This window comes from Micromonospora sp. CNZ296 (assembly GCF_007827635.1).
On the sequence record NZ_VISW01000004.1, the window covers coordinates 56,623 to 110,023 of the forward strand.

Annotated in this window: 60 protein-coding genes, 1 tRNA gene and 3 pseudogenes (2 of these 64 running past the window's edge); 31 read left to right on the plus strand and 33 right to left on the minus strand. The window is 73.4% G+C overall.

The window, feature by feature from the left end:
• Positions 1–930, minus strand: partial view of a nicotinate-nucleotide--dimethylbenzimidazole phosphoribosyltransferase gene (gene cobT / locus FB455_RS08255; protein ID WP_145753055.1) — the 5' portion only. It extends 144 nt beyond the left edge of the window; the window shows 930 of its 1,074 coding nt (coding positions 1–930); the start codon lies at positions 928–930; the stop codon falls past the left edge of the window.
• Positions 930–2,012: an Rv2231c family histidinol phosphate aminotransferase CobC gene (gene cobC / locus FB455_RS08260; RefSeq protein WP_145752761.1), complete on the minus strand. Its 1,083-nt coding sequence runs from the start codon at positions 2,010–2,012 to the stop codon at positions 930–932. Before cobC ends, cobT begins: the two co-directional genes overlap by 1 nt.
• 121 nt (positions 2,013–2,133) lie before the next feature.
• Between cobC and FB455_RS08265 the strand changes: the two genes are divergently transcribed.
• Positions 2,134–4,266: a transglycosylase domain-containing protein gene (locus tag FB455_RS08265; RefSeq protein WP_013288084.1), complete on the plus strand. Its 2,133-nt coding sequence runs from the start codon at positions 2,134–2,136 to the stop codon at positions 4,264–4,266.
• A 112-nt stretch (positions 4,267–4,378) separates the two neighbouring features.
• Here FB455_RS08265 and FB455_RS08270 read toward each other — a convergent pair whose 3' ends face one another.
• Both FB455_RS08270 and FB455_RS08275 read right to left on the minus strand, forming a co-directional pair.
• Positions 4,379–4,948 carry a GNAT family N-acetyltransferase gene (locus tag FB455_RS08270; RefSeq protein WP_013475458.1) on the minus strand — a complete coding sequence of 190 codons (570 nt, stop codon included), beginning with the start codon at positions 4,946–4,948 and terminating at the stop codon, positions 4,379–4,381.
• Positions 4,945–6,315: a cobyrinic acid a,c-diamide synthase CobB gene (locus FB455_RS08275; RefSeq protein WP_013288086.1), complete on the minus strand. Its 1,371-nt coding sequence runs from the start codon at positions 6,313–6,315 to the stop codon at positions 4,945–4,947. Before FB455_RS08275 ends, FB455_RS08270 begins: the two co-directional genes overlap by 4 nt.
• 134 nt (positions 6,316–6,449) lie before the next feature.
• On the opposite strand from FB455_RS08275, the gene FB455_RS08280 reads away from it, so the two are divergent.
• A complete protein-coding gene (locus FB455_RS08280; protein ID WP_013288087.1) occupies positions 6,450–7,268 on the plus strand; it encodes an SURF1 family cytochrome oxidase biogenesis protein in 819 nt (272 codons plus the stop codon).
• An 81-nt stretch (positions 7,269–7,349) separates the two neighbouring features.
• Positions 7,350–8,120: a hypothetical protein gene (locus FB455_RS08285; protein ID WP_145752765.1), complete on the plus strand. Its 771-nt coding sequence runs from the start codon at positions 7,350–7,352 to the stop codon at positions 8,118–8,120.
• Between the two features lie 4 nt (positions 8,121–8,124).
• Here FB455_RS08285 and FB455_RS08290 read toward each other — a convergent pair whose 3' ends face one another.
• From FB455_RS08290 to FB455_RS08305, 4 genes are all read right to left on the minus strand, one after another.
• On the minus strand, positions 8,125–9,708 hold the full coding sequence (locus FB455_RS08290; RefSeq protein ID WP_013288089.1) for an ATP-dependent DNA ligase: 1,584 nt from the start codon (positions 9,706–9,708) through the stop codon (positions 8,125–8,127).
• Between the two features lie 88 nt (positions 9,709–9,796).
• Entirely contained in the window at positions 9,797–10,003 is a 207-nt protein-coding gene (locus FB455_RS08295; protein ID WP_030273275.1) for a hypothetical protein, read from the minus strand.
• Positions 10,004–10,081: 78 nt separating this feature from the next.
• Positions 10,082–11,446, minus strand: a complete 1,365-nt coding sequence (locus FB455_RS08300) for a dipeptidase (RefSeq protein ID WP_013288091.1) — start codon at positions 11,444–11,446, stop codon at positions 10,082–10,084.
• A gap of 21 nt (positions 11,447–11,467) precedes the next feature.
• The gene (locus FB455_RS08305) at positions 11,468–12,121 is read right to left on the minus strand and encodes a hypothetical protein (RefSeq protein ID WP_186466384.1); all 654 of its coding nucleotides are present in this window, start codon (positions 12,119–12,121) and stop codon (positions 11,468–11,470) included.
• Between the two features lie 111 nt (positions 12,122–12,232).
• Here FB455_RS08305 and FB455_RS08310 point away from each other — a divergent pair, with 111 nt between their 5' ends.
• Positions 12,233–12,634 (plus strand): rhodanese-like domain-containing protein, encoded by a 402-nt coding sequence (locus FB455_RS08310; protein ID WP_013288093.1) that lies wholly within the window; start codon positions 12,233–12,235, stop codon positions 12,632–12,634.
• On the opposite strand, the gene FB455_RS08315 is transcribed toward FB455_RS08310, so the two are convergent.
• The 3 genes and pseudogenes from FB455_RS08315 to FB455_RS08325 form a co-directional block, all read right to left on the minus strand.
• A complete protein-coding gene (locus FB455_RS08315; RefSeq protein WP_145752767.1) occupies positions 12,628–14,172 on the minus strand; it encodes a cobyric acid synthase in 1,545 nt (514 codons plus the stop codon). The genes FB455_RS08310 and FB455_RS08315 overlap by 7 nt on opposite strands.
• A complete protein-coding gene (locus FB455_RS08320) occupies positions 14,169–15,194 on the minus strand; it encodes a cobalamin biosynthesis protein (RefSeq protein ID WP_047893462.1) in 1,026 nt (341 codons plus the stop codon). Before FB455_RS08320 ends, FB455_RS08315 begins: the two co-directional genes overlap by 4 nt.
• Positions 15,195–15,281: 87 nt before the next feature.
• Positions 15,282–15,962, minus strand: a pseudogene (locus FB455_RS08325) (single-stranded DNA-binding protein); the annotation flags it as partial.
• Positions 15,963–16,067: 105 nt separating this feature from the next.
• On the opposite strand from FB455_RS08325, the gene FB455_RS08330 reads away from it, so the two are divergent.
• The 13 genes from FB455_RS08330 to FB455_RS08390 all read left to right on the plus strand — a co-directional run bounded on the left by FB455_RS08330 (position 16,068) and on the right by FB455_RS08390 (position 24,940).
• Positions 16,068–16,373 (plus strand): hypothetical protein, encoded by a 306-nt coding sequence (locus tag FB455_RS08330; RefSeq protein WP_145752769.1) that lies wholly within the window; start codon positions 16,068–16,070, stop codon positions 16,371–16,373.
• Positions 16,370–16,996: a helix-turn-helix domain-containing protein gene (locus tag FB455_RS08335; RefSeq protein WP_145752771.1), complete on the plus strand. Its 627-nt coding sequence runs from the start codon at positions 16,370–16,372 to the stop codon at positions 16,994–16,996. Before FB455_RS08330 ends, FB455_RS08335 begins: the two co-directional genes overlap by 4 nt.
• The gene (locus FB455_RS08340) at positions 16,993–17,238 is read left to right on the plus strand and encodes a hypothetical protein (protein WP_145752773.1); all 246 of its coding nucleotides are present in this window, start codon (positions 16,993–16,995) and stop codon (positions 17,236–17,238) included. The genes FB455_RS08335 and FB455_RS08340 overlap by 4 nt, the downstream gene beginning before the upstream one ends.
• Positions 17,235–17,414: a hypothetical protein gene (locus FB455_RS08345; RefSeq protein WP_145752778.1), complete on the plus strand. Its 180-nt coding sequence runs from the start codon at positions 17,235–17,237 to the stop codon at positions 17,412–17,414. The genes FB455_RS08340 and FB455_RS08345 overlap by 4 nt, the downstream gene beginning before the upstream one ends.
• Complete coding sequence (locus FB455_RS34720; RefSeq protein ID WP_486481512.1) at positions 17,411–18,232, plus strand: DUF2637 domain-containing protein; 822 nt, start codon at positions 17,411–17,413, stop codon at positions 18,230–18,232. The genes FB455_RS08345 and FB455_RS34720 overlap by 4 nt, the downstream gene beginning before the upstream one ends.
• Positions 18,229–19,992: a type IV secretory system conjugative DNA transfer family protein gene (locus tag FB455_RS08355; protein WP_145752780.1), complete on the plus strand. Its 1,764-nt coding sequence runs from the start codon at positions 18,229–18,231 to the stop codon at positions 19,990–19,992. The genes FB455_RS34720 and FB455_RS08355 overlap by 4 nt, the downstream gene beginning before the upstream one ends.
• A gap of 911 nt (positions 19,993–20,903) precedes the next feature.
• Complete coding sequence (locus tag FB455_RS08360) at positions 20,904–21,827, plus strand: hypothetical protein (protein ID WP_145752782.1); 924 nt, start codon at positions 20,904–20,906, stop codon at positions 21,825–21,827.
• A complete protein-coding gene (locus FB455_RS08365; protein WP_145752784.1) occupies positions 21,824–22,030 on the plus strand; it encodes a hypothetical protein in 207 nt (68 codons plus the stop codon). Before FB455_RS08360 ends, FB455_RS08365 begins: the two co-directional genes overlap by 4 nt.
• Positions 22,031–22,301: 271 nt before the next feature.
• Positions 22,302–22,511 carry a hypothetical protein gene (locus FB455_RS08370; protein ID WP_145752786.1) on the plus strand — a complete coding sequence of 70 codons (210 nt, stop codon included), beginning with the start codon at positions 22,302–22,304 and terminating at the stop codon, positions 22,509–22,511.
• A 175-nt stretch (positions 22,512–22,686) separates the two neighbouring features.
• Complete coding sequence (locus tag FB455_RS08375; protein ID WP_145752788.1) at positions 22,687–22,971, plus strand: hypothetical protein; 285 nt, start codon at positions 22,687–22,689, stop codon at positions 22,969–22,971.
• Between the two features lie 81 nt (positions 22,972–23,052).
• Positions 23,053–23,781: a hypothetical protein gene (locus FB455_RS08380; RefSeq protein ID WP_145752791.1), complete on the plus strand. Its 729-nt coding sequence runs from the start codon at positions 23,053–23,055 to the stop codon at positions 23,779–23,781.
• A 494-nt stretch (positions 23,782–24,275) separates the two neighbouring features.
• Positions 24,276–24,644, plus strand: a complete 369-nt coding sequence (locus FB455_RS08385; protein WP_145752792.1) for a hypothetical protein — start codon at positions 24,276–24,278, stop codon at positions 24,642–24,644.
• Positions 24,641–24,940 carry a hypothetical protein gene (locus FB455_RS08390; RefSeq protein WP_145752794.1) on the plus strand — a complete coding sequence of 100 codons (300 nt, stop codon included), beginning with the start codon at positions 24,641–24,643 and terminating at the stop codon, positions 24,938–24,940. The genes FB455_RS08385 and FB455_RS08390 overlap by 4 nt, the downstream gene beginning before the upstream one ends.
• A gap of 21 nt (positions 24,941–24,961) precedes the next feature.
• Here the strand turns inward: FB455_RS08390 and FB455_RS08395 are convergent, their stop codons facing one another.
• From FB455_RS08395 to FB455_RS08405, 3 genes and pseudogenes are all read right to left on the minus strand, one after another.
• Positions 24,962–25,336 (minus strand): hypothetical protein, encoded by a 375-nt coding sequence (locus FB455_RS08395; RefSeq protein ID WP_145752796.1) that lies wholly within the window; start codon positions 25,334–25,336, stop codon positions 24,962–24,964.
• Between the two features lie 199 nt (positions 25,337–25,535).
• Entirely contained in the window at positions 25,536–27,059 is a 1,524-nt protein-coding gene (locus FB455_RS08400) for a recombinase family protein (protein ID WP_145752799.1), read from the minus strand.
• A gap of 19 nt (positions 27,060–27,078) precedes the next feature.
• A pseudogene (locus FB455_RS08405) lies at positions 27,079–27,246 on the minus strand (single-stranded DNA-binding protein); the annotation flags it as partial.
• Positions 27,247–27,531: 285 nt separating this feature from the next.
• Between FB455_RS08405 and FB455_RS08410 the strand changes: the two are divergent.
• Positions 27,532–27,942 (plus strand): HPF/RaiA family ribosome-associated protein, encoded by a 411-nt coding sequence (locus FB455_RS08410; protein ID WP_013288112.1) that lies wholly within the window; start codon positions 27,532–27,534, stop codon positions 27,940–27,942.
• 153 nt (positions 27,943–28,095) lie between these two features.
• Positions 28,096–29,112: an alpha/beta hydrolase gene (locus FB455_RS08415; protein WP_186461514.1), complete on the plus strand. Its 1,017-nt coding sequence runs from the start codon at positions 28,096–28,098 to the stop codon at positions 29,110–29,112.
• A 63-nt stretch (positions 29,113–29,175) separates the two neighbouring features.
• On the opposite strand, the gene FB455_RS08420 is transcribed toward FB455_RS08415, so the two are convergent.
• Positions 29,176–29,910, minus strand: coding sequence for a hypothetical protein (locus FB455_RS08420; protein WP_145752801.1), 735 nt, complete (start codon positions 29,908–29,910; stop codon positions 29,176–29,178).
• A gap of 170 nt (positions 29,911–30,080) precedes the next feature.
• On the opposite strand from FB455_RS08420, the gene FB455_RS08425 reads away from it, so the two are divergent.
• A tRNA-Arg gene (locus FB455_RS08425) sits at positions 30,081–30,156 on the plus strand.
• Positions 30,157–30,275: 119 nt separating this feature from the next.
• On the opposite strand, the pseudogene FB455_RS34725 reads toward FB455_RS08425, so the two are convergent.
• The 3 genes and pseudogenes from FB455_RS34725 to FB455_RS34540 form a co-directional block, all read right to left on the minus strand.
• A pseudogene (locus FB455_RS34725) lies at positions 30,276–30,380 on the minus strand (hypothetical protein); the annotation flags it as partial.
• Between the two features lie 2 nt (positions 30,381–30,382).
• Positions 30,383–30,976: a hypothetical protein gene (locus FB455_RS08435; RefSeq protein WP_145752803.1), complete on the minus strand. Its 594-nt coding sequence runs from the start codon at positions 30,974–30,976 to the stop codon at positions 30,383–30,385.
• Between the two features lie 586 nt (positions 30,977–31,562).
• Positions 31,563–31,751: a hypothetical protein gene (locus FB455_RS34540; RefSeq protein WP_053065259.1), complete on the minus strand. Its 189-nt coding sequence runs from the start codon at positions 31,749–31,751 to the stop codon at positions 31,563–31,565.
• Positions 31,752–32,723: 972 nt separating this feature from the next.
• On the opposite strand from FB455_RS34540, the gene FB455_RS08445 reads away from it, so the two are divergent.
• Positions 32,724–33,191, plus strand: a complete 468-nt coding sequence (locus tag FB455_RS08445; RefSeq protein WP_145752806.1) for an NUDIX domain-containing protein — start codon at positions 32,724–32,726, stop codon at positions 33,189–33,191.
• A 57-nt stretch (positions 33,192–33,248) separates the two neighbouring features.
• Here FB455_RS08445 and FB455_RS08450 read toward each other — a convergent pair whose 3' ends face one another.
• From FB455_RS08450 to FB455_RS08460, 3 genes are all read right to left on the minus strand, one after another.
• Positions 33,249–33,785, minus strand: coding sequence for a barstar family protein (locus FB455_RS08450; RefSeq protein WP_145752808.1), 537 nt, complete (start codon positions 33,783–33,785; stop codon positions 33,249–33,251).
• A 106-nt stretch (positions 33,786–33,891) separates the two neighbouring features.
• On the minus strand, positions 33,892–34,446 hold the full coding sequence (locus tag FB455_RS08455) for a GrpB family protein (RefSeq protein ID WP_161801594.1): 555 nt from the start codon (positions 34,444–34,446) through the stop codon (positions 33,892–33,894).
• 110 nt (positions 34,447–34,556) lie between these two features.
• Positions 34,557–35,285, minus strand: coding sequence for an SDR family oxidoreductase (locus FB455_RS08460; protein ID WP_123110052.1), 729 nt, complete (start codon positions 35,283–35,285; stop codon positions 34,557–34,559).
• Between the two features lie 75 nt (positions 35,286–35,360).
• On the opposite strand from FB455_RS08460, the gene FB455_RS08465 reads away from it, so the two are divergent.
• Positions 35,361–35,720: a MerR family transcriptional regulator gene (locus tag FB455_RS08465; RefSeq protein ID WP_186466385.1), complete on the plus strand. Its 360-nt coding sequence runs from the start codon at positions 35,361–35,363 to the stop codon at positions 35,718–35,720.
• A gap of 26 nt (positions 35,721–35,746) precedes the next feature.
• Here FB455_RS08465 and FB455_RS08470 read toward each other — a convergent pair whose 3' ends face one another.
• The 3 genes from FB455_RS08470 to FB455_RS08480 form a co-directional block, all read right to left on the minus strand.
• Positions 35,747–36,595, minus strand: a complete 849-nt coding sequence (locus FB455_RS08470; RefSeq protein ID WP_145752814.1) for an aminopeptidase — start codon at positions 36,593–36,595, stop codon at positions 35,747–35,749.
• A gap of 137 nt (positions 36,596–36,732) precedes the next feature.
• Positions 36,733–37,143: a TIGR03618 family F420-dependent PPOX class oxidoreductase gene (locus FB455_RS08475; RefSeq protein WP_145752815.1), complete on the minus strand. Its 411-nt coding sequence runs from the start codon at positions 37,141–37,143 to the stop codon at positions 36,733–36,735.
• 41 nt (positions 37,144–37,184) lie between these two features.
• Complete coding sequence (locus tag FB455_RS08480; RefSeq protein WP_013288124.1) at positions 37,185–37,625, minus strand: Rv0361 family membrane protein; 441 nt, start codon at positions 37,623–37,625, stop codon at positions 37,185–37,187.
• A gap of 74 nt (positions 37,626–37,699) precedes the next feature.
• On the opposite strand from FB455_RS08480, the gene FB455_RS08485 reads away from it, so the two are divergent.
• The 5 genes from FB455_RS08485 to FB455_RS08505 all read left to right on the plus strand — a co-directional run bounded on the left by FB455_RS08485 (position 37,700) and on the right by FB455_RS08505 (position 42,506).
• Complete coding sequence (locus FB455_RS08485; RefSeq protein ID WP_145752817.1) at positions 37,700–38,500, plus strand: class I SAM-dependent methyltransferase; 801 nt, start codon at positions 37,700–37,702, stop codon at positions 38,498–38,500.
• Positions 38,501–38,649: 149 nt separating this feature from the next.
• A complete protein-coding gene (locus tag FB455_RS08490) occupies positions 38,650–39,816 on the plus strand; it encodes an ATP-binding protein (protein ID WP_145752819.1) in 1,167 nt (388 codons plus the stop codon).
• Entirely contained in the window at positions 39,806–41,002 is a 1,197-nt protein-coding gene (locus tag FB455_RS08495; protein ID WP_145752821.1) for a hypothetical protein, read from the plus strand. Before FB455_RS08490 ends, FB455_RS08495 begins: the two co-directional genes overlap by 11 nt.
• A complete protein-coding gene (locus FB455_RS08500) occupies positions 40,972–41,688 on the plus strand; it encodes a response regulator transcription factor (protein ID WP_013288128.1) in 717 nt (238 codons plus the stop codon). Before FB455_RS08495 ends, FB455_RS08500 begins: the two co-directional genes overlap by 31 nt.
• Positions 41,689–41,762: 74 nt before the next feature.
• On the plus strand, positions 41,763–42,506 hold the full coding sequence (locus tag FB455_RS08505) for a hypothetical protein (RefSeq protein WP_013288129.1): 744 nt from the start codon (positions 41,763–41,765) through the stop codon (positions 42,504–42,506).
• A gap of 46 nt (positions 42,507–42,552) precedes the next feature.
• Here the strand turns inward: FB455_RS08505 and FB455_RS08510 are convergent, their stop codons facing one another.
• Positions 42,553–43,305, minus strand: coding sequence for a lysophospholipid acyltransferase family protein (locus tag FB455_RS08510; protein ID WP_013288130.1), 753 nt, complete (start codon positions 43,303–43,305; stop codon positions 42,553–42,555).
• 99 nt (positions 43,306–43,404) lie between these two features.
• On the opposite strand from FB455_RS08510, the gene FB455_RS08515 reads away from it, so the two are divergent.
• Together FB455_RS08515 and FB455_RS08520 are read left to right on the plus strand one after the other, a co-directional pair.
• Positions 43,405–44,064: an alpha/beta hydrolase gene (locus FB455_RS08515; RefSeq protein ID WP_013288131.1), complete on the plus strand. Its 660-nt coding sequence runs from the start codon at positions 43,405–43,407 to the stop codon at positions 44,062–44,064.
• A gap of 9 nt (positions 44,065–44,073) precedes the next feature.
• Entirely contained in the window at positions 44,074–44,463 is a 390-nt protein-coding gene (locus FB455_RS08520; protein ID WP_013288132.1) for a VOC family protein, read from the plus strand.
• Between the two features lie 6 nt (positions 44,464–44,469).
• Here the strand turns inward: FB455_RS08520 and FB455_RS08525 are convergent, their stop codons facing one another.
• The 7 genes from FB455_RS08525 to FB455_RS08555 form a co-directional block, all read right to left on the minus strand.
• Entirely contained in the window at positions 44,470–46,530 is a 2,061-nt protein-coding gene (locus FB455_RS08525) for an amylo-alpha-1,6-glucosidase (RefSeq protein WP_013288133.1), read from the minus strand.
• The gene (locus FB455_RS08530) at positions 46,530–46,901 is read right to left on the minus strand and encodes an SCP2 sterol-binding domain-containing protein (RefSeq protein WP_013288134.1); all 372 of its coding nucleotides are present in this window, start codon (positions 46,899–46,901) and stop codon (positions 46,530–46,532) included. Before FB455_RS08530 ends, FB455_RS08525 begins: the two co-directional genes overlap by 1 nt.
• Before the next feature lie 160 nt (positions 46,902–47,061).
• Positions 47,062–47,478 (minus strand): CBS domain-containing protein, encoded by a 417-nt coding sequence (locus FB455_RS08535; protein WP_013288135.1) that lies wholly within the window; start codon positions 47,476–47,478, stop codon positions 47,062–47,064.
• Between the two features lie 64 nt (positions 47,479–47,542).
• Complete coding sequence (locus FB455_RS08540; protein ID WP_013288136.1) at positions 47,543–47,785, minus strand: hypothetical protein; 243 nt, start codon at positions 47,783–47,785, stop codon at positions 47,543–47,545.
• A gap of 53 nt (positions 47,786–47,838) precedes the next feature.
• Positions 47,839–48,861, minus strand: a complete 1,023-nt coding sequence (locus FB455_RS08545; RefSeq protein ID WP_013288137.1) for an aspartate-semialdehyde dehydrogenase — start codon at positions 48,859–48,861, stop codon at positions 47,839–47,841.
• Between the two features lie 97 nt (positions 48,862–48,958).
• Positions 48,959–50,302 carry a M16 family metallopeptidase gene (locus FB455_RS08550; protein WP_013288138.1) on the minus strand — a complete coding sequence of 448 codons (1,344 nt, stop codon included), beginning with the start codon at positions 50,300–50,302 and terminating at the stop codon, positions 48,959–48,961.
• Positions 50,302–51,591, minus strand: coding sequence for a M16 family metallopeptidase (locus FB455_RS08555; RefSeq protein WP_013288139.1), 1,290 nt, complete (start codon positions 51,589–51,591; stop codon positions 50,302–50,304). Before FB455_RS08555 ends, FB455_RS08550 begins: the two co-directional genes overlap by 1 nt.
• An 85-nt stretch (positions 51,592–51,676) precedes the next feature.
• On the opposite strand from FB455_RS08555, the gene FB455_RS08560 reads away from it, so the two are divergent.
• Positions 51,677–52,390 (plus strand): hypothetical protein, encoded by a 714-nt coding sequence (locus FB455_RS08560; RefSeq protein WP_013288140.1) that lies wholly within the window; start codon positions 51,677–51,679, stop codon positions 52,388–52,390.
• On the opposite strand, the gene FB455_RS08565 is transcribed toward FB455_RS08560, so the two are convergent.
• Positions 52,365–52,586, minus strand: coding sequence for a hypothetical protein (locus FB455_RS08565; protein WP_013288141.1), 222 nt, complete (start codon positions 52,584–52,586; stop codon positions 52,365–52,367). The genes FB455_RS08560 and FB455_RS08565 overlap by 26 nt on opposite strands.
• A gap of 254 nt (positions 52,587–52,840) precedes the next feature.
• Between FB455_RS08565 and FB455_RS08570 the strand changes: the two genes are divergently transcribed.
• Positions 52,841–53,401, plus strand: the 5' portion of a protein-coding gene (locus FB455_RS08570) for a 3-deoxy-7-phosphoheptulonate synthase (RefSeq protein WP_030271308.1). It continues 537 nt past the right edge of the window; the window shows 561 of its 1,098 coding nt (coding positions 1–561); its start codon is at positions 52,841–52,843; the stop codon falls past the right edge of the window.

Here is a 53,401-nt window from a genome sequence, read left to right on the forward strand (position 1 = left end):
GTGCCGCAGCGCCGCCGTGGCGCCCGGCTCGGCGCTGCGGTGCCCGGCGACCATGGCGCCCACGGCGTCCGGCGCGAACGCGGCGGCGGCGAGCGCGGCGCTCACCGCGATCACGCCGTCGAGCAGCACCGGCACCCGGCGCGCGGCGGCGCCGAGGATCAGGCCGGTCAGCGCGGCGTGCTCCAGCCCGCCGACGGTCGCCAGCACGCCCAGCGGGTCGGCCGGGTCGGGCTCGTGCCGGGCCAGCGCGGCCCGCACCACAGCCACCTTGCGGGCGTACGTCTCGTCGTCGACCCCGGTGCCCCGGCCGGTGGCCGCCTCGGCGTCCACGCCGGAGAACGCGGCGATGAGCGTGGCGGACGGGGTGGTGTTGCCGATGCCCATGTCGCCGGTGAGCAGGATGCCCGCCCCGGCGTCGATCAGTTCGCCGGCGACCCGGATGCCGGTCTCGACGGCCGCGCGGGCCTCGTCCCGGGTCAGCGCCGCGGTGACCGTCATGTCGCGGGTACCGGGCCGTACGTTCGCGGCCACCAGGCGCGGCCCGGCCGGGTCACCGGGCTCGTCGGCACCGGGGATCGGGGTGGCCACGCCGACGTCCACCACTGTGACCGAGGCACCGGCCTGGCGGGCGAACGCGTTGACCACCGCGCCGCCGGCCAGGAAGTTGGCGATCATCTGGGCGGTGACCTCCTGCGGCCACGGGGTCACGCCCTGGGCGTGCACGCCGTGGTCACCGGCGAAGATCGCCACCGCGGCCGGTTCGGGCAGTGGCGGTGGGCAGGCGCCGGCCAGCCCGGCGAGGCGTACCGAGAGCGGCTCCAGGGCGCCGAGCGAGCCGGCGGGCTTGGTCAGCCGCCCCTGCAACTCGCGGGCCGCCGCCATGGCGGCCTCGTCCAGCGGCCGGATCGCCGCGACTGTGGACTCCAGCATCATGCCTCCAGGATCCGTGCCAGCGTCTCGATGAACGCGTCGGTGGTGCGCCGGTCGCGTACGGCGATCCGGAGCCAGTCCGGGCCGAGCCCGGGGAACGTGTCGCCCCGGCGTACCGCCCAGCCGTGGGCGCGCAGCCGCTCGCGTACGTCGGCGGCGCCGACCACGTGGATCAGGACGAAGGCGGCGGCCGGGCGGCCCGCCACGCGTACCCCCGGCAGGCCGCACAGGCGGGCCACCAGGTGGTCGCGGTCGGCGGCGAGTTCGGCGGCGATGGTGCGTTCGGCGGCGACGGCGGCCGGCGCGGCGCAGGCGGTGGCGGCGGCGAGCGCCGGGGTGGAGACCGCCCAGAGCGGCTGCGCGGTGGCGAACCGGGCCAGCAGTGCGGCGTCGCCGAGCAGGTAGCCGATCCGCAGCCCGGCCAGGCCCCAGGTCTTGGTGAGGCTGCGGACCACCACGAGGCCGGGGAGGTCGCGGCGGGCGGCGAGCGACTCGGGCTCGCCGTCGACGCCGGGGGCGGCTGTGGTGTCGGCGAACGCCTCGTCGACCACGAGCACCCGGCCGGGACGGGCCAGCGCGGCGATGGTGTCCGCCGGGTGCAGGACCGAGGTCGGGTTCGTGGGGTTGCCGATCATGACCAGGTCGGCGTCGCCGGGGACGCGGGCCGGGTCCAGGCGGAAGCCGTCGGCCGGGTCGAGCAGCACCCGGTCGACCCGGTGCCCGGCGGCCCGCAGCGCGGCCTCCGGCTCGGTGAACTGCGGGTGCACCACAACGGGGTGGCGGACGCCGGACAGCGCGCGGGCGATCAGGACGAAACCCTCGGCGGCGCCGGCGGTGAGGAGTACCTCCTCCGGGGGTCGCCCGTGCCGGTGAGCGACGGCGGCGCGGGCCGGTGCCGGGTCCGGATACGCGGCCAGGTCGCCCAGCGCCGCGGTGATCGGGTCGGCCAGCCAGTCCGGCATCGGGGCGCGGCGCACGTTCACCGCCAGGTCCACCAGGCCGGGAGTGGCCTCGGCGTCCCCGTGGTGGCCCAGGTCGGGCTCGTCGAGCGCGGCGGCGCTCCCGGTCGGTGCTGCGGGCATGTCCGCGATCCTGCCGGGTAGCCGCCGCCCGGGACAGCGCATCCCGGCGTGGGTCGCGTCACGGTCCGCTGGTTTATGAGTTCTTCTCATTTTTGAATCGGAAATGTCATAGCTTGACCCCGTGAGCAGTCGTCCCCTTGCTTCCGCTGGCCGTCTCGTTCCCCTTCTCCGCGCCGGGCTGATCGCCGGCATCGTGGTCGCCGCCGCCCTGTATCCACTGGTCGCCGTCACCGGCATCGGGGCCAAGGCCACCGCGCACGCGATCGAACAGAAGACGAGCATCCTCAAGACCGCGCTGCCGGCCGAGACCTCGTACGTCTACGCGCCGGACGGCAAGACCGTGCTGACGATGTTCTACGAGGAGTACCGGCAGTACACCAAGATCGAGAACATGTCGCCGAACATCCAGCAGGCGATCGTCGCCGCCGAGGACAACCGCTTCTACCAGCACCACGGCGTCGACCCGAAGGGCGTGGCGCGTGCTTTCGTGTCCAACGCCCGATCCGGCGGCGTCTCCCAGGGCGCCTCGACGATCACCATGCAGTACGTGCGGATGGCGCTGCGGGACAGCGCGACCACGCCCAAGGAGGTCCAGGAGGCGACCCAGCAGACCAGCCTGCGCAAGGTCAAGGAGATGCGCATGGCGCTGGACATCGAGAAGCACCTGAGCAAGGAGCAGATCCTGGAGCGCTACCTCAACTCGGCCTACTTCGGTCACCGCGCGTACGGGATCTACGCCGCCTCGCAGATCTTCTTCTCCAAGACCCCGGCCACGCTCACCCCGGTCGAGGCGGCCACGCTGGCCGGGCTGGTGAAGTCGCCGTCGGAGTACGACCCGATCACCTCGGACCAGAAGGACGCCACCGGGCGGCGCAACTACGTGCTGGACAACATGGCCCGCCTCGGTTACCTGTCGCCCGATGCCGCCGCCGCGGCCAAGGGCCAGCCGATCAAGCTGAAGCTGACCACCCCGCCGAACGACTGCGCCGCGATCGACGGCGGCCACCGCAGCTGGGGCTTCTACTGCGACTACCTGAAGAACTGGTGGAGCTCGCAGCCCGCGTTCGGCGAGAACCGGCTGGAACGGATGGACAAGCTGCGCCGCGGCGGCTACCGGATCGTGCTCGCCGTCGACCCGAAGACCCAGGCGGCGGCGGAGAAGAACGTCGGCGCCAAGGACAACACCGGCAGCCCGTTCGCCAACGGCATCGTGGTCGCCGAACCCGGCACCGGACGGATCAAGGCGATGGCGGTGAACCGGAACTACTCGCTCGACCTGGCCGAGAACCCGAACAGCTCGAACCCGGAGGCCGGCCCGAAGGTCAAGGCGAACTACCCGAACACCGTGGCGCCGCTGCTCGGCGGCGGGACGCTACCGGGCTACCAGGCCGGTTCGACGTTCAAGATGTTCCCGATGCTCGCCGCGCTGAACGCCGGGATGCCGCTGTCCACCGCGTACGACTCGCCGCACACGTACAAGTCGGCCGTCTACGACGGGTGGGCCCCGTCCAACGCCAGCGGCGCGATGACCGGCCGGCAGACCATGTGGTCCGGGTTCGGCAAGTCGGTGAACACGTACTTCGTCCAACTGGAGGAGAAGATCGGCGCGGACGCCGGGGTGCGCCTGGCCGAGCAGCTGGGGCTGCGCTGGCGTACCGACGTGGACAAGGAGCAGGCGTCGCCGGGCAAGGCGAAGAAGTGGGGCGCGTTCACGCTCGGCGTCTCCGACGCCACCCCGCTGGAGATGGCGAACGCGTACGCCGCCATCGCCGCCGACGGGCGCTACTGCGAGGCCATCCCGGTCAACGCGATCATGAACCGGGACGGCACGCCGGCCACGTACACGACGGCGGGCGGGGTGCAGCGGGAGGTCGCCAAGCCGCGGTGCCGGCAGGTGGTGAACGCCGACGCGGCCCGCGCCGCCACGGACGCGGCGCGCTGCCCGACCGGCGACACCCCGGCCAAGGGGAGCTGCGGCGGCTGGTCGACAGCCGACAGCGTGCGGGGCACCGTGGGCCGCCCGGTCGCCGGCAAGACGGGTACGACGGACAGCACCCGGTCGGCGTGGTTCGTCGGCTACACGCCGGAGCTGGCGGCGGCGAGCTTCATCGCCGACCCGGACAATCCGTTCAACGCGGTGGGTGACGGCCAGTCGCAGATCCCGGTGAACGCGGTGGCGCAGACCCTGCGGGACTCCCTGAAGGGCCAGCCCACCCGCCAGTTCACCCCACCCTCCGACCAGATGGTCGGCTGACCCACCTGATCCGCCCGGGGGTGCGCCCGGGTAGTTGATCAAGGAGTTTGCGTCCCGGATCGGCCGATCCGCCGACGCGAACTCCTTGATCGACGTTGTGGGGCGGGAGCGGTCAGCGGAGGTCGGCGGCGACGAAGGACCACAGCTCCAGGTCGACCCGGGCGCCGCGGACGATACCGGCGTTGCGCAGCAGGCCCTCGTAGCTGAAGCCGGCCTTCTCGGCGACCCGCCGGGACGCCACGTTGCCGGCCGCCACCCGCAGCTCCACCCGCTGGAACCCGTGCTCCAGGATCAACGCGATGGCCACCGCGTCCACCGCCTCGACCGCGAGGCCGTAACCCCGGGCGTGCGGCGCGATCGCGTACGACAGCTCGGTGAGCCGGGCGCCCCAGTCGGTACGGCGGGCCCAGAGCGAGCCGACCACCCGCTGGTCCTCCCGGCGGACCACCGCCCAGTGGTCGCCGTCGCCGCTGTCGCGCCGCTGCCGGGCCAGCTCGGTGCACCACGCCCGCCCGTCGATCTGCCCGGACGCCTCGGCCAGCGGCAGCCAGCGCTGCGTCTGCCGGTCGGCGAACACCTCGTCCACCGCCTCCGCGTCGGCGACGACGAGGTGCCGCACCTCGATGCGCGGGGTCGAGACGGTGAGCGCCGGGAACCGGCGTACCGCCACCTGCCCGATCACGCCGGCGCCCCCACCGGCGCCAGCGCGGCGGCCACCAGCCGGGCCGCGATGTCCGGATGCGCGGCCCAGTGCGGCACGAGCTGCGAGGCGTGCACCGCCTGCCGGACGAAGCCCTCCGGGTTGCCACCCTCCCAGCGCCAGGCCGGACGGTCACCGGCCCGCGGAGTGAGCACTGCGGCGTGCTGCTTGTGCCCGGTCACCGTCGTGCCGGCCGCGGCCACCACGCTGTCGGTGACAGCGGTGGCCGTGCGGTAGCCGACCACCAGGCCGTCCCGGATCGTGCCGACCGCGTCGAGCACCCCGCACATGGGCAGGCCGTCCAGCTCCCGGGCCAGCCAGAGCAGGCCGGCCCCCTCGGCGATCACCGGGCGGCCCGAACGGGCCAGCTCGGCCACCGCGATGCAGAGGCGGCGGTTGGCGGAGAGCTGCTCCGCGTACGTCTCGGGCAGCCCGCCGCCGACGACGAGCGCGCGCGCCCCGGCGGGCAGCGCCTCGTCGCGCAGCGGGTCGAGCGTGACCACCTCGGCGCCCGCGGCGCGCAGCAGCTCGGCGGTCTCGGGGTGGCTGTAGGCGCCGGCCGGTCCGCCGGCGAGCGCCACCACCGGCCGCTCCCCCGACGGCTGCGGCGCGTCGGCCGGCTCCGGCGACCACGGCTCCACGGTGAGCGCGGGGGCGGAGCGGGCCAGCGCCAGCAGCCGGTCGAGGTCGACGGTGGCGGCCACCGCCTCACCGAGCCGGCGTACGCCGCGTTCGGCGTCCGCGTCGGCACGCACCACGGGACCGGTGCCGTACCGGCGGGCGGGCAGCACCGGGGGCAGCTCGTGCCGGCGCAACGCCCCGTAGACCGGCACGCCCACGTCGTCGAGCGCCTCGCGCAACAGCGCCTCGTGCCGGGGCGAGGCCACCCGGTTGAGGATCACGCCGCCCAGCCACAGCTCGTCGTCGTACGCCCGGAAGCCGTGCACCAGCGCGGCCACCGACTGGCCCATCGCGGCCACGTCCACCACGAGCACCACCGGGCTGCGCAGCGCGGTGGCGACTGCTGCCGTGGACTCGCTCTCCGGTCGTCCGCCGACCGAGTCGTAGAGGCCCATCGTGCCCTGCACCAGCGCGAACCCGGCGCCGGCCGCGCCGTACGCGAAAAGGGGGGCGATCCGCTCCGGGCCGACGAGTCTCGGGTCCAGCGTGCGCCCGGCGCGCCCGGCGGCGAGCCCCAGATACGCCGCGTCCACCTGGTCCGGCCCGACCTTGAACCCGGCCACCGGGATTCCCCGGTCGGTGAACGCCGCGAGCAGGCCGAGGGAGACGGCGCCGGTGCCGTGCCCCGAGGAGGGCGCACTCAGCACGACGCGCGGCACGTCGGTCATCATCGACTCCTGATGTGGGTGGTTTCCGCCCGCGTGACCATACCCGTCCGGCCCGGCGCGCGAGAGCCGCGCACACCGCCGTTTCTGCCTGGCAGCGGCGAGTGGCATCGCTCATACGGGTAGCCTTGGCCAACGTGTACCGGTTCCTGCTGACCCCGCGCTGGCTCGGCTACCTCGCGCTCACGCTCGTCGCCGCCACGGTGATGGTGTTCCTGGGCAACTGGCAGCTGGACCGCTACCGGGGCCGGACGGCCGTCAACGAGCGCATCGACGCCGGGGCCACCATGACGCCCGCGCCGCTGCGCGACGCGCTCCCCGCGCCCAGCGGCGGCGACGTCGGTCCCGCGCCGTCCGAGGAGCTCACCTGGAGCCGGGTCACCGCCACCGGCCGGTACGACAGCGCGAACACCGTCCTGATCCGCGGCCGTACCGTCGACCGGACCGTCGGCTTCGAGGTGCTCACCCCGCTGGTGCTGGCCGACGGCACCGCGGTGCTCGTCGACCGGGGCTGGATCCCGCCCGTGCCGGGCGCCGGCGCGACAGTCCAGCCGGAGGTGCCGGCGGCGCCGGCCGGCGAGGTGACAGTGACCGGCCGGGTGGTCGGCAGCGAGAGCGGCGGCGGCGCGGTCAGCCGGCGCGACGGCAAGCTGGAGGCCCGGCGCATCGACATCCCGCGCCTGGCCGAGCAACTCCCCTACCCGGTGACCGGCGGCTACGTGCTGCTCGACGGCCAGACGCCGGCCGCCGACCCGGCCTTCCAGGCGGTCCAGATCGGGCACACCAACAACTGGCAGAACTTCGGCTACGTGTGGCAGTGGTGGATCTTCGCGGTGATGAGCCTGTTCGGCTACGGCTGGGTGGCGCGCCGGGAGGCCCGCCGCCGGGCCGGGCTGGACACCCCGGGTGAGCCGGTGGACCGCGCCGCCGAGCCCGCCGCCCCCACCTCCGCCTGAGTACGTCGCCCTCCCGGTGGGCACACCTGGGGGCGGGGACGTTGTAGGGTCCGCGGATGATCGTCAATCGTGGGGGTCGCGGTGACCTCTGACGCCACGACGCCCCCGGCCGCCGAGCCACCCGCGTACGACCCGTGGTCGGCCATGCCGCCTGCGGTCGCGCCGCCCACCGAGCAGTTCCCGGTGATCGCCGCGCCGGAGGCACCCGTCACTCCCGCCCCCACCGCGCAGTTCCCCGCCCCGCCGGTGGCCCCGCCTTACTCCGCGCCGCCGTTCTCGGCCCCACCGGCGCCGCTCTCCGCGCCGCCGGCCACCGCGCAGTTCCCGGCCGCGCCGCAGTTCTCCGCGCCGCCCGCGCAGTTCTCCGCGCCGCCCGCGCAGTTCTCGGCGCCGCCCGCGCAGTTCTCGGCGCCGCCCGTACCGCCGGCCGGGGTGGTCGCGCCGTACTACGGGCCCGCACCCGGGGCGTATCCACCGCCCGGGCCGGTGCCGCCCACGCAGTCGGCGGTAGCCGTGCAGATCGCCGAGATCATGGTGACGCCGCCTGTCATCCGCACCCCGGCCGGCGTCCTGCCGCTCGCCGGCGCCTCCTGGTACGTGACCGACTACTGGCAGAAGGAGGAGAAGATCGCCCAGTGGGCCATCGTCGCCGCGATCCTCGGCTTCTTCTGCCTGACCGTGTTCAGCCTCCTCTTCCTGCTGGTCAAGGAGACGCGGCACTACGGCACCGTGCAGGTGACGGTGAACAGTGGCGGGCACCAGTACGTCGCGCGGATACCGGTGACCGACCAGTTCCAGGTGCAGCAGCTCAACAACCAGGTCAACTACGCCCGGTCGTTGTCGGCCGGCTGAGCCGTCAGCCGGTGACCCGGCCGGCGTGGATGGCGCGGACCGCGTCGATGGTGTCCGCCTCGGCGGCGGTCTTGTCGTCGCGGTAGCGCAGCACGCGGGCGAAGCGCAACGCCATGCCGCCCGGGTACCGGCTGCTCGTCTGCACCCCGTCGAACGCGATCTCGACCACCTGCTCCGGCCGGACCCGCACCACCCAGTCGCCCTTCTCCACGGCGAGCGACAGGAACCGTTCGGTCTGCCAGCGCAGCAGCTCGTCGGTGAGCCCCTTGAACGTCTTGCCGAGCATGACGAACTCGCCGGTGCGCGGATCGCGGGCGCCGAGGTGCAGGTTGGACAGCCAGCCCTCCCGCCGGCCGCTGCCCCACTCGACCGCGAGGACCACCAGGTCGAGCGTGTGCCGCGGCTTGACCTTGACCCAGGCCGAGCCGCGCCGGCCGGCGTCGTAGGGCGCGGCCGGGTCTTTGACCACCACGCCCTCCTGGCCGGCGTCGACAGCCGCGGCGAACGCCGTGGCCGCCTGCTCCACGTCGTCCACCTCGATTCGGTCGACGAGCAGCGAGGCGTCGACCGCGCCGGCCAGGGCCGCCCACCGCTCCCGTCCGGGCGCGTCGATCAGGTCGGTGCCGTCGAGGTGCAGCAGGTCGAAGAAGTACGGCGTGAGCACCGGTTCGCCGGTGCGCTCGGCGGCGGCCAGCACGGCGGGCGCGACCGGTGCCTGCCCGGTGGTGCTGGGCGTGGTGCGCCGGGCCGCCCGGCTGGACGTCTCCTGGAACGGCAGCGGCCGGCCGGCGGCGTCCAGCCCGATCGCCTCGCCGTCGAGCACCAGCTCGCGGGCGGGCAGCGCGCGGACGGCGGCCACCACCTGGGGCAGCCGGCCGGTGATCTCGTCCAGGCTGCGGGTGAAGACCGCGATGTCCGGGCCGGAGCGGTGCACCTGGATGCGGATGCCGTCGAGCTTCACGTCGACCATCGCCGGCACGCCGGTGGCGGTGAGCGCCTCGTCGACCGAGGGCGCGCTCTGCGCCAGCATCGGCGCGAGCGGCCGGCCCACCTGGAGCCCGAACCCGGCCAGCGCGGCGGCGCCGCCGGTGAGCGCCGCGACCGCCACCGCCCGCAGGTCACCGGCGAGCAGCAGGGCCCGCCGGACGGCCGTGACCGGGACGTCGGCGGCGCGCGCGACCGCGTCGGCCAGCAGCCCGGCCTGCGCGCCCTGGCGCAGCTCGCCCCGGAACAGGCCGGTCAGCAGGCGCTGCTCGTCGGCGGTGGCGGCGGCGAAGAGACGGCCGACCAGTTCCCGGCGCCGGGCCTGCGAACCGGCCCCGGCGACGCGGGAGATCTCCTCGATCGCCGCGTCGACGGCGGCGACGGTGAGCGTCGGCTCGGCGGCCGGCGGAGGCAGGTCACGCAGGCCCGCCCAGCCGACACCGGTCTGACGCTGGCGCAGCTCACCGGCGAGATAGCCGGCACCGGCCGGGATCTCGCCCGGCTCCAGCCCGCGCAGCGCGGCGGCCAGCAGCTCCACCTTGGCCCGTCGACCGCTGGTGGCCCCGACCGCGGCCGAGGTGGCCGCCAGCTCCGCGAAACGCACGCCCACATCCTGCCAGTCGCGTGTGACATCGGGGTGGATCCGGCGGCCCGGCACACCGCACGGGTGCGCCGGGCCGACGGGCCGACGGTCAGGCCGAGACCGGTTCCTCGATGCGCAGGCCGCGCCCGCGCACGCCCTCGGCGACCCGGGTGAGCAGCGCGTCGAGCGTGACCAGGGCGGCGGAGAGCTCGCCGATCTGTTCGTTGAGCGTGTCCTCGGACCACGCGGAGACGTCGACGTCCCCCAGAGCACGGACGGCGGCCTGGAGCCGCTCCATCTCGTCGTTCGTACGCATGTTCGAAAGGCTATAACACCCCGCCCGCCGACACACCACAAACTCCGACATCCGCCCCGAAGTTACGGTTTCGACACCTCAGGCGCGGTTTCCGGCCTCGGCCACCCGGGCCAGCAGCAGCGCCTCGGCCAGGCACACCCGCGCGAACTCGCCCAGGTGCAGGCTCTCGTTCGGCCCGTGCGCCCGCGCGTGCGGGTCCTCCACACCGGTCACCAGGATCGCGGCCCGCGGGAACATCTCCTGGAACGTGGCGATGAACGGGATCGACCCGCCCACCCCGATGTCGACCGGGTCGGTGCCGTCCCAGGCCGTCCGGAACGCCGACCGGGCCGCGTCGAACATCGGCCCGGAGGCGTCGATGACGCAGGGCGCGCCGTCGTGCTCAAACGTCACCGACACCTGAGCGCCCCACGGCGCGTGCCGCTCCAGGTGCGCGGTCAGCGCCGCGTACGCCTTCTTCGGGTCGTCGCCCGGCGCCAGCCGTACGCTCAGCTTCGCCTTCGCGGACGGCACCAGCGCGTTCGGGGCCTCGCCGGTGGACGGCGCGTCCACGCCCAGGATCGCCAGCGCCGGCTTCGTCCAGAGCCGGTCGGTGATCCGGCCGGTGCCGAACAGCCGCGCGCCGTCGACCAGGCCGGCCTCGGCGCGGAACCGGTCCTCCGGGTAGTCGACGCTGGCGCCCTCGCGGGCGGCCAGCCCGTCCACCGCTACGTCACCCGCCTCGTCGTGCAGCGTGCCGAGCAGCTTCACCAGCGCGGTGAGCGCGTCCGGCACGGCGCCGCCGAACATGCCGCTGTGCACCGCGTGGTCGAGCGTGCGCACCTCCACGAAGCAGTTCACGATGCCGCGCAGCGAGGTGGTCAGCGCCGGCACGCCGACGTCCCAGTTGGTGGAGTCGGCGATCACGATGACGTCCGAGGCCAGGTCGTCACGGTGCTCGGCGAGCAGCCGCTCCAGCGAGTCCGAGCCGTACTCCTCCTCGCCCTCGATGAACAGCACCACGCCGACCGGCAGCCGGTCGCCGAACGCGCGCAGCGCGGCGACGTGCGCCATGATGCCCGCCTTGTCGTCGGCGGCGCCCCGGCCGTAGAGGCGGCCGTCGCGCTCCACCGGCTCGAACGGGTCCGACTCCCACAGCGACAGGTCGCCGACCGGCTGCACGTCGTGGTGCGCGTACATGAGCACTGTGGGCGCGCCGGCCGGGGCCGCCTTCGTGCCGATCACCGCGGGCTGGCCGCCGGACCGGACGATCCGCGTGTCGAGGCCGCAGCCGCGCAGCAGCTCCGCCACCGCCTCGGCGGAACGCTCCACGTGCGAGTGGTCGAAGCCCTCGAAGGCGATGCCCGGGATGCGGACGAGTCGCTCGAGGTCGGCACGGACGCCGGGGAGTTCCCGCTCGACGGCGGCCCGTACCTCGGACTCGGAGAGGATCGGAGTGGTCATGACCGGAATCGTATGCTGGCCTTACCCCGCCACGTCGCCCGAGCCCGATCGCCGCCCCACGCGCACGTAGTAGCGGTCCGCGTCGTGCGGCAGGTCCGGGGCGCCGTCGACGACCAGGTCCACAGCGGCCTCGGTGCCGTCGGCGGCGAAGTGCGACCGCTCCCCCGCGTGCCAGCGGCGCAGCTCCGGCAGGATCTGCTCGCCGTCGCGGGCCAGCGCCCGGCGCAACCGCAGCTCGGCCGGCGCGGCGACGAGCACCGACAGCGTCAGCTCGGGGCGTACCGCGGCGCGGGCGGCGCTCACCCCCTCGACGATCAGCACCGGACCGGCCGGCACCGGCACCACCCGGTCCAGGAAACGACGGCGCACCCAGCTGTAGCGGCGGTAACCGCCCGCCCGGCCGGCCCGCAGCGGGCCGAGGACCTGCTCCTCCAGCCGGGTCCAGAACGTGAGCTGGTCGTCCCAGCCGTCGAGCAGGTCGTCGGTGTGCACGAGCGGCGGGCGGACGCCGCCCGCCCCCGCCGCCAGGGCATCCGCGAGGCGCGTCGCGAACCGGCTCTTGCCCGCGCCGCTGGGCCCGTCGACGGCGACCAGCCGGGTACGCCCCAACCGCGCCGGCCCGGCCAGCACCCGACGGGCCAACCCGGCGTACGCCTCGATCAGGGCAACGTTCACCCGACCGACGCTAACGTTCCCCCGTCCGCTGGAAACTGCGACCCGGGCGGACCGTTTCGCCGAGCGGCGGCGCGGCGCGCTGGGCATCATCGGGGGGTGCTCCATGACGTGATGTGTCCGGGCGTCGACGCCCTCCTGGAACAGGCCCGCGCCGGTCTCCGCCGGCTCACCCCGCACGAGACCGTCGAGGCGGTCCGTGGCGGCGCGCTGCTGATCGACACGCGTACCGAGGCGCAGCGCCGCGAGGAGGGTGAGCTGCCCGGCGCGATCGTCATCGACCGCACGGTGCTGGAGTGGCGACTCGACCCGGCCAGCGCGTGGCGCATACCCGAGGCCACCGGGTACGACCGCGAGATCGTCGTGGTGTGCCGGGAGGGGTACAGCTCCAGCCTGGCCGCCGCCAGCCTCCAGACGCTGGGACTGCGGCAGGCCACCGACATGATCGGCGGCGTGCAGGGCTGGCGGGAGGCCGGACTGCCGATGTCCGACCGCCCGGCCGACGTGCGCTACTGAGCCGGTGGCGCACCGGGTGGCACGAACGGCAGTCCCGGCGGTGGGCCGGACTCGATCAGCCGCCACAGCGCGTCGGTGTCGAGGTGCTCCTCCACCAGGTCGCCCAGCAGGTCCAGCGTCCGTTCCCGGGCCGCCGCGAAGGACGTGTCCGGCGCGACCTTGAACCCGGTCCGTCCGGCCGCCTCCGCGACCTCGGTCAGGAACCGGCGGCGGAACGCGTCCGAGGAGAAGGCGCCGTGCCAGTGCGTGCCGTACACGGTGCCGAGGCGCGCGCCCTCGCCGGTGCCGTCGGCGTAGCGCAGCAGCGGCGCGAGGCCCGGGTCGGCGGCCGTGACCCGGCCGTGGTGGATCTCGTACCCGTGGACCGGCACGTCGCCGGCGGCGGTGCCCTCGGCCCGGCGGACCGTCTTGCGGGGCTCGAAGGTGATCTCGACGGGCAGCAGCCCGAGGCCGGGTACGGTGCCCCGGCGGCTCTCCACCGCATCGTGGATCGCCCGGCCCAGCATCTGGAAGCCGCCGCAGATGCCGAGCAGCGGCCGTCCGGCGGCGGCGTGCGCCCGGACCGCGTCGGCCAGGCCGGTCTCCCGCAGCCAGGCCAGGTCGGCGACTGTCGACTTGGTGCCGGGGAGCACCACCAGATCGGCGGCGGCGAGTTCGGCCGGCTCGACGGTGAGGCGTACCCGCACACCCGGTTCGGTCGCCAGCGCCTCCACGTCGGTGGCGTTGCTGATCCGGGGCAGCCGGACCACTGCGACGTCGAGCCAGTCGGTGCCCCGGGGGGCGGGCGGCCGGCCGAGCACCCGCCCGTACGCGAGCGAGTCCTCCGCGTCGAGCCACAGGTCCAGTGCCCAGGGCACCACCCCGTACGTCGGGCGGCCGGTGACCCGGTGCAGCATGTCCAGCCCCGGCTGGAGCAGGCCGCGGTCACCCCGGAACTTGTTCACCACGAACCCGGCCAGCAGCGCCTGGTCGGCCGCGTCGAGCAGGGCGACGGTGCCGAACATCGAGGCGAACACGCCGCCCCTGTCGATGTCGCCGACCACGATCGTGGGCAGCCCGGCCTGACGCGCCAGCCCCATGTTGACGTAGTCGCCGTCGCGCAGGTTGATCTCGGCAGGGCTGCCCGCGCCCTCGCAGATCACCACGTCGTACTCGGCCCGCAGCTCGGCCAGCGCCGCGTACGCCGTGCTGGCGAGCCGGGACCGTACCTCGTGGTAGTTGCCGGCGGTGACCGTGTCCACCGCCTCACCGAGCAGCACCACCTGGCTGGCGTGGTCGCTGCCCGGCTTGAGCAGCACCGGGTTGAAGCGCAGGTCGGCGTCCAGCCCGCAGGCGGCGGCCTGCATCGCCTGGGCGCGGCCCAGTTCGCCGCCGCGACCGTCCGGGCCGACCACCACGGCGGAGTTGTTCGACATGTTCTGCGCCTTGAACGGGGCGACCCGGACGCCCCGGCGGCGCAGCCAGCGGCAGATGCCGGCGGTGAGCACGCTCTTGCCGGCGTCGGAGGTGGTGCCGGCGACCAGCAGCCCGCCGCTCACCGCCCGCTCCCCCGGCCTGAGTCACGGGCCGCTCGGGTGACGGCACCCAGCGCGGCCCGGCCGGCAGCGCCGACCAGGCGACCGACTGTCACCGGGTAGAGCGCGGCCAGGCCGAGCGCGGCCACACCCACCGCGCCCGAGATCCGGGCGGCCCGCTTCAGGTGCCGCGCCTCGGGGCGGGGCCCGTCACCGAGGAAGGGCCGGGTCTCGGCGCGGCCGAAGTAGACGTTGCGCCCGCCGAGCCGGACGCCGAGCGCGCCCGCCATGGCCGCCTCGCACTGACCGGCGTTCGGGCTCGGGTGGTCGGCCCGGTCCCGTCGCCACACGTGCCAGGCGGCGGCGCGGTCCCCGTGTGCCACCGGCGCGACGGCCACCGTGAGCAGCCCGGTGAGCCGGGACGGCACGAGGTTCAGCGCGTCGTCCAGCCGGGCCGCCGGGGTGCCGAAGCGGGCGTACCGGGGCGAGCGGTGGCCGACCATCGCGTCGAGCGTGTTCGCCGCCCGGTAGCCGAGCAGGCCGGGCAGGCCCGCGACCGCGCCCCAGACCAGCGGGGCGACCACGGCGTCCGAGGTGTTCTCGGCGACCGACTCGACCGTGGCGCGGGCGAGTTCGGGCTCGTCGAGGGCCGACGGGTCGCGTCCGCAGAGGTTGCCCAGGCGGGACCGGGCGGCGGGCAGGTCGGCCCGGCCCAGTGCCCGTGCCATCACCCGGGACTCGTGCCGCAGCGTGCGCCCGCCCAGCACCGTCCAGGTGCCGGCGGCCACCAGCGCGGCCCGGGCCACCGGATGGCGGCGGGTCGCCAGCGCGGCGGCGGCGCCGAGCAGGACCGGCGCGCCGACGGCGAGCGCCGTGAAGGCGGTGCCGGCCGTCCGGTCGGGGCGGTAGACCCGCCGTTCCAGCGCGCCGGCCGCCGTGCCGAAGCCGGCCACCGGATGCCACCGGCGGGGGTCGCCGAGCAGGGCGTCGAGCGCGTAGCCCGCCACCAACCCGGTCGCGTTCGCCATGGCGGTCGCCTGCCGCACCCGTCACCACCTCCGGCCGGCCAGCCTAGTCGTACCGCGGGGTGGTGACGCCGACGTCACCACCCCGCGCCCCCGTCGGACGAAGGGTCAGGCGGGCACCGGGGTACGCCGCCGGCCACGGCGCTCCGACGCGGTCCCGGCAGCCCCGCCCGGACTCGCGCCGCCCGCCTCGCCCTCACCCGGTCCGGAGCCACCCGGCCCGGAAGCACCCGATCCGTCGACCTCCGAGGGCGGGACCTCGCCCAGCTCGTCGTCCTCGGACGTGACCGGCCCGTCGTCCTCCGTGTCGCCCAGCTCGTCCTCCTCCGGACCGCCCGGCCCGCGGTCGTAGTCGGTGGCCCGTGCACCGGGCCGGGTGTCGAACGGGTCGGGCTCGCCCACCCGCTCGACGGTGCCGACCAGCCCGACCCGGCTGCCCCCGTACTCCGACGGCGGGAAGTCGTCGTCGAAGGGCCGGTCGTCGAACGTCGCCGGCGCCTGGGCATCAGGCACCGGCTCGGTCGCCTCGCCGTGCACCCGCTGCTCGGCCTCCGCGTCCTCGACCGTGCTGGTGGCCGCGCGGGGCTGGTTGCGCAGGAAGCGGGCGCGGCCCCGGGACAGGTCGTGCCCGACGGCGACCGCCTCCAGCTCGTAGAGCGTGCGGTGGGTGCCCGCCTCGTCGGTCCAGTCCCGGGTGTAGAGGCGCCCGGCGAAGATCACCGGATCACCGACCGCCACCGAGGCGGCCACCCCCTCGGCGAGGCGGCGCCAGCAGTTGACGCGCACGCGGGTCCTGAGGCAGTGCCACACGACCCGCGCCGTCAACTGAAGACGGCCCCGGCAGACGCGCCAACGTCTGTGATCCGGGGCCTTGATCGCCCCAGGAGGCGACCCATGCAAAACCGTACCCGCCCCCGCATCTTCGTCGCCGGTCACGCGGCCGACGTTGAGCGCATCGAATTCGCCGCCGCCGAACTGGCCGCCGCTGGCTTCGAGGTCGCTACCCCCGACTTCACTCCGACCCTGGACGCTGACGACCTCCTCGCCCGCGTCGATGACGACCTGACCGCCGTCGAGGCCGCCGCCGCCGTCGCGTACCTGCCGGGCGCGGGAGACACCCTCGAAGTCGCGCACGCCGAGCTGTACGGCGTGCCCGTGCTGCGCCTGGCCGACGTCCTGGCCCTGGCGGTGACCCGGTGAGCATCGAGGCCGTGGCGTGGGCCCTCAGCGACGCCCCGGACGTTCCCCCGTCCTGTCTGGCCGTCCTGCTCGGCCTCGCCAACCACGCGCACGCCAACGGCCGTGCGGCGTTCCCGAGTCAGGAGCGGTTGGCGTTCTACGCCCGGAAGTCGGTCCGGGCTGTCCGGAACGACCTCGCCGAGCTGGCCCGCCTCGGCCTGATCCGGCGCGGCGACCAGCGTCACGCGATCTTCCTCCCGGCGGACCGCCGTCCGGTCGTCTGGGATCTCGCGATGGAGCGTCGCCGACCGCTCCCGACGGCCCTGGACCCGTTCGCGGAGCCGCAGTCCGGCCGCCCGACCGAGGCCCCGGAGCCTGTGGATAACCGGGCGGAAGCTGACTTCCCCCCGGTCCGGGACCGGGCGGAAGCACAGTACCGAGCGGCCGGAAGTGCAGTACCGAACGGCCGGAAGCGTGCTTCCTACGAACCGTCCTTAACCATCAATAACCAAAAGGGCCCGCGCTCCCTTCGGGGCGCAGCCCTCCCCACCAACCCCGCCGCCGCGCACTGTCAGAAGCACCGGGGTAGCCCGGCCCACAACTGCGCCCCCTGCCGGTCCGAGGCCCTGGCGGGTGACCGATGAGCCCGCGTCCGTTCGTCTGGGTCGGTTGCGGCGACGTCGCCCGCGCCCGAATCGAGGTCTACGCCACGTCGGGTGCTGGGTCGCTGGAAGCCGTCGTCTACGCCTGCGACCCACACGCCGGTCACGCCGTCGCGGCGATCGAGACCGCCGGTTACGCCCCGCACCGCACCCGCGCGTTCCTGCCACGTCCGCGCCGCTGCGGCTACGTCTACCGCTTCCCGACCGCCGGAGGCGCCAAGTGACCCCGACCGCCGTCTACGCCCTGGCCGCCGTCCTCCTCGGCGGGCCCGCCGTGATGCTCGCCCCGTTCGCTCTCGCCCACCGGTCCGCCGAGGACCACGCCGACCAGGCCGCCGCCGTCGTCCGCCAGACCCTCGCCCGCCGCGAAGCCGCCGCCCGTCAGGAGATCACCCGATGACTACTCAGCGAATCGTCGGCCGTAACGCTCCGGGTAACCGTGCCGCCCGCGCCGAGTCCGTCGTCCTGGTCGCGATCCTCCTGGTGGTCGGCCTGGCCGCCGGGGCGGCGTCGTTTACACACGTCCACGACTGGACGATGACCAACAGCCCGGCCGGTACGCCGGACTGGTTCGGCTGGGCGAACGCCTGCATCAGCGAGTTGGTCCCGGTGGCGGCCCTCCTGGACATTCGGCGACGCCGCCGGGCAGGCCGTCCGACGGGCTACCCGCTCGGCCTGCTGATCGCCGCCGCCGGTCTGTCCCTGGCCGCGCAACTGGCCGTCGCCAAGCCAGGTGTGTCCGGTGGCCTCCTGTCCGCCGTCCCGGCCCTGGCCTTTATGGCCCTGGTCAAGCTGGTCTTCGCCTCGGCCCCGGCGCCCACCTCGGCCACGGCCACGGCCGCCCGGGCGGACGGCCACACGACCGACACCGCCCGGCCGCAGGTCACGGCCACTCTGGACACGGCCACCCTGGCGGACCAGGGGCGGGCCGCTGACGACACGGCGACGGCCGTCACGGTCGCCGAGGACCAGGCCGCCCACGATGCCCCGGCCGCCCCGGTGGCCGCCCATGACCACCGGCCCCGGCCGACGTCGCCCCGGCCTCGCCGGACGGCCACGACCACGACCGACGGCATGGCCGCCCGCGTGGCGGCGATCGTGGCCGACCGGCCCGACGTGACCGCCGAGGACGTGGCCGCCGAGATTGGCCGAGCACCGAGGACGGCCCGCCGCTACCTGGCCGCCGTCCGGGCCGACCTGGCGGGGGTGACCGCGTGACCGAGCTAGAGCGGGCCATCCGCCGACTGCGCCGGAAGCACACCGTGACCCGGGTCGCCTACCGGTACGTGTCCGGCCGTCCCCTTACGGGCCGGGAGGGCTACCCGTACCGGGCCCGTGGCCGTGGCCGCTGGACCGGCTACCAGCGTCAGGCCGTCCGCCTCGGCGTCCCGGCCGTGGCCGCCGTGACGGCCGCCTACCCGGGCCAGGCCGGGGCCGCCCTCGGGACGGCCGCCGCCGTGGCCGCCTACCGGGCCCGTCGTCGCCTGGTCGCCCGGCGCTTCCGCCGCGAGTACGTCACGCCGACGCTGGCGGCCCTGGCCCCGGCCCTCGGCCGCGAGCCGGGTCAGGTCCGCTTGCACGTAGACCCGTCCCTCGGGAACCTGGCGCCGCGACTGGCCCGACCGTTGTCGCCCGCCGAGGAGGCCGTCCGGCGCTGGTATGGGGAGAACCTAGAGCCGGTCGTCCGGTGGCTACCCGAGCGGGTCCAGCGGGCCGCATGGGCCGTCCAGCGGGCGGCCCGGCCGGTCACGTCCCGGCTGGACGTGTTTAAACGGCCCGGTAAGGAGGACCAGGGCCCCCGTATCGAGCTGGTCACCGACACGCCGTACCTGACGAAGGAACAGCGCCAGTTGGTGTCGGCCATCGTGACCAGCAAGATCCCGGTGTCGGACCTGGTCGAGACCTGGGACCAGGTCGGTCCGCGGGTAATTGCCCGCTGGACGGTCCGTAAGCGCCCGCCCGCGCGGGTCGGCCTGGCCGAGGTCGCCGCACACTTCCCCCGCCTGGCCGAGGATGAGTTCTTCATCGGCCTCGGGGCCGGTGACCGGCCGGTGACGATCTCCCTCGCCGACGACTCGCCACATATCGCGGTCAGCGCCGGGACCGGGGCCGGGAAGTCTGTCTTCGCCCTCCTGGTCGCCGTTCAGGTCCTCGCCCGTGGCGGTCGCGTGATTGTGCTGGACCGCAAGGGAAGTCACCGCGCCCTCCTCGGCCTGGCGAACGTGGACTACTGCGTTCGCCCGGCGGAAATGCATGAGGCCCTGGTCCGGGCCGCCGCCCTGGCCGACGAACGAAACACGCTCGCCCTACACGAGCCGGAAGGATGGGACCCCGGTCCCCGCGTCCTGGTCCTCTTCGAGGAGTTGAACAGCGGCCTCGCCCAGCTCGCGAACTACTGGGCCGAGGTACGCGGGAAGGGAGACCCGAAACGGTCCCCGGCCGTCGCCGCCCTGGCGGACATCCTGCTAATGGGGCGATCGGCGAAGGTGAACGTGCTCGCGGTCGCCCAGCTCCTCACCGCGCGGGCCATCGGCGGACCCGAGGCCCGGGAACAGTTCGGCGTGCGGTGCCTGGCCCGGTTCACGGTCAACGCGTGGAAGATGCTGGTCCCCGAGGCGGCGATGCCTCGGCCCTCCCGGACTCAGGGCAGGTGGCAGGTGGTGACCGGCGGACAGGCGACGGAGACGCAAGTCGCCTACCTGACCGCCGCCGAGGCCCGGGCCCTCGCATGTCCCGAGTCCCTGTCCCGAGACCAGGTCAGCGGGCCAATCAAGCCCGCGCGGGACAACTTCCTGACGTTGCGGGAGGCGTGCGAGGAGGGTTTGTTGCCCTGGTCCTACGAAACGGCCCGGAAGCGCCTCCAGCGCGGGACCGGGGCCGTTCCCTCGCCCCGCACGCGGAAGGGCAACGCCGACGCCTACGCCCGCGAAGACCTGGCCGCCTGGTCAGCCTCCCCGCGAGAATCGTCCGCAGCGTGAACGCCGAGGAGGTCCCCCATATGGAACGCGACGACGACGGCCGGTGCTGCCTGGTACACAGGACGCCCGACGGCCGGATCTGCGCCCCGGCGCGGGCCGTGGCCGAGGACGGGACGCTTGGGGACGGCGTGGTGTACCTCGGGCCGACTGACCCCGCGTGGCCCGTGTGGGACGCCTACCTACGCCGCCGGGAGGGCCTGAACACCCCGGGCCGCCCTGGCGCATAGGCCATGCGAGACCACACCGCGACGCCCCGAGGAGGCCGACCGCATGAGTGACGCAGGCCCCGACCCACCAGCGACCCCGGCGCAACCGCGCCGCCAGTAAGACCCCGAGCGCCCCGTCCGGACGCCGCCCCGTGCGGTGCCCTGGCGGGGCGTTCGGCGTTTCCCGGGTCGGCGGGCGCCGCCGAGGAGGACGGGCGGGGCCGCCGGGAAGGGCCGAGCCGAGGAGGAGTGACATGTGATGCAACAGGGCTACGTTTCATCACTCCCCTATAACTCTCTCTAGTCTTCTTCCTCCTCCTCTAGACAAGAGATAGGGGAGTGATGAAACGCAGCGTGGTTGCATCACATGTCACCACGCTCCGAGGCCGCCGCCACCCCGGCGCACCGCCGCGACCGGCCCCGCGACTCACGCCCTGCAACGGCCGGCGGAACCGTCCGTAATGAGGCGGCCGTCGCGCGACCTACGCCCGGCCAACCCCGGCGGGCGTCTCCCAGCCCTGGCGCATAGGCCGTATGAAGCGTTCGTGACGGCGTCACCCAGCGCTGGCGCATAGGCCCTGTAGAGACCGAAGCAGGCCCCACCGAGGAGGCCCCGCCCCGATGGACGACTTACCCCGAGGCCCACCACGGTTGCCCACCGACCGCCGTCCCCGCGCCGCCCCGGCGCTGACTCAAGGAGTGTGAATGTCCGACCAGGACGTGCCACCACCAAGCCCGGCCGACCACCTGTCGGCCCTCGCCCGCGCCTTTTACGCCTCCCGGCCGTCGCTGGCCGAGGAGAGTTTCAGCCGCCTCCCTGGCTTCTATGGGACCCGCGTTCAGCCGTTCCGCGCCGCCGCCCTCGGCCGGGCCCTGGTCCCGCTATTCGCGCGTAGGCACGTCCAGCGGGCCCACCTGGTCAACGGCATGGACGAGCGCCGGACGCTGGCCCGCCGCCGCCGCGAGGACCCGTCAAAGGCCGACTACGTATCGTCCGAGGATTTCGTGGCCCTGGTCGCCGACGTGGTCTGCAATATGCCCGCGCCGCCCCGGTCGGCGTCCAACGGGGTTGTCGGGGCCGCCCGGCATTCCCGGCGACTGGCCGAGCACGGGACCCGCTCGCCGTGGGTCCGCGAGGTCGCCCGCGCGGTCGCCGCCGAGCTGCCCGCAATGGCTGACCTCGGCGTGACCCTGTATCGCGACGGGAAGCCCGAGGCGGGCCGCTGGTCGGCCGAGCGCCGCGCCGAGTACGACCGGACCCGCGAGGGACGCCGACCCCCGGCCCCGGAAGCCCTGGCGATCGCCGAGGCGTGGTGTACCGACTGGCGCGACCGTGTGGGCCCCGGCGCCTACAAGACCTCAGCCGTTTACACGTCCTATGTCGCCGAGGTCCCCGAGGACGACCAGGTGACCCGGCCCCGATTCCACCCGGTCGCCGTGTCCGTCCTCGGCGAGCCTGTCCGGCGTTCGGCTGGACGGTTCTACGTGGTCCCCGAACCGGCCGTGATCGCCGAGGTAGCCGAGCGCGTGGCCCGCCTCGCGTGGGAAGAGCAGCGCGCGATTCTGCTCCGCATCGTCCGGCGGGAACACCTCGCCGCCGCAGCCGTAGAGGAGGCCCGAGCCGCATGATGAACAGCGCCGACGGCGAAGCGTTCGCCGAAGCCGTCCTTCAGCGCGTGGCCGAGCTGGCCTACGAAGAGTTGCGCCCGCACCTCGGCGCGTACGCCCTGGCCCGTCAGTCGACGCCGACGACCGGGACCAGGACCACGCCGACCCCTTCCCGGCCTGGCGACGAACTGGCCGCCCGCCGGGCCCGCCGTCGGTCCGCGTGACCCTCTGAACCCGCACGCCCCGGGAGTCACCTCGGGGCCGTGTGTCTGGCTGTGCTGACGTCGTAGGCGGGGCCACGCAGCACGGCCGCGCGCCGGTCGCCTTTCCCGGTGCGCTCCCCGGCCGGGGCCCGTTCGCGTTTCTCTCTCCGCGTCCGGGCCCCGGCCTGGTCGACCCCGCCCCCGCCCCTATCCCGCGTCCCGGTAGCCGCCTCGGCCGCCGGGATTTTTTCAGGCGCCTAGACGCCACGAACGCAACGAAAGGAGGGACCGCATGGCCGCCTGTTCGGAATGCGCCCAGCCCATGACGCCCGGCCGCCGCGAGCGCGTGACCTGTTCCGCCGCCTGCCGGATGGTTCGGCACCGGCGCCGCCGCCGGGCCGAGGCCCTGGCGCTACTGGCCCGCCAGACCGCCGCGATCATCGCGGGCGACGCCGAGGCCCTGGCCGCCGTCCAGCGGGACGCCGCGCGGATCTTCCGATGAACGCCACCGCCGACCCCGAGCCGGTCCCATACGCCGAGGCATGGGGCGTCCTCCGCGCCGCGCGGTATCGCTGCATAGAGTGCCGCCGGCCGACACGCCAGGTAACCCGCGACGACCAGGGCCGCCCTCGCGTGATCTGTTCCCGCCCCCACCGTCCGACCCGGAAGGCCCGTCCGTGACCACGCCCGCCCGCCGCCCCGAGCCCGCCCGCATCCTCGCCGAGTACGTGGCCGCGTCGAAGACCGGGAAGGTTCACCTGACTAGGTCCCGCGTGGCTCGCGAGCTGACCGCCCGGACCGGCTTCCCGTACGCCCCGGAGGACGTGGCACTCGCGGTCAGCCTGGCCGCGCCTGTCCTCGCCGGAACGTGGGGCGTCTACGCGACCCGCACCGTCGAGCCCGGGCGGTCGGAGAAGGGCTACCGCTGGCGATTCAGCGTCCAGCCGCCCGAGGCCGCCTGACCTTTCCGCCCTTCCCGTACCCCTAACCCCGCCCCGCCAGCGCCCCGCCTGGCGGGCGTCGCAACCCTGAGGAGAACCACCATGCCCACCACCGTTGGCGACCTGGTCGAGCCCGACTACTCCATTCCCGCCTGGGTGATCGCCCATCCCGACTGTCCCTCTGCCGTCCGCGAGGCCGCCGAGGCCCTGGCCGCCGCGAACGCCGCGACCCTGGCCGAGCGTGACGCCGTGGACGTGATCCGCGACGAAGCGGACGACAACCGCGCCGCGATCGCCCGGGCCATCCGGGACGGCAAGAAGCCGCCCGCCCCGATCTCGCAGGAGATCACCGAGGAGCGCATCCGCCAGGGCGAGCAGAAGGTCTGGCACGCCCGGAACAAGGCGTACGCCGCCGCCCGGGCCTACGAGGCCAGCATCCCGGCAAACCATGAGGGCCTGCGCCCGATCGTCGCCCCGCGCGTCCCCGACCTGGCCGAGACCGCCGCCCGCGCCTTCCGCGAGGCCCGGGCCGCCTACCACGAGGCCGACGGCCTGTCTCAGTTGCTGTTCCGGCTGGACTACCTCCGGTCGACCCGCAGCGACACGACCAATGAGCAGCGACGCGCGTTCGACATGCACCGGAACGCGGTACAGCGGGCGCACCCGGAGAACCGGCCCGGCCTCGGGAACCGGATCGCCCTGTCGTGGCAGGACGTCGAAACCGTCGCGACCGGCGTCCCCGGGAATCTGATCGCCCGCGACCCGTTCATCCCGGGGGACGACCGCGTCGCCCGCGCTGTGGCCGACGCCCGGCGCACGGCCGACAACTGACCGAACCGACGGGGGCCCTCGGGAACTGACCCGGGGGCCCCTTGCCGTCCCCCGCCCCTGTCGAAAGGCCCTCGATGTTCAGCTCCACCCCCGCCCCCTCCCGCGCTACCCGCCGCCGCCTGTCCCGCGCCCGTGCCGTCCGCCGCGCCGCTGGCTACCGCTGCGGCATGGGGCCTGTTCGTCGGCCGTGTCGGTCCGCGTCGTCCGGCGTGGTCCTGGTCGACGGCGTCCCGGTGGCCGCGTGCCCGGACCACCTCCCCGACCGGTCCGGCCATGCCTACGCCCCGCCCGCCCGAGACCGGGACGCATGGGCCCGCGCGCTCCTGTCTGCGTTGCGTCGCGACCGCGACACGACGTCGACCGCAGAGAGTAACTAGACATAGACCCTGGGCTATGCCCCCCCTTAAGCCTCTTCCCTCCACCTAAGCGACATAGCGCCTGACACCGGACGAGCGCATCGCCGATCCCGTCACAAGCCCTTCCCGGAGGTTTCCATGACTGACAGCGACTCCCGACCCATCCCCGACCCGCCCGCCGACCTCACGCCCGACGCCCTGGACCTGTGGGAGGACATCCTGACCAACCACGGCGAGACCATCACGACCATCGGCTTCGGGGCCCTGGTCCAGGCCGTCAAGCTGGTAACCCTCGCCGACCGCGCGGAAGAGGCGATCGGCGATCAGTGGCTAGTGACCGGCTACCGGGGTGCGCCCGTGGCTAACCCGCTCGCCGACACCGCCCGCCAGGCCCGCACCGCCGCGATCGCCGCAATGAAGGCTGTCGGGGTCAACCTCGGCGACGACCCGCCGAGCACGAACGCGGGCCGCGCCCTCGCCGGGGCCCGGTGGAGGAAGAGCCGGTGAGCCGCCGCGCCACGATGCGCCCGGCGAGGCCGGTAACCCTGGCCGTGGCGATCGAGAGCTACCCCGACTTTGACCCTTCCGACTACGCGCGCCGACCGACGACCGGCTGGACGGCCTCGGCGTTGTGGTCGGCCGCCTGGTCGTACGCCTACACGCACGCGGACGGATATCGGGCCGTGGCCCTGGTCGCGTTCCGGACCTACGCGCGGGCTCACGCCCGGGACGCCCTGCGCCAGGACGTCCACGCACGCCTCGGCGGGGTCGACTACTCGGCCGGGCCGTGGATGGCCGAGTGACCGCCTACCGGGCCGCGCGTGCTACCTAGAGCGCCGCATCTCTTCGCGCAGCCGTTCGCTCAAAGCATCCAGACGCTCCGGAAGGTCGCCGAGCCATTCCGCAGCCCGCAGGACGATTCGCCGGAAACCCGGCCGCGCGACCTTCACTCGCGTGCGCACGGAGCCGTGAGCTGTGGTGGCTACCACCTCCGCCCAATCCGACGGCTCCAACTCACGGCCAAGCTCTTGATCCAGAGGTACGGAAGACAAGCACCAGTGGGCAGACGAACCACTTAACAGGCGGTAGGGCAAGTCGGCACCCTCCAACACTTCAGTTGAAATATGACGGAAGAAGCCGTCTCTAAATCGGTTCGTCGTTCCGCGTTCCATCACGACGCACAGATCGTCGATCGTCACGTCTGCTCGCCCCCTGTTGCTCACTGAAACGTGCAGGTGACGGCCCTCTGTGTCCTCAGCAACCAAGGCGCGGATCTTCGTGCGCGGGCCCGCGCTACGCCAAGCCATATAGGCAACGAATATCGACGCAGTGGATACGGCCGCCCCATACCACGCAAGCAAGTTCGCCACCGCGACATGGTCGCATTGCCCGTCAATGTCAGTGGTGTGCATCCTCGGCCGCGATCTCGGCGAGCCGCTGGGCCTCAGGGTCGGCGAACTGGCCCAACTGCAAGTCAATCCGCGACTCATCGAAGAACTTCCGTCCACGCACCGCCGCGCGGTGGATGACTACCCGTGCGCCAGCAGAGGCGAGCAGGGCCCGCCGTCCGTCGGTGTCCCGAGCCGCCCACTCCTCGCCGAACGTGCGCCCGGTCTCGACCCGGCGGACCTCGGTTGCGGCCGTCGCGGGCAGCGCTTCGCGTGCCGCGTGCAACTCGGCCAGGCGGGCCGCCAGCCCGGCCACGTCCGCGCCGCGCTCGGTCAGTTGGCGTGCGATGTCGGCAATTCCGGCCTCTACGTCCGCGCGCCGGCCGTCGTCAACCGCGACCATGACCGTCTCTACGACCGGCCACCCGCCGACCATGTCAAGAAACTGGCGCGTTACGGCCTCCTCCGTCATCTCGGCTGTGATCGCTACGCCCTTACACCCCTGACCGTTACGCCGCGCCGCACAGGTGTATGTCGGGACGGTGGTTCCGCTCGGGTGTTTCCGCGAAGAGGCATAGAGCTTCCGGCCGCACCCGGCGCAATGGGCGATTCCGGAGAGCAGCCGGGCGGCCCGGATTCGTCGGCCGCGACCCTCTACGCCATCGCCGTTCGCCGCGAGCGTCGCCCGCAGTTGGTGCCAAGCGTCCAGCGGGAGAATCGGCTCCCACAACTGTCGCGGCATCCCGTCGGCGTCGCGGATGACTTCGCCCCGGTAGACCGACCGGCCGACGGTCGCCGGGTTCAGGAGCATTTGCGCGATGACTTGCGTCGACCACGGCGCGGCTTTCGTCCGTCGCGTCCGCCCCTCGGCGATCAACCGTGCCGAGCGGGTCGGCACGCCCCGGGAGTTGAGATCATGGGCGATCCGGTAGAGAGATTCCCCGGACAGGACCCGCTCGGCCGCCTCGCGGACGACGTCCGCCGCCTCGGGGTCCGGCGCGAGGACGTAGCCGGGGCCGTCGGCCGCCGGGGCGACCTGATACCCGTACGGGGCGGCCCCGCCAGCCCACCGGCCCAGCTTCCGCGCCTTCGCGATGCCCTCTGTTGTCCGCTCGGCGATGGTGGCCGCTTCCATCTCGGCGAAGGCCGCGAGGATGGTTGCGACGAACTTCCCCGAGATCGTCGTCATGTCCAGCGACTCGGCGACGGATACGAGCGCGGCGCCGTTCCTTTCGGCTTCTTCGGCGAAGGCCCGGAAGTCGACCACGTTCCGCGCGAGTCGGTCGAGCTTCGCGAAGATCACGACGTCGACTTCGCCCCACCGCTCGCGGATCTCGCCGAGGCCCGGCCGGTCGAGCCTCAGACCCTTGTCGGACCCGCTCACGTCCAAGTCGCGAACGACGACGGGGTGAACGTCCCAGCCCTTCGCCGTGCAGTACGCGCGGCACGCCTCCTCTTGGCGCGCGGGGGAGGTCGACGGATCGAGGTCGCCCCGGTGGGAAGAGAGCCGCACGTAGATGATCGCCGTCGTCATAGTGGGACATGGTACGTTGACGTACCCGAAGGCTGTTGCCGTCGACCCAGCGGCCGCTGTCGCGGTCGAGCCGGCGGGCGGTCGAGGCGACCTTGAAGTTGGCCACCAGCGTTCCGCTCTGCGTGGTCCGGCGCCACTCCGGCGCGGTCAGCACGTTGCCGACGATCGTCACGTACGTATCGAACATCGCCCCTCCCAGGGATCGACTTGTCCCGGTGAGCGTCGGCCGGTCGCCCGGCCCGGACCACCCGCCGGCTCGGACCTGTGGACGACGGGCCGCCCTGTGGACAACCACCTGATCAAGGTCCCGATCTGCTAGGCCGACCGGCCCTACGTGCCTGACCTGCGGCGACGCATGATCGAAAGGAACCGGCAAGCAGGCGTTCCGGAATCCCGCCGGTTGGGTAAGTACTTGATCAACCGAGAGAAAGGGAGCTCCCATGCTTCTCCGAGACGTCCACGAGGCAGCGCGATGAGCGCCGTGGCGAACCCCGCGACCGTGGCCGAGTGCCTGCGGGTCGGCGCCGGGTTCTCCCAGGGCGACCGCAACTGGATCGCCGAGCAGTTCGCGACCCTGGACGCCCGGCTCGCCGGCTTCCACGCCGACGCCACCGAGCTGGAGGTGTCCGTCAAGGACCGCGAGGCCCGGGGCCAGAAGGTGACCCTGGAGTGCTGGGTCGCCGGGCGGCAGAAGATCGTCACCACCTCGACCGAGGAGGATCTGCACGCCGCGCTCAACGACGTCCGGGACGACCTGCGCCGCAAGCTCAACGACGCGAAGACCCGGCAGGAGCCGCGCCACAACAAGCACCTGCGCGCCGTCGACCAGCCTGAGGGCACCCCGTTGCAGGACGCCGAGCGCGAGGACGCCGAGACCGTCTGAAGTCCGGCACGGCCCGCCCGCACGGTGACGGCGGGCGGGCCGTGCCGTTTGTTAACAAGGGGCCCTTCCTCTACCGGATGCGTTAACAAGGGCCCCCTCCTTACAACCCAGCACCCCTACCGCCGGGTAGCAAGGCGGCGTACCGTCGCGGTCGTGGAACCGGACGTGCTGGGCGCCCCCTACGAGCGGCGGACGATCGAGCTGGGCACCGACGACGAGGGGCCGGTGGTCGCGACCCTGGTGCGGCGGCGCGCCGACCGCCCGACCGGCCGCGCCGTGCTCTACGTGCACGGCTTCGTCGACTACTTCTTCCAGACCCACGTGGCCGACTTCTTCGCCGAACGCGGCTGGGACTTCTACGCGCTCGACCTGCGCAAGTACGGCCGCAGCCTGCTCCCGCACCAGACCCCGAACTTCTGCCGCGACCTGAGCGACTACTTCCCCGAGCTGGACGCCGCCGCTGAGATCATCCGCGCCGAGGAGGGCCACGACACCCTGCTCGCCATGGGCCACTCGACCGGCGGCCTGATCATCTCGCTGTGGGCGCACGACCGCCGCGACACCGGCCTGGTCGACGGCATCGTGCTCAACAGCCCCTTCTTCGACATCAACGCGCCCTGGATGGTGCGCCGGCCCCTCGCGGCCGCCGTCTCCCGCCTGGGCCGCAGGGCGCCGCAGCGTGTGCTGCCGTTCGGTCTGGGCACCGTGTACGGCGAGAGCCTGCACGCCGACCACCGGGGCGAGTGGCGGTACGACCTGGCCTGGAAGCCGCTCGCCGGGTTCCCGGTGCGGGCCGGCTGGATCAGCGCGATCCGCGCCGGTCAGCGCCGCCTGCGGGCCGGGCTGGACATCCCGGTGCCGGTGCTGCTCGCCTGCTCGACGCGCAGCTTCCGGGGCACGAAGTGGCACGACAGCGCGACCGGCGCCGACGCCGTGCTCGACGTCGAGCACATGGTGCGCTGGGCGCCCCGCCTCGGCCGGCACGTCACGCTCGCCCGCTTCGACGGCGGGCTGCACGACCTCACGCTGTCCAGTCCCGGCGTACGCGAGAAGGTCTTCGCGGAGGTCGGACGGTGGGCGGAGGGATTCCTGCGCGCCGGGCCGACCGAGCCGGAGCCCACGACACCGCCGGCCCCGCGGCGGCCGGCCGACGCGGCCGCCGAGGGCTGAGGCCGGTCCGTCCCGCCGCCGGGACGCCCGGCTCAGTCGGCCGTCCCGCCGCGGACGGCCGGTTCAGTCGGCGACGACCGCCGTGAGCGCGGCGCGGATCCGGTCGAACGTGGCGATCGGATGGCCACCGCCCTGCGGCGGCAGCACCAGGCCCAGGCAACGCAGCGCGGGCCCGCCGTCCGGCCCGGCCTCCACCGCGAACACCGGCGCGCCCACGTAGCCCGCGGGCAGCTCCGTCGTGACCCGCACCTCGCCGCCGTCGCGGGCGACCCGCTCGACGACCGCCTCCAACGGCCGCGCCCCGCCGTCGCCGACGCCCAGGGCCAGCACGAACGCCGAGGCGGGCGCCGCGCCGATCCGGGCGACCGAGTCGGCCGGCGCGGCCACCGCCTCGGTGACATGCTGGGTACGCCAGCGCCAGCCCCGGTCGTCGGCCCAGCCGTGCAGACCGCCGGTCGGCATCGCGGCGAGCCCCAGTTCCGGCAGGTGCAGCCAGTGGTCGGCGAAACCGGGCAGGTCGATCGGCTCGTCCGCCCCCTCGGCCGGGTCGGTGACACTCGGCCGCAACCCGATCTCGCCGTACGCGCGGTCGGTGAGCGCGTCGGCGGTGAGCAGCCACTCGTGCGCGACCTCGCCGTCGTCGGTGGCGCCGACCAGCTCGCTGTAGAAGAAGGCGGTGCCGAGGACGCCGGGCGGTGTGCCCGGGCCGTCCGAGCCGGTGAGGGGCAGGATGGCCCGTCCGAGGAGCTGACACAGCTCGAAGACGATCTCGTTCTCGGTTTCCTGGTCGAGCAGCATCCGACGAGGGTACGGATCGCGTCCCGCCCGGCCCGCGCCGGACCCGCCGCAACTGTGGTGCCGGTCCGGGCCCCGGCGTGGGACGCTGAGGGGCGGAACGGACGCGCCGACCCGTACCCCCGGGCACGCGGGGAGCGGCGGTACCCTCTTGGCGCGACGACCGTCGGCGCGCGCCCGTAGCTCAGCGGATAGAGCAGGGGACTTCTAATCCCAAGGCCGCAGGTTCGAATCCTGCCGGGCGCACCACCGTCATCGCAGTTCGGCGACTTGGCGCTTTCGGTCGAATCGACCACCACGGCCCACGTCGTCAGCCCGATCTGACTGTGCCCGAGCACCTTCATCACCGTCCGGGACGAGGCACCGGAGACGAGCAGGAACGTCGCGCAGGCGTGCCGCAGGTTGCGCAACCGCAGCCAGTCGAGGCCGGCCGCCGCCCGGATCTTGTGCCAGGTCCGGTCGATCCGCTTCAGCGCTAGTCGCGATACATTGCCGAATCAGCGAGGCCCGCGCATGGCCGCTCAGCCCCGTGATGCCAGGCGCTTCCCGCTACGGCGACGGGGTAGCTGACCTCTCTGACCTGTCGATCGGCAGTCTGGACGGAGAACCGTATCGACAACGGCTCGCTCCCGAAGGCGAGAGTGCACTCGATGCGCAGCTTGACGCTGATCCAGCCGGTACCGCCAGGGCGCAGCAGCCGAGACTGGCCGGTGTCATGGACCTGGACGGCGGGTCGTTGACCGGTAGCCGAACTCACTGTGATCGGCGCGGGGCCAGCGTTGATCACTGCCAGTTGCCCGTCCATCCGGAGGATGCCCGTGGCGTCCGAACCCCCGCTACCGACGGATGCAGGAAAGGCCACGAGGGAAACCGAAGCGTTCCGTTCTCGCTCTTCCCGCGAGTCTCGCAGTTCACCGGCACCGATGCCGCCGAGCACGACACCGACCACGAAGGCAGCCACAAGCCGTACATTCCGCCTCCGTTTGGCCACGAGGCGGACAGGGGCGGTGCGGCCCGCCGACTGGCGATCGTGGTCGTCCAGTTCAATCACGTTGTGCTCGGCCGACATGGGCGTCAGCCTAGGGCTCTCAGCGGCTACCCGTCGGCCGGCCGGACAGCCGAGACCACCCGAGAGGCGCTTCGCGGCATCGTCCATGACGGCCCGCGCGATCTCCAGCAGAACAACCCGCAGCACTGATTCCGTCCGCCGGGAGGCACAACCCATGTCTGTGCATGAGCCACCAGAGGCAGTCACCCGGGAGGCGGTGGCGATGCTGCTACACCTGGCGTTCATCGAGATCCGTTCCCAGACGTCACCCGCGATCGGGGACCGGTCACCAGAAGCACTGGCCAAGCGTTGTGATCGGATCAATGAACTGGCTGATCTCTGCCACAACCTGCCCGGATACCTCGCACACGGACGGCGGCACCGCGCCGCGGACGGGCTGCGGTACGTGTGGCGAGGCTCGTCAGGACGGAAACGCACCTGGCTCCGGAGTCGCTTGGACCACCTCGGCTACGACTACGGCTGGCTGGAGGCCCTCGACGTAAAGGAGCCCCGCCGACGGCCCTCATGAGCCATCCGTGGGCCAGTGACCGTGGGTTCGCAGCGCGCCGCACCATCGCTGTTGCAACGTCGGCGGGCCAGCCGCCGATCAGGCAAGGAACGCCCGAAGCTGCCCTATCGCACCCCGCACCTCGGCCCGGTGCCTGCCCTCCTTGACCCACGCCGGCAGGCGTTCGACCAGGGTCTGGCTTCCCATGTACTGGCCGCGTTCCCGCAGCTGAGCGGACACGTACGCCTCCAGCAGGTCCAGGTGTTCGGCGTTGTACGCCCAGAGCACTCGCCCACGGCACTCGATCGAGAGCCAGAGTGGTTGGCCGAAGTACGGGTCGTTCGGGCCCGAGAACTCAGGGAACGCGCGCGCGTTGTTTGCGAGTCGAGGGGCCTCCCAGAGGGCCGTGTACGCGCACCCGAGACAACTGAGCCGACGACGCAGCCAGACGTCGTGCCGAGTACCGTCGGCTTCCTCGGGACACGGAAGGACCGAGGCACGTTCTGCACAGCGTGGGCAGCGGACGAGAACCTCGCCAGCAGCCAAGCCGCCCAGCCAGTACCTCGGATCTCGGAAGCGCCCGGTGCTTCCTCTCTCAGCCGACGCCATTGATCAAACGTACAGCCATCGACACAGACCCCGAGGCCACTGTAAGCGCCCAGCCGCGCCGAGAAGTGATGTCGGGCAAGTGGGCGCTTGGCGCAGGCCACTACGCTCCACATTAGAAGTGTGGGACTCGACTCTCCACCTCCCGGGCTCTGGAGGTACTGTTGCCGGTCGTGCTTGGGCCATACCCGTTGTGCCCGACGTGCCAGAAGACGAACGGCGGCCTCATCGCCGCCAAGCACCGCCAGATTCACCTCCGGGCGCACGACAGGGAGGCATGTGTCGATGCGGGCCTTGCCGGACTCATGGCCAGCCTCTGGGCTGTCTGCGACACGCGTAGCTGTTGCGAGAGCGACCGCGGGCGGGCGTACGTCGTACCGACCGCGGATACCTGCGACGCAGCGGAACACCTGCTGACCAGGCTCGGACTGCGCCCGACGAATCTCGACGGGATCCTCTGTTTCCACAAGCCCAGCTCCTTTCGGCTGGACGACGCCGGCCAGGTGCGACGCGTGCTCGAACAACCAGGCGGTGCCCACTCGCGCTGGCGGGTGAACGAGAACGGGGTGTTCGAACCCGTCCGCCCGGCAGACGAATCCGCCGGCTCTGACGCCGGTCCATGACGAGCGTCCTTGCAGCGACTACCATGCCCTGATGGCCGTCTCGTCGTACGTGGCCCGGCTGCGGGCGGTGATCGGCCACGAGTTGATCCAGATGCCGTCGGTGTCGGTCGTCGTCGTCGACGAACGCGCACGGATCCTGCTGGTACGTCATGCCGAGGACGGGAACGGGTGGGCGGTACCCGGCGGCGCGGTCGACATCGGAGAGTCGCCGGCCCAGGCGGCCGTGCGTGAGATCCGCGAGGAGATCGGCGTTCGGATCAACCGGCCGCGGCTGCTGGACGTGCTCGGCGGCCCCGACTACGAGGTGACCTACCCGAACGGCGACTGCGTCGCCTACGTCACGGCGGTCTACCAGGCGACCATCGCCGACGGAGAGCCGGTCCCCGACCACGAGGAGATCGGTGAGCTGGACTGGTTCACCCCACCGCAGCTAGCCGGTGCCGATCTCAACCGCTTCTCCCGGGCGCTACTGCGGGCCACCGGTCACCTCGCCGGTTGACGGCGACCGCTTCTCGCAGGCCGCTCCGCCGCCGACGGTCGAAAGGAAGCTTCCCGGTCAGGCCGGTCGGCGGTTGGCGTCCGCCCACTCCGCGTCGTTCCAGAGCGCGGGGACCGCGCCGACCGGCTGGAACCGGATCTGCGGATCGTTGCTCTGCACGAGACACATGAGACGGCGGCCGATCAGGCTTGCGCTTCGGGAGTGGCGCGCCATCGTGTCCAGCACGATCTGGGCGGACCGCGGGCAGTGCGTGGCGAACGTGTCGTAGCCGGTGAACACGAGGACGAGGCCGGCCGCCTGGGGCGTCCACCCGTACTCCTGGCTCACCACATCGCGCATGCAGTCGTTGAGGGCGTCGAGGTTGTGCCCGTAGTAGCCGGGGAACCCGAGCACGGCGGCCGTGTCCCGGTGCATGGCCTCCTCGGTCGTCCAGCCCGAGGCGTCCAGGTGGGTGACCTGGTAGCCGTGATCGCGTAGCCATCCGGTCGTCCGATCGAGGATCGGCGAACGCCAGAACAGAGTCACCGGCGTATTGCTCATGAGGCGGAAAGCCCGGTCCCCGCTGAGATCGGCTTCCGCGTCGAAGGCGGTCACGACCGGGAGAGTACAGCCGGGACCGTACGCGAGCGCCATCGCTCCTCGACGGCGACGGACGGGCCGACCGTCCACCGCGGGCCGTGCAGGCGCACCCCGTCCAGATCTAGCCCTCTGCCGACTGGCGACCTGCGGATCGGCTCCACAGCCGGGCCTCGGCCGACAACTGCGCAAACACCTTCTCCTTTGCTGCGCCGTACTGGGCCCGACTGTGGGGATGCAGCGCGGCTGCACGCCTCTTTGCCGCCTCGTAGCGACGGGCAGCGTCCGGGGTGGCCGCGAGGTAGGCGCGAAAGACTCGGTTCGCCTCCGGCACCGGCGACGTGACTCCGAAAACGTGCAGGTGGTGGCTTCGCTTTCCGGCCGTGTCCTTCGCGAAGAACAAGTGCTCATCGTCGTCCGGGAAGGCCAACGGACGATAGGCGTACCCGAGCTGCTCAAGTGGCCGGACGTCGGCGACCACCGCACCTACCTCAGGCACCACCACCAGGATGTCGATGACGGGTTTGGCAGCCAGGCCGGGGACGCTGGTGGAGCCGAAATGCTCGACGCTCAGCGCCGCGGGAAGCGCCTCCGACAACAGCCGTTCTTCGATCCTGAATCGCTCGGGCCAGGCCGGGTCGTAGGGCACCACCTCGACTACAGGCACGTCGTCGCTCACGTCGGCCACCGTAGCGGCCGGCACCTTATTCCGACCGAGGCTACGACCCGGCTGGGGCCAGAACACGAGGCACATCAGGCGCCCACCGAACAGGGCGGGTTGAACCTCGCTCAGGCCGCCGTCAGCGCCGCCAGGGCGCGGTCCATCGCGGCGTTGAACTCCTCCGGCGTCAGCGTCAGCCGGGACTTGACGTCGCGGCTCCACTGGTCGGCGAGGACTTCGGCGGCACCCGCCTCGACGCCGTCGAGCGCCGCGTCGGCCAGGTCGGACGGCGCGATCTTGTTGACGGGCCAGCCGGCGGACATGTCGGTGTCGGCCAGGCCGAGGTGCACCGCCGTCACGAGCGTGCCCTGGTCGGCGAGTTCCAGGCGTACGCCGTTCGTCATCGCCCACGCGGCGGCCTTGGTCAGGTGGTACGCGCCGGCGCCTCTGGTTCCGAACCACGACATGGCGGAGAGCACGTTCACGATCGCGCCCCCGCCGTTGCGGCCGAGCGCCGGCGCGAACGCCCGGATCATCTCCAGGTGGCCGAGCACGTTCGTCTCCACCTCGTGCCGCACCGCGTCCAGCGAACCGGCCACCAGGTCGGTGCCGGTCTGGATCCCGGCGTTGTTGACGAGCAGCGTGACGTCCGGGGCGGCAGCGGCGACGGCACGCACCGATGCGGGACTGGTGATGTCGAGCGCCAGCACCTCGACCCCTGGCAGGTCGACGGTCTCCGGCCGGCGTGCGGTCGCGTAGACCTTGCGGGCGCCGCGTTCGAGCAGGCGCTGGGCGAAGGCGCGGCCCAGGCCGCGGTTGGCGCCGGTGACGAGGGCTACCGAGTTGGTGATGTCCATGCCCGGTACGCTAAACCCTGACGTTGACGTCAGAGGCAAGTGTTGATCGCCGAGACCGGGGTGAGAGGAGTCACCGTGACCGAGCCGCTGATCCGCATCGGGGAGGTGGCTCGCGGCGCCGGTGTCTCGGTGCGCGCGGTGCGCTACTACGAGGAACAGGGTCTTCTCTTCCCCAGGCGCAGCCCGTCGGGCCAGCGCCTCTACCGGCCGGACACGGTCACGCTGGTCCGCTTCATCCAGCAGATGTACGCGGCGGGCCTGACCAGCAGCCGGATCGCGGAACTCCTGCCGTGCTGGGACTCCGGGCACACCGACCCCGCGCAGCGGGCCATGCTGCGCGCCGAGCGCGAGCGCATCCAGGCCAGGGTCGACGAGCTGCGGGCCGCGCTGGACCGCCTCGACGAGGTCATCGCGATCACCGACACCCACCCGTAGGCGCGGCCCGCCGGACGCCGCAGGTCTCAGCGGCTCTCGGTCTCGCGGTGGGCACGCAGTGCGCCGGCGACGGCCAGCCCCACGCCGCCCAGAGCGACAGCCATCTCCACGGCCGAGGAGACCTCGATGGCACTGGCCGCCGGAGCACCCACGCTGATCATGAGCCCCGGTTGCAGGAAGGCGTCCTCGGCGGGCTCGACCAGGGTCCACCAGGTCGCCCACGCGGAGGCGAGAGCCGAGCAGGCCCTCACGGCGACCAGCGCCAGCAGGATCATCCCGGTCGGGAGGAGCCCGTGCCGGTCGCTCCGCCACCCGGACGACGCGAGCAACCCGGCGGTGACGAGCACGGCGAGCAACCCCGGCCACACGGCGGCGAACAGGTCGAGCAGCGGCGGTTCGCCGGGCGTCGACGCCACGCTCAGCCCGCACCAGACGAGCGCGGCCAGCGCCAGGACCGTCGTCGCCACACCGTGCCGCCCGCCGCGTGCCGGCAGCGCCGACACGGCGACCGCGAGCAGGAGTACGCCGAGAACGAGGCCCCACGCGATGAGCCGCTGCCGGTCCATGCCGTCCTGCCAGTGCTCCAGCAGGTGCGCCCTCGCCGCCGCCTGGCCCCGGGCCAGGTCGCCCGCGTCCGTCCCCCATCCCCGATGCCGGAGCAGGTTCGCCGCCACCAGGGCGAACACCCCGGCACCGGCCGCGACGCCCCGCCGCACCCGGGGCGTACCGGAGGTGGTGAGCGCGTGGCCGCACAGGGCCGCCAGGGTGACCGCTGCCCACAGCAGCGACGCGTCCGGCATGGCGAGCAGCGCCGCCCCGACCGACAGCAGGCCGGCCACGACCGCGGCGGCTCCCAGGCTCGGCGACAGACGCATGGCGCAGAGAGTGGCACAGGAATCCCGACCGCGGTGACCCGCCGGTTTCGTCGGTGGTCTCGGGCATGATCGCGTGCGCCGCCGGACGACGAGGCGGGTGCCCCGAACGAAATCTCCTCCTGAAGGTTCTCCGGGGACTAGCGTGCCGTTCCGGCCAGCAGCCACCGCCGGACGGGCACCTCCAGCAGCACCCGCTCACCGTCCGGCGTGACCGGCTGCCGGATGTCCCATCCGCCGTACTTCTCCGCGAACGCCGCGACGACCTCGGGCGGGAAGCCGGTGCGGTGTACGCGGGCCTCGCCCTCCGCTACGACCGGGTGGACACCGTCCTCCAGGGCGAGCGAGACGCGGGGGTCGGCCGCCACGTTGCGGGCCTTGACGCTGCGCCCCTCGCAGCCGATCCACCAGACGCCGTCGGCGTAGACGAACCACACCGGCGTGACGTGCGGGGAGCCGTCACGGCGCAGCGTGCAGAGCCAGACGTTGCGTTCGCGGGCGAGCCGGTCCGCGACGGCCGGCGGAAGCGGTGCGGTGGGAGGTGGGGCCATGCGACAAGTGGATCAGGTGCGCGCGGAGGCCCGCTACGGGCTCACTCGCAGATCCGCCACTCCCCGTCCTCCTTGACCATTGGGAACGACTGCGTGACGTTGGTGCCGACCGCCGGGGTGAAGCGGATGGTCGTCGACCCGCTCACCCGGCCGTTGTTGTTCGACACGTTCAGCCCGGTGATGTCGTAGCCGGTGAACTCCGGCTGGGAGGACTGCTGCCGGGTGAAGTCCGCCTCGCTGACCCGGTCGCGTACGCGGGTGCAGAGCTGCCGGTACGCGGCGGGATAGTCGCGGTCGACGATCGCCTCGGCGAACGTCTCCGCTGTGGACCGCGCCGGACCGGTGGCCTCCTGCACGGCCCGGAAGAGGAAGAAGCCGCCGAGCACACCGCCGGAGCAACAGATCGCCAGCACCACGCCCAGCACAATGAACAGGGTTCGCTTGGACTTCTTCGGCGGCACCATGGCCGGCTGGTATGCCATGCCCGGCAGGGTAGGCGGGCCGGGCAACCGCTAAAACGGATGCCCGTGCTCCGCTTCTCGGCGACCATCGATCGATGCCCGCACACCGCCCGGCCGAGCCGGACATCAGTCGCTACTACACCGAGATCTACGTCGAGGCCGACCGGCTGGAAGCGTCGCCGCAGGGCCGGCTGGAGGCACGGCGTACCCGGGATCTGCTCGCCCGGCTGCTGCCCGCCGCACCTGCGGACGTGCTGGACGTCGGCGGCGGTCCCGGGGCGTACGCGGGTCCGCTCGCGGCGGCCGGCTACCGGGTGCACCTGGTCGACCTGGTGCCCGCGCACGTGGCGGCGGCACGGTCGGCGTACCCGCTGGTCACGGCGTCGGTGGGTGACGCCCGCGCGGTGCCGTCGCCCGACGCGGCGGCGGACGCGACGCTGCTGCTCGGCCCGCTCTACCACCTTCCCCGGCAGGCCGACCGGGTCGCGGCGCTGCGCGAGGCGGCGCGGGTGACCCGGCCGGGCGGGACGATCGTGGCGGCGGCGATCAGCCGCCACGCCGCGCTGATCGACCTGAGCGTGCAGGGCCGCCTCGACGAGGACAACCGGCGGTCGTTGCGCGCCCAGTACGAGACCGGGGTGAACGACCCGGCCACCGGCTTCACCACCGCGTTCTTCCACCGGCCGGAGGAACTGGTCGCCGACTTCGTCGCGGCCGGACTGCCCGCCCCGGAGGTGTACGGGGTGGAGGGTCCGCTGTGGCCGCTGCTGAACGCGCTCGGCACCGGGCCGCACGAGCGGTTGTTCGCCGACGCGGTGGCCTGCGCCGAGACGTTCGAGCGGGACGCCGCGATCCTCGGTGCCAGCGCCCACCTGCTCGCCGCCGCGCGGCGCTGACCGCCGGGCCGGAGAGCCGGCTGCTTTACGCCGGAGCGAAACTCGTCAAGCACCAAGGGTGACCAGTTGCGACAAACCATGTTATTCTCCAGCGTCAATCTATGCCGCGCGGACCCGGCCGGGTCGCTGCCGGAAGGACATCCCCCCCGATGCCGGTCGCTGCCGCCATGCCTCTGTCACGGGCCCCGCTGGCCCGCCCGGCGGGTGACGCGTTCAGCCTGATCTTCACCACCCTGCCGGCGCTGCTGCGGCTCACCTGCGGCCTGGTCGGCGCGGTGGTCGCGCTGGCGGTGCGTACGCCGCCGGTGCGGGTGGCGCTGCTGATCCCCGCGGTCGTCGTGCTGACCGCCTGGTCGGTCTGGTACGCGTTCCGCGCGTTCCGGCACGGCATCGGCGGCGCGCTGGTCGCCGGTGACGTGGCGCTGACCACCGCCGCCGCGCTCGCCGTCCCGTGGCTCGTCGCGCCGGAGGTGCTGCCGGGCGAGGCGAGCTGGATCGCGGTGCTGGCCAGCTCGACAGTCATCAACGCTCAGGCCACCGCCCCAGCCCGCTGGTCCGTGCCGGCCGGCCTGCTGGTCACCGCCGCGTACGTCACCGGCACCACGCTGGCCGGCAACCCGGTCGAGGCGCGGGCGCACGCCGGGACGCTGCTGGTGCAGACCGGCAGCGCGGCGGTGATGACAGCGGTGATGCGCCGCCGGATCGCCCGCGCCGACGCCGCGTTCGCCGACTACCAGCGGTTGTCCCACGAGGCGGTGGTCGCGCGCGCCGCCCGCGAGGCCGAACGGCGGCAGAACCGCGACCTGCACGACACCGTGCTGGGCACGCTCACCATGGTCGGCCTCGGCGCGGTGCCCGACTCGGCGACGTTGCGCGAGCGGTGCGCGGACGATCTGCGTACCCTCTCCGCCCTGGCGGGTGCGCGGACCACCACCGCGGCCGGCGAGGCCGACCTGGACGAACGGCTGCGCGAGGTGCTGGCCGGGACGGCGGTGACCGCCACGCTTGCGCCGTGCCGGCTGCCGGCGGAGGTCGCCACGGCGCTCGCCGACAGCGCCGCCGCCGCGCTGGCGAACGTGGCGCGGCACGCGCCGGGGGCGGCCGCGTCGCTGCGCCTGGCCCGCGAGGGCGGCACCGTCGTGGTCGAGGTGGTCGACGACGGTCCCGGTTTCGACCCGTCCACGGTCCCGGCCCACCGGTACGGGCTGCGCGAGTCGATCCACGGGCGGATGAGCACTGTGGGCGGCCGGGCGGTGGTGACTTCCGCCCCTGGCGCCGGCACCCGGATTCGGCTGGAGTGGTCCGATGTCGAGTGAGTCGGGCACGGCGGTGACGGCCGCCCCCGCGCTGCGCCCGCTGCCCCGGCCGCGGGCGGCTGCACACTCCGGGGCGGCCACCGCCCCGCCCGAGGCGCACGCGGTGGCCGACGCGTCGGACCGGGGCGCGCGGGTCGCCGCGATCGTCATCGCCGCGGCCTGGCACCTGGCTGTCGCGTTGCCGGCCGTGCTGCGGGCCGGGCAGGGGATGGCGGCCCCGGCCGTGGTGGCGGCGGGCTGGCTGGTGACCGCGCTGGTCGGGGTCGGAACCGGGGTACGCCTGCTGCGCGGCGGGCTGCCGGCGGCCGGGCCGCCGGCACTGGCGCTGCTGGTGGTCGACGCGGCGGTGGTCGCGGGCGCCGGCGAGCGGTTCCTGTTCAGCACCGCCAACTGGGTGTGGGGCGGCCTGGCCTGGTTCTTCCTGCTGGTGCTCTGGCAGCGGCCGGTGCGCTGGCTGCTGCTCATGCTCGCCGCGCACGGCACGATCGCGCTGGTCGCGGTGGTGCTGTACGGGGCGACCGCCCCGGCCGACCTGAGCCGGACCGCGATGTACGTCTACGGCACCTCCACCCTGCCGGTGGCGGTCTTCGTCGGCGCGGCGGCGCTCACCGCGCAGGCCCGGGGCCGGGCCGCCACCGCGGCGGCGAGGCTGGCCGTGGCGGCGGAGCAGGAGGCGGCCGAGCGGGCCCGCACCGAACGGCAGGCGCGGCTCGCACTGGTCAGCGGCACCGCCGAGGAGGTGCTGGCCGAACTGGCGGCGGGCGACGCCGACCCGGCCGACCCGGCGGTACGGCGACGCGCGGTGCTGGCCGCGGCCCGGCTGCGCCGGCTGATCGCCGAGTCGGACGACGTGCCGGACGCGCTGCTGCACGAACTGCGCGCGGCGGCCGACCTGGCCGAGCGCAACGGACTGCCGATCGACCTGGTGTCGGTCGGTACCCCACCGGAGCTGCCGGTGGAGATCCGGCGCGGGCTGGCCGACCCGCTCACCGCAGCGCTCGCCGCGGCCGAGGGCTGGGCGCGGCTCACGGTGGTGGCGGGCCCGGACGAGGTAGTGGTCAGCCTGGTGACACCGGATCACGACGGCCCGGACGAGCCGGCGACCGGCGGGGACGGGCCGGTGGAACACCTGCACGAGCGGGACGGGGAGATCAGATGGACGCAGACCCGCTGGCGGCGGACGTGAACGCCGGAACCCCGATCGGGGTGGCGATCGTGGACGACCATCCGGTGGTGATCGACGGGGTGCGCGCCTGGCTGGCCGGCGAACCCCGGTTGCGGGTGCTGGCCACCGGCGACGACCCGGACGAGGTGCTGCGGGCCGCGCCGGACGCCGAGGTGGTGCTGCTCGACCTGCGCCTGCACGGCCGGATGGTGCTGGACAAGCTGGCCGAGCTGAGCGCGGCCGGGCGCCGGGTGGTGGTCTACTCCGAGCACAGCGACCCGCAGACCATGCTCGCCGCGCTGGACGCCGGGGCGGTCGCGTTCCTGGCCAAGCACGAGGGGCGCGAGCACTGCGTGGCGACGGTGCTGGCGGCGGCGAGCGACCGGCCGTACGTGCCGCCGGCGCTGGCCGGGGCGATGGTCGGTGACGCCCGTCCGGACCGTCCGTCCCTGTCGGACAAGGAGCGCGAGGCGCTGCTGCTGTGGTTCCAGTCGATGTCGAAGGCATCGGTGGCGCGCCGGATGCAGATCAGTGAGCACACCGTGAAGCAGTACGTCGACCGTGCGCGGATCAAGTACACCCGAGCGGGCCGTCCGGCCGCCACGAAGGCGGCGCTGCTCGCCCGGGCGATCGAGGACGGACTCGTCCGACCGGAAGATATCGGCATCTACCGGTCGCAGGCTTCGGCCGACCGGCCGACCCCCTAACAGGTGTCATGACAGTCACCCCAGGAATCGGGCAGGCTCACCGGTACCGCCAACCGTCATCGGGAGGTCGTACCGTGCCGGAGGACGCCACACCCTTCTTCGTCGGACCGCATCGGTTCGACGCCGACGACGACCCCACCCGTCCCGTGCTCGACCGGCGTTACGAGCTGGTGCCCGAGCCGGGCGAACGCCTGCTCGGTCAGCACGTCCTGCGCGTCGCCGGTCACCTGCTCGGCCCGACCGAGGACGTCCGCTGCTGGTCGCTGCCCGCCCCGGCGACGATCACCGTGACCGAGCGCCAGCTGGCGTACGTCTGCACCGGCTCGGACCTGTCGGTGGTCTCCGGGCGGGACAGCCGGGCGGCCGCCCGGCACCGGCGTCCGGTCCGGCTGTCCCGCCTGGTCAGCGGGCAGATCCGCTGGCAGTGGCCGTCCCGGCTGGAGCTGGCCGAGGTGGGCGACGGCATCGGCGAGCTGCGCATCGTGTGCGACGCGCTGCGCACCATCCGGCAGCCGGCGCTGGCGCTGACCGGCCCGGTCGGTCAGGTGGCCGCGCTGGCCCGGCAGGTACGCCGCTCGGTGGCCGGTTTCCGGCTCGCCAACGCCGAACTGGTGGACCTGTCCCCGCCGGAACGGGACGTCCTCGCCGTCCGGGCGGCCGCCTCCCCCGGCCCGACGCTGGGCACCGTGACGCTGCCGGGCTCGCTGCCGGTGGAGTTCCTGTCCCGCGACGACTACTACCGTCCGCCGGAGGACGAGGCGTCGCCGTGGGCGTGGTCCGGCTTCCCGGCCCACGGCCAGCCCGGCTCCGCCTGCTGACGGTCCCCCGTCACGGGCGGCCGGCCGGCCGGGCGCGCGGGCGCGGTCAGGAGGCGCTGCGGGTGCGGCGCTCGGACCGGTCCAGCTCGACCGCCTCCTCCGGGGTCGGCGCGCTGCCGCCCAGGTGGGCCGGCTGCCACCAGGTGTCGTCCGGGCCGGACGGCTTGTCCGGGTACTCCCGTTGGGCCCGGTCGACGAGCGCCGACAGGCGGGTACGCAGGTCGGCGGTCATGGCCGTGGCGTCCGGGTAGGCGGACGGGTCCATCGGCTCGCCGACGATGATGGTGATCGGCGTGTGCCGGCGGGTCAGCGTGCGCGGGCGGCCCTTGGTCCACAGCCGCTGGGTGCCCCAGAGCGCGACCGGCAGCAGCGGCACGTCCGCCTCCTGCGACATCCGGGCCGCGCCGTTCTTCAGGTCCTTGACGGTGAAGGAGCGGCTGATCGTCGCCTCCGGGAAGACGCCGACCACCTCGCCCCGGCGCAGCGCGCCGACAGCGGCGGCGTACGACCCGGCGCCGGCGGCCCGGTTGACCGGGATGTGCTTCATGCCGCGCATCAGCGGACCGGAGACGCGGTGCCGGAAGACGCTGTCCTTGGCCATGAACCGGACCAGCCGCTTGGCCGGGTGCGCGCCGTAGCCGCAGAAGATGAAGTCGAGGTAGCTCACGTGGTTGGACGCGAGCACCGCGCCGCCGGTGTGCGGCACGTGCTCGCTGCCGGACACGTCCAGGCGCAGGTCGAGGAGCCGGAACATCGTCTTCGCGGCGGTGATCACAGGGGGGTACACGAGTTCCGACATGTCGAAACTTTACCCCGAGTAGGTTACGCGACCGTAGGGCCGATCTGCCCTCGGCAGACCCGGGTCGCGCACCGGCCCGGGCCCGGCGACGATGGCGTCATGACCGAACGCGCGGTGCTGCTCTGGATCCACGGCGGAGGCTGGCGGGCCCGCGCCGAGGAGGACGGGGCCGCGCTCGCGTCGCTCGGGCTGCGCGTGGTCGAGGCCACGTACCGGTTCTCCCACCAGGCGCGCTGGCCCGCTCAGCTCGACGACGTCCGCGCCGCGGCCCGGGCCGCCCGGGCCGCGGCGGGCGGCCTGCCGCTGCTGGTGGCCGGTGACTCGGCGGGCGGGATGCTGGCCCTCCAGCTCGGCCTGCGCGGGGTGGACCGGCCCGGCGACGTGGCGGGCGTGCTCGCGTACTGGGCCCCCGTCGACCCGCTCGACCCGGAGCAGCGGCGCCGGCGCGCCCCCGGCGACGACCCGTGGACGGACCTGCTGGGCCACCCGCCGGCCGCCGGTGACCCGGCCACCGCCGACGCGACGGTCGCCACCCACCTCGGCTCCGGCGTGCCGGTGCTGCTGGTCCAGGGCCGCGACGACGTGGCGGTGCCGGCCGCCCAGCCGGTCGAGCTGACCGGCTGGCTGCTCGCCGCCGGGCACCCGGCGCATCTGTGGCTCACCCACGGCGGGCACGCGCTCGACCTGGCCCGGCCCGACCTGCGCGCGGCTGCCGCCGCGTTCCTGGACAGCGTCCTGCCCGCCGTCGCGGGCCACTAGGTTCGAGGCATGCCCGATCTCGCCGCGATCGTCATCCACTGCCGCGACCCCTACCTGCTGGCCCCGTTCTGGAGCGCGGTCACCGGGCTGCCGGTGGTCGAGGCGGACCAGGTGAAGCTCGCCGAGGGCACGCTCGCGCCGACCGAGGCGGTGCTGCTGCACGATCCGCACGGGCGGCGTCCGGACCTGTGGATCAGCCCCGCCGACGTGCTGCCGGAGCCCGGCCGGATCCACCTCGACCTGGTCGGCGACGCCGAGGAGCGGGCCGCGGTGCTGGAGGCGGGCGCGACAGTCGTCCGCGAGCTGCCGCGCTGGACCGTGCTGGCCGACCCGGAGGGCAACGAGTTCTGCCTGCTCCCGCCGAACGAGGCGCACACGGCGTCGCCGCCCGGGCACTGAGCCGGCTCAGTCGGCCAGTTCCTCGATGTTGAGCCGACCTCGGGCGAACGCGTCCACCCGGCCCCAGCGACCAGGGATGTCCAACACCTCGATCCGTCCCATGCCCACCGGCAGCCGTGGGTCGACAGCCAGGTGCTGCTCGTGCGGCTCCAGACCGAGCATGGTGCGCAACAGCAGCAGCGGCGCCCCTGTGGACCAGGCCTGCGGGCTGCACGCGGTCGGGTACTCCACCGGGAACTTGGTCAGCTCGCGCGGGTAGCCGCCGAACGCCTCCGGCAGCCGGCCGTCGAAGTAGGTGGCCGCGTCGAGGATGCCGTTGGCCACCGTGGCGGCCTCCTCGGCGAAGCCGTACCGGCGCAGACCCCAGGCGACGAACGAGTTGTCGAACGGCCAGATCGTGCCGTTGTGGTAGCCGATCGGGTTGTAGCGGACCTCGCCCTCGGCCAGCGTCCGCACCCCCCAGCCCGACCAGAGCCGGGGACCGACCAGATGCTCGGCGACCTTCGCCGCCCGCTCGTCGTCCACGATCCCGCTCCACAGCAGGTGGCCCATGTTGGAGCTGAGCACGTCGCACTGACGCCCGTCCGGGTCCAGCGCGAGCGCGTAGAAGCCGCGGTCGGCGACCCACCAGTCGTTGTTGAAGCGCCGCTTCAGCTCCGCCGCCTCGCGTTCCAGCTGATCGGCGTACGCGGGGTCGTCCCAGAACAACCGGGCCATCCGGGCGGCCCGCATCTTCGCGTCGTACGCGTACCCCTGCACCTCGCAGGTGGCCCGGGGGAACGGCGGCAACGTGCCGTCGGCGTACGAGATGGAGTCCCACGAGTCCTTCCAGCACTGGTTCTCCAGGCCGGTGTCGGTGTTGCGCCGCTCGTACCAGATGTAGCCGTTGCCGAGCAGGTCGGCGTAGTCGTCGACCCACTTCAACGCCGCCCGGCACTCCCGTTCCAGCTCCTTGACCAGCGCGCCGTCGCCGCTCCACCGCTCGTACTCGTCGAGCAGCACCACGAACAGCGGCGTCGCGTCCACCGAGCCGTAGTACGGCGAGTGCGGCTGCTCCTCGAACGCGGCGGTCTCGCCGTACCGCATCTCGTGCAGGATCCGGCCCGGATCCTCGTCCCGGAAGTCGTCGAACCGGGTGCCCTGGAGCGCGCCGAGGATCCGCAGCGTGGTCTTCGACATCTCCGGCGCGAACGGCAGCACCTGGAGGCAGGTGAGAATGCTGTCCCGGCCGAACATGGTCATGAACCAGGGCAGGCCGGCCGCGGGCAGCGTCTGCCCGCCGAGCGACAGCGGCGAGAAGCGCAGCGCCGCGAGGTCGACGAGGCTCCGCCGGTACGTCGCGGCGAGTTCCTCGTGCTCGCTGTTCAGCTTCGGTGCCCGGCTGATCCACTCCTCCAGGTCGTGCTGGAGCGCGAGCCGCTCGGTGCCGTGCGCGCGCAGCCCCATCCGCAGGTCCCGGCCGCCGGGGCCGATCGCGAACGTCTGCACGTCGATGACCGCTTCCCACTGCTCGTTGGGTTCCAGCCGGATGCTCCAGGCGAAACCACGCTGGTCGTAGCGGGCCGGCTGGTTGGCGGAGACGAGCGTCTCGCGCCGGAAGTTGCCCCGCCGGTAGCCCAGGCGCAGCCGGTCCGACTCGGCCTCGGCGTAGTGTTCGCCCTTCTTGTTCAGGATCTCGTCCTTGACCTGGAACAGGTCGGCGAAGTCCGATCCGGCGTCCATCCGGATCTCCAGGTCGACCGGCTTCTCGTCGTGGTTGAGGATGGTCAGCGTCTCGCGGAAGCTGCCGCCGACCGCCCGCTCCCGGATGACCGACAGCTTCGCGTCGATGTAGTGCGTGGCCATGCCGGGCACCAGGAAGAACCGGGCCTCGTAGTACTGGAGGTCGTCGTAGGACAGCGCGTTGAGCCGCTCGCCGTTGATCGTGAGCACCCATTTCGACAGGTACCGCGTGTCGAGCGAGAACAATCCGGTCGGCTCGCTCGGTGTGGCCTCGATGTCGCCGGTGTCCTCGCACACCACGAACGTGTTGCCGTCCAGGATCCGGACGGAGTTGCTACCGGGCATCAGGCACCCCTCCCGCCGAACGTGTGGTGCGGTCCCCGGGAGTCCGGCGGACCGGGGAAGACCCGCTCGACCTGCAACATGAGCCGCAGGTCGCCGACGACTGTCATGTCGCCCCGCAGCAGCGCCGCGACGGCGTTCTCCTCACCGCCGACCAGCTCGGCGAACAGGCGCGGCTCGGTACCGACCACCGTGTCCGCCTCGCCGTCCTCCTGCCGGACCCGCAGGTTGCCGTGATCGATCTCCAGCAGCCAGTGCGTGGTGTGCGGGCCCTCGTGCAGGTCGAAGCGGAGCGTTCCGGATGTCTTGACCAGCAGCGGCTCGAACCCCCGCCGATCCAGGTCCTCGAAGAATCTCGTGGTCATGTCCACCATCCGGGCGACTCCTCCCGCGATCCGCGGTCTACCTGTCGAGGCTCGTGTCCCCACCCGATCCGGGGTCAACCTCGCCCGAACCGGGTGAGCGCGGCGCCACGGCACGGACGCGCGACGCCGGCCCCCGAACCGGGAGCCGGCGTCACCGCGGCAGGCAAGTCTAGTTGTTGGGCTCGTCGGCGCTGATGTCCGCGAGCACCGACTGGGGTTCCCGCTCCACCGCCAGGTCACCCATGGAGATCAGGCCGACCAGCCGGCCGTCGTCGATCACCGGGAGGCGACGGACCGCGTACGTGCGCATCAGGTCCGCGGCGGCCACGGCGTCGTCGTACTGGCTGACGGTCACCACGTCCTTGCTGGTGACCTGGTTGAGCCGGGTGGCGGTGGGGTCCATGTTCTCGGCCACGCCCCGCACCGTGATGTCCCGGTCCGTCACGATGCCGACCACGTTGTCGCCGTCGGTCACCACCACGTCGCCGATGGCACTGTCGCGCATCTCCTGCGCGGCGGCCATGAGCGTGTCGTTGCCGTCCATCGTCACCAACCGGGTCGTCATGAACTCTCCGACCGTTGTCATGGTGCTCCCCTCTCGCTGTCGGCACCGCGGTCTACCCGCCGGCGCAGGCGGGGTAACGCGTGCCTCACCGCCGGTGGCGCAGCCGTCGGCGCAGGTCGTAGGAGCCGTTGCTGGACAGCCCGTAGAAGATCGGCAGCAGCAGGAGCACCACGAGCGCCGCCGGCACGCTCAGCAGCACGCCCACCAGACCGGCGATCGCGTACGCGAGCACGCCGAGCAGGGCCCGGACGCATTCGGCCTCGAAGAACCGCAGGTCATCGGCACCCCCGCCCTGCCGGCACGGGGCGGCCGGCGACCCGGCGGGCATACCCGCTGAGCAGGCGTCCGTGCCGGGTGGCCCGGCACGGACGCCCTGGCGGGTCAGCGCTCGGCGGCGACCAGCTCGGCGAGCTGCACGGCGTTCAGCGCCGCGCCCTTGCGCAGGTTGTCGTTGGCGCAGAACAGCGCGAGCCCGTGCTCGACGGTCTCGTCGGCCCGGATCCGGCCCACGTACGTCGGGTCCTGGCCGGCCGCCTCCAGCGGCGTCGGCACGTCGCGCAGCGCCACGCCGGGCGCGCCGTCGAGCAGCTCACGGGCCCGGTCCGGGTCGATCGGCCGGGCGAACCGGGCGTTGATCTGCAGCGAGTGGCCGGTGAAGACCGGCACCCGCACGCACGTGCCGGAGACCTTCAGCCCGGGGATCTCCAGGATCTTGCGGCTCTCGTTGCGCAGCTTCTGCTCCTCGTCCGTCTCGAAGGAGCCGTCGTCGACGATCGAGCCGGCCAGCGGGAGCACGTTGAAGGCGATCGGACGGGCAAACGAGCGCGGCTCCGGGAACTCCACCGCCCGGCCGTCGAAGGCGAGCCCGGCGGCGTCCTCGGCCACCTTGCGGACCTGCTCGTCCAGTTCCGCCACACCGGCCAGGCCGGCGCCGGAGACCGCCTGGTAGGTGGCGACGACGAGGCTGACCAGTCCGGCCTCGTCGTGCAGCGGGCGCAGCACCGGCATGGCGGCCATCGTGGTGCAGTTCGGGTTGGCCACGATGCCCTTCGGGCGGTCCGCGATCGCGTGCGGGTTGACCTCGGCCACCACCAGCGGCACCTGCGGGTCCATCCGGAACGCCGAGGAGTTGTCGATCACCACGGCGCCGGCCTCGGCGACCCGGGGAGCCAGCTCCTTCGCGGTCCCCTTGCCCGCCGAGAAGAGCACGATGTCCAGGCCGCGGTAGTCCGCGGTGGCCGCGTCCTCCACGGTGACCTCGCCGTCGCGCCAGGGCAGCGTGCGCCCGGCCGACCGGGCCGAGGCGAACAGGCGCACCTGCTCCGCCGGGAACTCGCGCTCCGCCAGCACCTGCCGCATGACGCCACCGACCTGGCCGGTGGCTCCCACAATGCCGATCCTCATGCCCGCGAGGCTACCCAGCCGGGCGGTGCGGGTGGGAAACGTTTCCCACCGCGCGGATGCGGGGCGACGGGAATCACAGGCCCGCCGCCCCGCCCGGTCACGTGTGGTCGACCACCTCGCCGAGACCGCTGGCGACCAGCTCGTCCCGGATGACCGCCGCGTCCCCCTCGATCACCATCGTCAGCGACTCCGGGTGCAGATAGGTGGCGGCCGCCGCGGAGACGTCCTCGACCGTCGCCGCGAGCAGTTGCTCCCGCAGCCGCGCGTGGTAGTCGTCCGGCAGGTCGTGCACGACCAGCGTGGTCAGGGCCGCGGCGATGGCCCGCGGGCTCTGCAACTCGACCGAGAGCTGCCCGGCCCGCCAGGAACGCGCCACCTCCAGCTCGTCCTCGGTGACACCGGTGAGCTGGGTACGCGAGATCTCGCCCACCGACTCGACGAGCGCCGGGGCGGTCACCGCGGTCTGCACGCCGGAGCTGACCGCGAACCGGCCGAACCGCCGGGACGAGGCGAAGTCGCCGCGGATCCCGTACGTGTAGCCGCGTACCTCCCGGATCAGGTGGTTGAGCCGGGACGTGAACGCGCCGCCGAGCACGGTGCCGGCGAGCGTCATCGGCACGTGGTCGGGGTGGGCGCGATGCGGGGACGGGTGGCCGAGCCGCAGCGTGGACTGCACCGAGCCGGGCCGGTCGACCAGGATGACCCGGCGCTGCCCGGCCAGCGGCACGTCGATCGGGCCGCCGCGTTCCACCGGGCCGCCGCCGGCGCCGGCGAACGCCGTCGCGGCGAGCGCGTCCAGGTCGATCCGCTCCAGGTCGCCGGCGACGACGAGCGTGCCGGGGCGGATGAACCACTCCGAGTGGAAGACGGTGACGTCGTCCACCTCCAGCGCGGCCACGCTGTCCGGGTCGCCGTAGAGCGGGCGGCCCCACCGGTGCTCCGCGCCGAACAGCTCGGCCCGGAGCACCGCGTCGGCACGCGGGCCGGGGTTGGCCCAGTCCATCCGCAGCGCGGTCGCCTCGTCGTCGCGTACGCGCAGTACGTCGGCCGGGTCGAGCCGGGGCGTACGGACCGCCTCGGCCAGCAGCTCCACCGCGGCGGTCAGCCGGTCCACCGGCACCTGCACGCTCACCTGGAACGAGTCCCAGTCGAGCCCGGTCGCCAGCTCGGTGCCGAGCGCCTCGATGGCCAGCGCGTACGCGGTGGCGTCCCGCTGCGCGGTGCCCTCCTCCAGCGCCTTGGCCAGCACCGCGCCGAGGCCCTCCTTGCCGACCGGCTCCCGGCCCGCGCCGCCGTCGAGCAGCAGCAACGCGACGGCGAGGTTCTGCCCGGGCAGGTGCGCGGCGACCACCTGACCGCCGGCCACCGTCCGCCGGACCACCTGCGGGAACCGGTAGGCGCGGGCGGCGCCGGGGCCGGGACGGGTGGCGATCAGCGACATCAGTTCTCCTCGGGCAGGTAGGTCAGGATCACCCGGTCGGCGGCGCCGAGCAGCTCGGCGGCCTGCTCGGCGATCTGCTCCGCGGTCACCGCGAGCCAGGCCGGCAGCCGGTCGGCCGCGCGGGCCGGGTCGCCGAACTGGGTGGCGTAGCGGCCGAGCGTGTCCGCCCGACCGTCGACGGTGGACATCTGCCGCCACCACATGGTGCTCAGCAGCGCCTTGGCGCGGTCCAGCTCGGCGGCGGTCACCGGCACGGTGGCCAGCTCGTCGACCACCTCGGCGAGCCCGTCGCGCAGCCGCTCGGCGCTCACCCCGGGACGGGCCGTGGCGGTGGCGATCAGCGGGGCGGGCGCGTGCGCGAGGTCCACCCCGTACGCGCCGACCAGGTCCGGCTGGGCGATCCGCTCACCGTCGGCGAGCCGCTGGTAGAGGCGGCTGCCCCGGCCGCTGCCGAGCACGGTGCCCAGCACCGTGGTCACGTCGTACCCCTGGGTGCCGAACGGGTGGGTGCGGTGCGCGACGTAGACGCGGGGGGCGGGCACGTCGGCGGTGACTGTCTCCACCGCCGGGCGGCCGGTGGCCGGCACGGTGCGGCCGTCCGGCGCGGCCGGGATGTCGGCGCGCGCGGTGAGACCGCCGAAGTACTTGTCGGCGAGCGCGAACACCTCCGCCGCCTCTGTGTCGCCGACCACTGTGAGGACCGCGTTGTTCGGCGCGTAGTACGTGCTGTGGAACTCCTGGAAGGTGGCCAGGTCGGCGGCGTTCAGGTCGGCCATCGACCCGATCGTCGCGTGGTGGTACGGGTGGCCCGGCGGGTAGAGCAGCGGCAGCAGCCGCAGCCACGCGTCGCCGTACGGCACGTTCTCGTAGCGCTGACGGCGCTCGTTCTTCACCACGTCACGCTGGTTGTCCAGCGTCTCCTGGGTCAGCGCCGGCACCAGCCCGCCCATCCGGTCGGCCTCCAGCCAGAGCGCCAGTTCCAGATGCTCGGCCGGGACCGTCTCGAAGTAGTTGGTCCGGTCCGGGTTGGTGGTCGCGTTGAGCGAGCCGCCCGCGCCCTGGATCAGCTTCATGTGCTCGGTCTTCGCCACGTTCACCGAGCCCTCGAACATGAGGTGCTCGAAGAGGTGGGCGAAGCCGGTCTGTCCCGCCGGTTCGTGGCGTGAGCCCACGTCGTACCAGAGGTTGACCGCCACGGCCGGGGCGGTGCGGTCCTCGCTCACCACCACACGCAGGCCGTTGTCCAGTCGGGTCGTCTCGATCGGCCAGGGGAAACCGCTGTCGGGCATGAGACGACGCTATCCGATCTCGGAGGCGGAAAGGTGACACGCGCGCCGGAGCATCGCCGGTGCGCGCCGGGGTACCCGTGCGGGCATGGCCGCCACCGCACCCTCCGCCGCCGAGCGCGCCGCCGCCGCGTTGGCCCGGCTCCGGCACGCCCGGCTGCTGCATCCGGCCGGGCGCACGTTCGCCGGCGAGACCCGGATCTGGGGTACGCCGGGACCGCCGACCGGGGTGCCGCTGCTCGACCTGCCGGGCCGGTGGCCGGCCACGATCCGCCTGTCCAAGGGCGTGCCGACGCCGGGTGGCTGGCCGGACGTGCTGGGCGTGGCGGTACGGCTGCACCGCGATCCGGAGCCGCCGGTGGACCTGCTGTGGAGTTCCAGCGCCGCCGCGCCGGTGCTGCGGAACCTGCCGCTGCCCCGGCGGCGCTTCACCGGGACGTACACGTCGATCATGCCGTTCCGGGCCGGCGGGCGGCGGCTGTTCCTGGCCGTGCTGGCCGACCCGGAGTCACCCGACCTGGGTCGCGGCCTGGCCGAGGCCGGCGCGGCGGTGGCCGGCGACGAGCCCCGGCTGGTGCTGGCGGTCGCCTCGGCGGTGGGCCGGTGGCGGCCGTTCGGCGAGGTACGCCTCGACGACGAGCGCGGCGCCGCCGAGGACGCCGCGCTCGCGTTCGATCCGATCGGCAACGTGCCGCCGGGGTTGCGTCTGGCCGGCCCGCTGGCCCGGCTGCGGGACGACAGTTACCGGGGTTCCCGCCGGGCCCGGGGTGCCGGGCTCAGTCGGGCGGCTCGACGGGGGTGACGGTCTGCTCGGACGTGCGGTGCTCCAGCACCGTGTCGGGGGCGGCGTTCTGGTCCGCCTCGCGGATGTCGGACTCGGTGAGGATCGCGTCGGCCTGCGCCTCCGCGTCGTCGCTGCCGGCCGCCGCCTCCTCCGGCAGCAGATGCGCTCGGGACTCGATCCGTTCCTGGTCGCTCGGGTCGTGGCTCGTGGTCATGCCGATCACATACCCCGCGTTCCGCACTTCGGAACGACAGCGGGCTTTCCGCCGCGCGTCGGGTACGCTGGCCGACGTGACGCGGTCGTATCGATGGTTTAGGCAGCCGGCTGGAGGAGCCGGTGACTCGACCATGAGCTGACGTCACCACCTCTTCGAGCCGGCGGGCAGGGATCGATTTCCCTGCCCTTTCGTATGCGAGCAGCCGGCTCGATCCCCCCGGACCCGGCACGGGGGCACGGTCGGCGGAAGGAATCCCCACCGTGACCACGTCCCAGGACGCCCATCGGGTCATCGACCAGCGCATCGACCGTGTGGTGCCGCTGACCACCCCGGCCCTGCTGCACCACCACCTGCCGCTCGAGACCCCGCTGGCCGAGGCCGTCGTGGCGGGCCGCCGTGCCGTCGGCCGGGTGCTGGACCGCGACGACGACCGGCTGCTCGTCGTCGTCGGCCCCTGCTCCGTGCACGACCCGGCCGCCGCCCTGGAGTACGCGGGCCGGCTGCGCGAGGCCGCCGCCCGGGTCGCCGACGATTTGCTCGTGGTGATGCGTGTCTACTTCGAGAAGCCGCGCTCGACGGTGGGCTGGAAGGGCCTGATCAACGACCCGGCGCTGGACGGCTCCGGCGACGTGAACACGGGCCTGCGTACCGCGCGGGCGCTCCTGCTCGACGTGCTGCGGCTGGGCCTGCCGGTGGGCTGCGAGTTCCTCGACCCGATCACCCCGCAGTACATCGCGGACACGGTGGCCTGGGGCGCGATCGGCGCGCGGACGGTGGAGAGCCAGGTGCACCGGCAGCTCGCCTCCGGGCTG

What these genes read in the sequence shown, in the direction of transcription:
- cobC (WP_145752761.1), bottom strand. Translation starts at nt 2,012, where the DNA reads ATGCCCGCAGCACCGACCGGGAGCGCCGCCGCGCTCGACGAGCCCGAC.
- FB455_RS08275 (WP_013288086.1), bottom strand. Translation starts at nt 6,315, where the DNA reads ATGACCGACGTGCCGCGCGTCGTGCTGAGTGCGCCCTCCTCGGGGCAC.
- FB455_RS08295 (WP_030273275.1), bottom strand. Translation starts at nt 10,003, where the DNA reads ATGCGTACGAACGACGAGATGGAGCGGCTCCAGGCCGCCGTCCGTGCT.
- FB455_RS08300 (WP_013288091.1), bottom strand. Translation starts at nt 11,446, where the DNA reads ATGACCACTCCGATCCTCTCCGAGTCCGAGGTACGGGCCGCCGTCGAG.
- FB455_RS08310 (WP_013288093.1), top strand. Translation starts at nt 12,233, where the DNA reads ATGTGTCCGGGCGTCGACGCCCTCCTGGAACAGGCCCGCGCCGGTCTC.
- FB455_RS08330 (WP_145752769.1), top strand. Translation starts at nt 16,068, where the DNA reads ATGCAAAACCGTACCCGCCCCCGCATCTTCGTCGCCGGTCACGCGGCC.
- FB455_RS08340 (WP_145752773.1), top strand. Translation starts at nt 16,993, where the DNA reads ATGAGCCCGCGTCCGTTCGTCTGGGTCGGTTGCGGCGACGTCGCCCGC.
- FB455_RS34720 (WP_486481512.1), top strand. Translation starts at nt 17,411, where the DNA reads ATGACTACTCAGCGAATCGTCGGCCGTAACGCTCCGGGTAACCGTGCC.
- FB455_RS08360 (WP_145752782.1), top strand. Translation starts at nt 20,904, where the DNA reads ATGTCCGACCAGGACGTGCCACCACCAAGCCCGGCCGACCACCTGTCG.
- FB455_RS08365 (WP_145752784.1), top strand. Translation starts at nt 21,824, where the DNA reads ATGATGAACAGCGCCGACGGCGAAGCGTTCGCCGAAGCCGTCCTTCAG.
- FB455_RS08370 (WP_145752786.1), top strand. Translation starts at nt 22,302, where the DNA reads ATGGCCGCCTGTTCGGAATGCGCCCAGCCCATGACGCCCGGCCGCCGC.
- FB455_RS08380 (WP_145752791.1), top strand. Translation starts at nt 23,053, where the DNA reads ATGCCCACCACCGTTGGCGACCTGGTCGAGCCCGACTACTCCATTCCC.
- FB455_RS08385 (WP_145752792.1), top strand. Translation starts at nt 24,276, where the DNA reads ATGACTGACAGCGACTCCCGACCCATCCCCGACCCGCCCGCCGACCTC.
- FB455_RS08400 (WP_145752799.1), bottom strand. Translation starts at nt 27,059, where the DNA reads ATGACGACGGCGATCATCTACGTGCGGCTCTCTTCCCACCGGGGCGAC.
- FB455_RS08410 (WP_013288112.1), top strand. Translation starts at nt 27,532, where the DNA reads ATGAGCGCCGTGGCGAACCCCGCGACCGTGGCCGAGTGCCTGCGGGTC.
- FB455_RS08420 (WP_145752801.1), bottom strand. Translation starts at nt 29,910, where the DNA reads ATGCTGCTCGACCAGGAAACCGAGAACGAGATCGTCTTCGAGCTGTGT.
- FB455_RS08435 (WP_145752803.1), bottom strand. Translation starts at nt 30,976, where the DNA reads ATGTCGGCCGAGCACAACGTGATTGAACTGGACGACCACGATCGCCAG.
- FB455_RS08445 (WP_145752806.1), top strand. Translation starts at nt 32,724, where the DNA reads ATGGCCGTCTCGTCGTACGTGGCCCGGCTGCGGGCGGTGATCGGCCAC.
- FB455_RS08460 (WP_123110052.1), bottom strand. Translation starts at nt 35,285, where the DNA reads ATGGACATCACCAACTCGGTAGCCCTCGTCACCGGCGCCAACCGCGGC.
- FB455_RS08470 (WP_145752814.1), bottom strand. Translation starts at nt 36,595, where the DNA reads ATGCGTCTGTCGCCGAGCCTGGGAGCCGCCGCGGTCGTGGCCGGCCTG.
- FB455_RS08475 (WP_145752815.1), bottom strand. Translation starts at nt 37,143, where the DNA reads ATGGCCCCACCTCCCACCGCACCGCTTCCGCCGGCCGTCGCGGACCGG.
- FB455_RS08480 (WP_013288124.1), bottom strand. Translation starts at nt 37,625, where the DNA reads ATGGCATACCAGCCGGCCATGGTGCCGCCGAAGAAGTCCAAGCGAACC.
- FB455_RS08485 (WP_145752817.1), top strand. Translation starts at nt 37,700, where the DNA reads ATGCCCGCACACCGCCCGGCCGAGCCGGACATCAGTCGCTACTACACC.
- FB455_RS08490 (WP_145752819.1), top strand. Translation starts at nt 38,650, where the DNA reads ATGCCGGTCGCTGCCGCCATGCCTCTGTCACGGGCCCCGCTGGCCCGC.
- FB455_RS08495 (WP_145752821.1), top strand. Translation starts at nt 39,806, where the DNA reads ATGTCGAGTGAGTCGGGCACGGCGGTGACGGCCGCCCCCGCGCTGCGC.
- FB455_RS08500 (WP_013288128.1), top strand. Translation starts at nt 40,972, where the DNA reads ATGGACGCAGACCCGCTGGCGGCGGACGTGAACGCCGGAACCCCGATC.
- FB455_RS08510 (WP_013288130.1), bottom strand. Translation starts at nt 43,305, where the DNA reads ATGTCGGAACTCGTGTACCCCCCTGTGATCACCGCCGCGAAGACGATG.
- FB455_RS08515 (WP_013288131.1), top strand. Translation starts at nt 43,405, where the DNA reads ATGACCGAACGCGCGGTGCTGCTCTGGATCCACGGCGGAGGCTGGCGG.
- FB455_RS08520 (WP_013288132.1), top strand. Translation starts at nt 44,074, where the DNA reads ATGCCCGATCTCGCCGCGATCGTCATCCACTGCCGCGACCCCTACCTG.
- FB455_RS08525 (WP_013288133.1), bottom strand. Translation starts at nt 46,530, where the DNA reads ATGCCCGGTAGCAACTCCGTCCGGATCCTGGACGGCAACACGTTCGTG.
- FB455_RS08530 (WP_013288134.1), bottom strand. Translation starts at nt 46,901, where the DNA reads ATGGTGGACATGACCACGAGATTCTTCGAGGACCTGGATCGGCGGGGG.
- FB455_RS08535 (WP_013288135.1), bottom strand. Translation starts at nt 47,478, where the DNA reads ATGACAACGGTCGGAGAGTTCATGACGACCCGGTTGGTGACGATGGAC.
- FB455_RS08540 (WP_013288136.1), bottom strand. Translation starts at nt 47,785, where the DNA reads ATGCCCGCCGGGTCGCCGGCCGCCCCGTGCCGGCAGGGCGGGGGTGCC.
- FB455_RS08545 (WP_013288137.1), bottom strand. Translation starts at nt 48,861, where the DNA reads ATGAGGATCGGCATTGTGGGAGCCACCGGCCAGGTCGGTGGCGTCATG.
- FB455_RS08550 (WP_013288138.1), bottom strand. Translation starts at nt 50,302, where the DNA reads ATGTCGCTGATCGCCACCCGTCCCGGCCCCGGCGCCGCCCGCGCCTAC.
- FB455_RS08555 (WP_013288139.1), bottom strand. Translation starts at nt 51,591, where the DNA reads ATGCCCGACAGCGGTTTCCCCTGGCCGATCGAGACGACCCGACTGGAC.
- FB455_RS08560 (WP_013288140.1), top strand. Translation starts at nt 51,677, where the DNA reads ATGGCCGCCACCGCACCCTCCGCCGCCGAGCGCGCCGCCGCCGCGTTG.
- FB455_RS08565 (WP_013288141.1), bottom strand. Translation starts at nt 52,586, where the DNA reads ATGACCACGAGCCACGACCCGAGCGACCAGGAACGGATCGAGTCCCGA.